Origin of the sequence: Pseudomonas sp. Pse79 (assembly GCF_024519615.1) — a bacterium.
Classification (GTDB): domain Bacteria; phylum Pseudomonadota; class Gammaproteobacteria; order Pseudomonadales; family Pseudomonadaceae; genus Aquipseudomonas; species Aquipseudomonas veronii.
The window spans coordinates 143,328-199,199 of the sequence record NZ_JALJRR010000007.1; the positions used below are offsets into that span (position 1 = coordinate 143,328).

A 55,872-nucleotide genomic window follows, 5' to 3' on the forward strand; every position below is an offset into this window, starting at 1 on the left:
GGTTGCAGAAACGGCAGTAGCTTGCCCTGGATTTGCGCGCAATCGCCAACGGCGAATATGCGTGGGTCAGAGGTGCACATGCGTTCATCAACTTCAATGCCACGGTCCACTCGTAAGCCAGCCTGTGTGGCTAACGTCGTATCGGGCTTCAACCCAATTGAGGCAACGATCACATCGGCGCTGATATGTCGGCCGTTGGACAACGTCGCCAACAGGCCATCGTTTCTCTTTTCAATGGATACTAACGCCTGGTTAAACAGCATTTCCACACCCATCTGGCATAAGCGGTGCTGCAGGCGGCTGCTCACCTCAACAGGAAGCAACGATGCGAGCAGGCTGCAGGACTTGTCCATCAGCACCACCTGCTTTCCAGCACGATTGATGTCCATCGCCAGTTCACTGCCAATCAAGCCGGCCCCGAGGATCAGTACGCGCTGTGCAGCCCGCAGTGCATGTTGTGCATGACGGTATTCCTGCTGGCTGTTCAGAGTCACCATCCACTCCCGCCCGGGAATCGGCGGAACCATGGCTTGCGCCCCCGTGGCGAGAATCAGTTGGTCGTAGCTGAATGCCTCATTCCCGGCGCTAACACACTGGTTTTCGCGATCAATCGCAGTGAGCTGGCAGCACGAGTTCAGGGTCAACCGATACATCTCGGCAAACTCTGCCGCAGGCTGGCGGGTCATGTCGTCTGCGGTCTGATTAAGACTGACGACGTGACTCAGGTCGGGCTTGTTGTACTCATCGCAACTGTCTGCAGCGATCAATCGAATGGGCACCGCCGCATCGAGCCGGCGCAAGTTCTTGACCACCTGACGAGCCGCGAAGCCGGAGCCCACAATGACGATTTCCCGGTTCATGTCGCCTCCGAAGGCAGCTCATCGAATACCGATTTACCCATTGAACATTCAGGACACAGGAAGTAATCAGGCACATCACACCAGGCCGTACCGGCCTGCACATCCTGCATCGGCTCGCCGATCGCGGGGTCGTAAATCCATTGGCAGACACTGCATCGCATGCGCAGGCCGTTGTCCGCGATGGGGTCTGCCTGGGCAGTTGCGGTGGCTGCAGCGGGTACGACATGTGCAGCCGTCGATGGATGCAGCGCCCATTGCCGAGCGATTTCGCGGCCATGAGCCCGGCAAACCTCAAGCGCGCCACCGTCGGGCCGCCACTTGGCTTTGAGCGCCAATGTGGTTTCAAAACCAGCGTCCATCAAGCGCGTCTGGATACGGTCTACCGCCCCGCCATTCCAGCCGTAACTGCCAAACGCCGAAGCCTTTTTGTCACGAAAACGCAGCCCGGTTATTTCCTCCAGCAGTGCGGCGACTTTAGGCATCATCACGTTGTTCATGGTGGACGAGCCCACCAAAACGCCTTTTGAGCGGAACACGTTGGTCAGAATTTCATTCTTGTCGTGGCGCGCGACGTTGAAAATCTTCACCGCCACACCTGGATCGACTTCGTGAATACCCTGCGCGATGGCATCGGCCATCATGCGGGTGTTGTTCGACATGGTGTCGTAGAACAGGGTGATGCGATCCTCCTGATAGTCCGCTGCCCATTCCAGATAGCGGTGCACGATCTGCGTCGGATTATCACGCCACACCACGCCATGAGCGGTGGCAATCATATCGACCGGCAGGTTGAAACCGAGGATCTCGGTAATCTTGGCAATGACCAGGCGGCTGAATGGGGTGAGGATATTGGCGTAGTAGCGTTGGCACTGTTCGAACAGTTCGTTTTGATCCACTTCATCATTAAACAGGTGTTCGTCGCAGTAATGCTGGCCAAAGGCGTCGTTACTGAACAGAACGGCATCGCCGGTCATGTACGTCATCATGCTGTCCGGCCAATGCAGCATCGGGGTTTCCACGAAAACCAGCTGTTTGCCATTGCCGACATCCAGGGTGTCGCCGGTATGGACGACGTGGAAATTCCATTCAGGATGATGGTGATGACCGTTGATCGAGTCCACGCCATTGGCGGTGCAATAGATCGGCGTATTCGGGATCAGCGACATCAACTCTGTCAGCGCTCCTGCATGGTCCTCTTCCGCATGGTTGATGACGATACAGTCCAGCGTGTTCAGGTCGATTTCCATCGCCAGGTTCTGTATGAACTCCCGACTGAACCTGTGATCAACCGTATCAATCAGTACGGTCTTTTCTTCACGGATCAGGTAGCTGTTATAGCTGCTACCTTTGTGGCATTTGTATTCTGTGCCATGAAAGTCCCGCACTTCCCAATCGCGCTGACCGACCCAATGAATGTTGTTTTTGACGTGAATTGACATGACCTACCTCGGTATAGAAATGATGTTCTACACCGAAGGTGGCAACCTTCGTGCCACATAATAACTAGTTGATTTAAAAGGAAAAATAAAACAATGATTGTCAATATGACATTGCCCGACTATTGTCTTTATGACTAATTCATTGTCAAAGTGACAAACCATGAGTCTCTCCGTTGAATCCCTGGCACGCATCGCTATTGAGCTGCAAAGCGGCATTTCCCATCAGGATCGCTTTCAACGTCTGATCAATACCCTGCGCCAATTGCTGGGTTGCGACGCCTCTGCCTTGTTACGTTATGAACAGCGACTGTTCCGTCCGCTGGCGATCGATGGCCTGGCACCGGATGTTCTGGGGCGCCGCTTCAGCCTTGATGCACATCCACGTCTGGAAGCCATCGCCCGCGCCGGTGACGTGGTGCGCTTTCCGGCAGAGAGTCATTTGCCTGATCCCTATGACGGCCTGATCCCGAGCCGGCAGGACCTCAAAGTACATGCCTGCATCGGGTTACCGTTGTTCGCGGACCAGACACTGATTGGCGCGCTGACGATCGATGGCATGGACCCGGCACAGTTTGATCACTTCAGCGACGAAGAGCTGCGACTGGTGGGCGCCCTCGCTTCTGCTGCCTTGACCAATGCGTTGCTGGTCGAGCAACTGGAAAGTCAGACCATTACGCCTCTCTCCATCAGTCATGTCCCGGCGGGCAAACCCGGCACCGAAATGGTCGGGCTCAGCGAGGTCATGCAACAGTTGAAAAGAGAGATCGAAATGGTGGCAGGTTCCGACCTGAACGTTTTGATCACTGGAGAAACCGGGGTCGGCAAGGAACTGGTCGCCAAGGCGATACATGAAGGTTCATCACGCGCCAGTCACCCTGTGGTCTATCTAAACTGCGCTGCGCTGCCGGAGTCAGTGGCTGAGAGTGAGTTGTTCGGCCATGTCAAAGGTGCCTTCACCGGGGCGATCCATCATCGCACCGGGAAGTTCGAAATGGCCGATAACGGCACACTGTTCCTCGACGAAATCGGTGAACTGTCGCTGAGCCTGCAAGCAAAACTGCTACGGGTATTGCAATACGGCGACCTGCAACGGGTCGGTGACGATACCGTCTTGCGGGTCAACGTAAGGGTGCTTGCCGCGACCAATCGTGACCTGAAGCAGGAGGTGCTGAACAATCGCTTCCGGGTCGACCTGTTCCACCGTTTAAGCGTGTTCCCTGTGCATGTGCCGCCACTGCGTGAGCGTGGGCAGGACATCACATTGCTAGCGGGTTTTTTCTGCGAGCAGAGCCGGGTACGCATGGGATTGCAACGGGTGGCGCTGGCTGCCGGTTGCCTGTCGTTGCTCAAGCAGTACTCGTGGCCAGGAAACGTTCGCGAACTGGAACATGCTGTTTATCGAGCGACAATCCTTGCTCGTGCGACCCAGCAAAGTGAAGAGCTGCTGCTGGAAGCACAGCATTTCAATCAAGTACCCGAACAGCTGGCGATACTGCCTGTTGCTGTGGATGTTCCTTCCAGCAGCGTTGGCCAATGCCTACGGGACGCGACGGATAGCTTCCAGCGTCAGCTGATTGAAAGCACGCTGAAAAATTGCGCAGATAACTGGTCTGCCTGTGCGCGAATGCTCGATATGGATGTGGCCAACCTGCACCGACTGGCGAAGCGGCTCGGTTTGAAATAACACTCGCGGCCGATCAGGGCTCAATGCAGGTCAGTCATGCTGACCCACATGTCGCCCTCGCCGCCAAGCTGTCCAGCATAAAACGCTATCGGATCTCGGGGGGAAGGCCGGCGCCCAGCGGTTGAGACGGCGGTTTCTGAATCTGCAGGTGTAGAGAAGAAAACCCGCCGGCAGGGAAAAACGCGTTCACTGGTTCTTTATCCGGCGCCAGCGTAATCCGGCTGGTGCGTCCAAGCAGTTCCTCCATCACGATCCGTAGCTCCAGTCTGGCAAGCGGCGCACCGGGGCAGACATGAATGCCGGCGCCATAGAGCAGGTTCAGCTCGGGATCGCGATCAAGGCGCAATTCATCGGGATCTCCAAAGACCGCTTCGTCCCGATTGGCGGACGCCCAGTTGAGGGCAATACGCGAACCCTTCGCCAGCGTGCGCCCGCCCAGCGTGACCTCTTTCGTAGTCACCCGACGGTTCATGATCAGTGGTGCGTGAATACGCAGTATTTCATCAATGGCGACAGGTAACAGCGCGGGTTGTTCGCGCAATCGCTGCTGCCACCCGAAGTTGGTCGCCAGATAGTGCGCAAGAATGCCGACCGAGGCGGAAATGGTTCCGAGTTCACCGACGGTCCAGTTACGTAGAATGCTGACGATCTCGTCGTCCGTCAGGGGCCTTCCCAAGGACTGGTCGCGTAGCAAGAGGGTCGTGATGTCATGCGACGCAGCAGCGCCAGCGGTACGGCGCACGTCCAGCAGATCCTTGATGTAACCGTCAAACTCAAGGGCCACGGCACTCAGGGCCGCCTCGTCTCGGGACAGCGTGGCCGAGTGATTCTTCAGCGTCCACAGGCGCAGCGGTTCATGAAAATCCGCCGGCCAACCCAGCCAGGCACACTGGATCTGCAACGCAAAGATCTGGGCAAATTCGCCGATCAGTTCTGCACGGCCTTCACCCGGTAATGCCTGCACCAGACGAACCGCTATGTCACGGCACGTCGGCGCAAAGGCATCCATATGCTCCGGGCTGAAATAACGCTCGATGAGGTTCCGGTACGCCGTATGTTCGGGCGGATCCATTCCGTTGGGGACCGCGGGGAAACGCGAGACGGCATTACTGAAGGTTTCATGATCGTTAAGTACGCGCAGCACATCCGCATGCCTGAATAACGACGTATAGCCATATTGACTGTGTGCGACCGGGCAACGGTGGCGCATGTCGTCATAGGCTGTCGTCTGATCCTTTAATACGGCTTCAGACCTGGGATCCCAATCCGGTAGCGATTTCTTGTCCATCGTTTACTCCATAAACCCGTCCCGCTGAGAACCCGGAAACAAGGAAGCAAGGGTTGTCGGCCTACTTGTACTCGGTCGGGACATGTAGGAAATACCCGCTAGACTGAAACCATGCACGACGTCCCTACGTCGGCATCACTTGGGTGAAGTCTTTACGGGCTTATAGGGAAAATCGGGCTATTAGCTAGCCAGGGGGTTGTGATGAGTAAGCTTCAGCAGTGGGTAAACTCGCAGGGCAGCACTGCGCTGTGGGTGGTGTTCTGGATCTACGGGGTGGTGCTCAGCAATGTACTGTTTGGCCTGATTCTGGTCGCCTTCAACAAAGTTGCACCCTCCCTGTTTGGTCTAATGCTGCTGGGTTTTGTGGCCTACACCGCGTGCATGCTCAATGCGGTATGGCGCAATGCGGATAATGTCAGTGACCCCCTCTACGGTCAGATCGCTCGTTTCCTCACGGTGGCCTGGTCGATCAACGCGGTATTGGTTTCGGGCTTTCTCTTCCTGGGCCATCTGAATGCCGTCGCCCTCCCCCTGCCGCTGCCTTTTTGATTCCAGATAACCTGGGCCCTCAATGTGGGGTTTGAACGTTAGAGCCCAGGTCATTGCGCCGTTGCGATTATCGCGCCAATTGATTGTCTGCATAGTTGATCAATATCAATTCCATTATTTCTGTCGATCGCCATCACCGTTTCAACGCTATCTCAAGTGCAACAACTCGATCTTCGCTCATGACGCATAGCGGCTCTGTAGAGCGTTGAGCGCTGTTCAACCCCTCCCTTCAACAAATTGCCTCAACCGGCGATAGGAAGTCATATTGACTATTCCTTTGTCATTATGACCTTTTTCGAGTTAGGTCATAATGACAGTGTTGTTATTTAACTAGTTGATATTAAACAATAAAATTGTTGGCCCGGTTTGTGTATTAGGTAATGAACTTAACGCAAACCCCAAAGGGACAATCTCATGACTCGTACCATCGCGCTCAGTTTCACCCTGTGTACACTGCTGTCTCCGCTATGCCAGGCAGACCAGATAATCCGTGTAGTCCCCGACACAACCGCCGGCAAGGGGGTCGGCGTTCTGACCGGAATGATGGTTGGCGCGGTAGGCGGCCCGATTGGAGCATTAGTCGGCGCAGCTGGCGGATTTTTCGCCGGCAGTGCGGTGCAAGGAGGCATTGGCAAGTCTGAAACCGCTTATGAAGTGAAAAACGCGCAAGGCGAGATTAGTACGGTGCGCTCACCCAATGGGCGTTTTGAAGTCGGGCAACAGGTCACCCGTAAAGGTGTGCGACTGGTGGCATCTGAGGAGTAAGAGGCTCCCGTCTGCGTCTTCCCAAGCATTCCAGGCCCTCCGTGGAGTTGCACACATAGATGGTTCGGCTAATCCTCACCGATTAGCTGAACATCACGAAAAGAGCCCGTCAAATCGCGGGCTTTTTTTGCATTCGATCCGGGTTTTTATTACGTGACCTTCCCCACTCCAATCTGCCTGATTGGGGTGTTTTTCTGGATTATTCATCCAGTCATCCACGGTTTATCGCCGCGTTGAAGCGGCCTAATCTCGATTCTCCATCGATTCGTGAAGGAGATTCTCCATGGCAGACCATTCCATTAAAGGCAAAGTCGTTCTCATCGCTGGCGGTGCGAAGAACCTTGGCGGTCTCATCGCCCGTGATATGGCCGCACAGGGTGCCAAGGCTGTCGCGATCCATTACAACAGCGCCGCGTCCAAGGTTGATGCCGATGCCACGGTTGCCGCCGTTCAGGCCAGCGGCGCACAGGCCGTCGCGCTGCAGGGGGATCTGACGACGGCCGGCGCCATCGAGAGGTTGTTCGCCGATACCATCGCCGCGGTCGGCAAACCCGACATCGCCATCAACACCGTTGGCAAGGTGCTCAAGAAGCCGATGGCCGAGGTGAGTGAAGCCGAATACGACGAGATGAGCGCGGTCAACTCCAAGACCGCTTTCTTCTTCCTCAAGGAGGCGGGCAAGCACCTCAACGACCATGGCAAGATCTGCACGATAGTGACGTCGCTACTGGGCGCCTTCACGCCGTTCTATGCCGCCTATGCCGGCACCAAGGCGCCGGTCGAACACTACACCCGAGCGGCCTCCAAGGAATTGGGCGCGCGCGGTATTTCGGTGACAGCGGTCGGTCCGGGGCCGATGGATACGCCGTTCTTCTACCCGGCCGAAGGCGCCGACGCGGTGGCCTATCACAAGACCGCCGCCGCGCTCTCGCCGTTCAGCAAAACAGGCCTGACCGACATCGAGGATGTGGTGCCTTTCATTCGCCATCTGGTCAGTGACGGCTGGTGGATCACCGGCCAGACCATTCTCATCAATGGTGGGTACACCACCAAGTAAATCCATTATCCGCAGTGTGATCTTCGTCGCCATCCGCTGCTGGGGCGCCGTACAATCGACGCAGAGCAGGCGCCCCTGGGCAGGCTGACGTCGGGACCATCGGCAGGGCAGATACATGGACAGATTCGACCAGTACCGCGTATTCGCCAAAGTGGCCGAGATGGGCAGCTTCATCAAAGCTGCCAACGCGCTGGAGATGCCACGAGCGTCGGTGTCTGCGGCCATCCAGCAGTTAGAGGCTCAACTGGGCGTGCGCCTGCTGCATCGCACGACGCGGCAGGTACGGCTGACACCCGATGGGGAGCAATTGCTCAGCCGTGTGCGCCCGGTGTTGTGCAACGTCGAAGACATCGACCAGTTATTCCAGGCCAGCCAGCGGCAAGTTTCCGGCCGGCTGATCATCGATGTGCCCAGCCGCATTGCCCGCCGCGTCATTGCGCCAGCGCTGCCCGGCCTGTTGCGTTGTCATCCCCTGCTTCAATTGATTTTGGGTTCGACTGACCGGGCCATCGATCTGGTGCAGGAAGGTGTGGACTGCGCGGTGCGCGTTGGCGCGCTGCATGACAGCAGTCTTGTGGTGCGGCCGCTGGGTCAGATTGCCTTGATCAATTGTGCGAGCCCGGCCTATCTGCTTGAGCATGGAGAGCCTCAGCAGCCTGCGCAGCTACTCGACGGACATTGGACCATCGGCTATGCGTCGCCGAAGTCGGGCAAGGAACTGCCTTGGGAATACCTGTCCGGCGACGGCAGCGTGCAGCGGTTCGACGTGCCGAGCCGGGTGATCGTGAACAATGCCGAAAGCTATATCGCTTGCTGCCTTGCAGGGTTGGGGTTGATCCAGATCCCGCGCTTCGACGTCCAACACCTGCTGGACTCACGACAACTGGTGGAGGTCATGTCGAGTTACTGTGCCGCTTCGATGCCGGTATCCCTGCTCTACCCGCACCGCCGGCAGCGTTCGCAGCGACTGGATGTGTTCCACGAGTGGTTCGAGGCATTGATGCGGCCGTATTTGGATAGCCGCCACGTCCCTCTGCATCAATAAAGCCAAATGCTCCACGTGGAACATCGGCATTTTTAACCCGCTGAAGCGGCCGCCACACTCTCCAACCGGTAGCCGTATCCATAGATCGTCAACAACTGCCAACCCCGATCCGCGGTTAACCCCAGCTTGTTCCGCAGCCGATAGATATGTGTGTCCAGCGGCCGAGACGAGACCATTTCTTCATGGCTCCAGAACCGCTCATACAGATACTCGCGAGACAACGGCCGCGCCAGGTTGGCGAACAGGCAACTGGCCAGGCGGTATTCGCGTTCGGTCAGGTTGATCGGTTTGCCCGCACGGGTGACGGTCAGTTCGGCGTCGTCAAAGGTCAGGTCGTTGAAACTTTGCACTTCAGACGTCGCCGACTTTTGCAGACCGTGGCGGCGCAGGACGGCGTTGACCCGGGCTTTGAGTTCATTCGGGCGAAAGGGTTTACTGACGTAATCGTCGGCGCCGCTGTTCAGGGCGGTGACGATATCGCTCTCGGCATCGCGGCTGGTGAGCATGATCACCGCCGGAGGCGATTCCATGTGTTCACGGGTCCAGCGCAGCAAGGCGATGCCGCTGATGTCGGGCAGCTGCCAGTCGAGGATCAGTAGGTCGAAGGTTTCCCGGCGCAGTTGGCGCAGCAGGTCTTCACCGCGTTCGAAGCAATGCACAGACCAGGGCTGTTCCAGGTTGCTGGGGATCTGTCGCAGTGTCTGTTCCACCCGCTGCAATTCAGCGGGTTCGTCATCCAGTATTGCGACACGCATGGGTGGGTCCTTTCTACTTGGAAATATTTCAGCTGTCGGCCGGTCGAAGAGCGGGCGTCCTTGCTGCGCAGATGCCAGTCATTGAATCTGAAGAATTGTGCTCAGATTCAACGACCCTTTGGATCTCTCGGTACGCTGATATCAAAGGGCCGTTAACGCTTTGAAAAACCATGCGACTCAGGGGGAAAGATACCGACTCCCGTGCGTAAGGAAAAGGATCAGTGCCGCTGGCATTGCATAGCCGTGCGGGTAGCTGATACTGCGCCCCGATGTACGGTATGTTTCAACGAACGCATTCAGGAAAAACCCCGGGGCGATCAAAATGAGCTTCACTGGGTTCAGCACCACACCGCGCACCACCTGGAGGGAGAAACCGGGTCTATGACATCTTCAACTGTCCATTTTCAGCAGCGGTGCGGGTTCCTGGCGGTCGCCCTGTGATGCTGTGGCGCAAGGCCGAAAAACGCCAGCCCACCCAGGCGCAGTTGTTGTTCCATGGTCTGTTTCGGGAGTGGCTATGGATTGGCCTGGTGTTGCTGCCCTTTACTGCATATTTGTCCTCAAGTGCGGGCCTGGCCTTCAATAACCCGCTGTATGACGACCTGCGCCGCCTGACCCCTCTGCCGGTCGATCCACGCATTTTGCTGGTGACCATCGATGACCAGAGCCTGAAAAAGCTCGGCCAATGGCCATGGCCGCGCAGCCTGCATGCCGACGTCATCAACCGTCTGAGCGCTGCCCAACCCGCGGGTATCTTGTTCGATGTGATCTTCAGTGAGCCGCGCAACGCCACGGATGACCAGCGCCTGGCCAATGCCGTGTGCAACGCCGGGAATGTTTTGCTTCCCCTGGAACGCGATGGCGGCGCGAGCCAGCCGGGCGAACAGCTGTTGCCGCTGCTCAATTGCGCCAAGGGGCTGGGCCATATCAACGTCGAAGCAGACAGCGACGGTGCCGTCCGCAGCCTGTATCTGCGTGAAGGCCCGCCTGGGAACACCCTGCCGCAGTTGGCATGGCTGGCGTATACGTTGAGCGGGCAAACCGCGCAAATGCCTGGACGCAGCGAACAACCCAACAGTCAGCGCTGGCATCGGGAATATAGAGTTCGCGTCCCGTCCACGTCTGAGCCGCATGGGTTTCCCAGTGTGTCCTACGCCAGCGTATTGCACGGCGAAGTGCCGGCCGAATTGCTGCGCGACCGCCTGATCCTGGTGGGCGCCAGCGCCTATGGGCTGGGGGACCGTTTTGTGACGCCGCTCTCCTCCACTCCGGATACCACCGCCGGTGTGGAAATCCAGGCCAATGTGCTCAACGGCTTGCTGCAGGAGCGCAGCATTGTCGACCTCCCCGGCTGGCTCGCGGCACTGATCGCCACTGCCTGGGTGGCGTTGTTGCTCGGCCTTTTGCTGTACCGCCCACGCTACGCACTGTGGATGACCTTGGGTTGCATGGCCGGCGCGTTGCTCGGCGCGTGGGCGCTGTTACGCCTTGGCCATTGGTGGTCGCCCGCGGCCTGCCTGATCGGTATGTTGCTCAGCTACCTGATCTGGAACTGGCGCCGCCTGAGCGTGATCCTTGCCTACTTTGGCTGGGAACTGGCGCGCCTGGACAACGAACCCAAGGTGCTGCCCGAACGCCGCCGAGCGCCCGCGAACAAAGGCGATGTGTTGCAAGGGCGCATCTTTGCCCTGGAGCAGGCCGTCAGCCGCACCCGTGACACCCGACGCTTCATGGCCGATGGCCTCGAATGCCTGCCGGTGGCGACCCTGATCACCGACCCGCGTGGCAACATCCTGTTGGCCAACCGCATTGCCCGTGAAGTATTCGGCAATGACCTGGTCAACCAAAACCTGCTCGAACAGCTCGCCGACCTGGGTTATCCACCCCTGCATAACGGCGTGCGCCCCGCCCTGTCCGCCCTGGAAATCGTCGAGTTCCGGGACATCCACCAACGCAGCCTGCGCATGGAAATCGCACCCTTGCTGCCCGCCGAAGGCGACGTCGCCCTCGGCTGGCTGCTCAGCCTGACCGACTTGAGCAAGGAGCGCGAAGCCCAGCAACACCGCGAAACCATGCTGCGCTTCCTGTCCCACGACCTGCGCGCGCCGCACTCGGCGATCCTCGCGTTGCTGGATGTGCATAACGCGGAGTCGCCGGTGTTTGCCCAGATCGAGCAGCAGGTTCGACGCGCCTTGAGCCTCACCGAATCATTCGTACAACTGGCGAAAGCCGAGGCTGACGGCTACCACTTCCAGCCAAGCCTGTTTGCCATGCTGGTGATGGATGCGTTCGATCAGGTGGCGGTGATTGCGCAGCTCAAGGGCATCCAGTTGATCCACGACCTGGATGAAGCGGATGAAGGCATGGTGTCGGCCGATCAATCCCTGCTCACCCGCGCGTTGTTCAACGTGCTGGAGAACGCGATCAAATACTCGCCGGCCGGCACCACCGTGAGGTTGAGCCACGGCAGCGCGCAAGGTTGGCTGGAGTGTCGCATCAGCGACCAGGGCCCGGGCATTGCGGCAAAGGACTTGCCGGAACTGTTCAGCCAGTACCGCCGCTTCGATTCTGCCCAGGGCAGCGAAGGCCTTGGGTTGGGCCTGACCATGGTCAAGGCCGTTGTGGAGCGGCACGGTGGCCGTATCTGCTGCGAAAGCGTGGTGGGCAAAGGCACCACATTCACCCTGCAGCTGCCCCAGTTGGAAGACTGACAACACGTGCTTTTGCGCTGTGTATAAAAAACCGGTCTCAAGGACCGGTTTTTTTATCCAAAAAAAACTTATGCACGTTTTTAGTATTTTTATGAGTTCAGGAAATATCTAATAAAATCATCTTGTTATGAAGAGAAAATGCTATTTTGCCAACAAACCGTACACAGGTTATCCACAGATGATCAGGCCACCGGCGTGTCCACTGCCACCGGCTCCGGCGGCAGCGAACCCATGGCGCGTTGCTGGGCTTCATTCCAGGCGGCGGCGCGGTCATTCAGTGCGGCAATTGCACGCGGCCCTTCACCTTCGGCGTACATCGGTTCCCCGATCACCACGGTGATGGTGCCTGCACGTTTTGCCCAACCGGTTTTTGGCCAGTACTTGCCGGCATTATGTGCAATCGGCAACACAGGCAGGTGGGCGTTGACGGCCAATGCCGTGCCGCCACGTGAGAACTTGCCGACGGTGCCGTAGGGCACGCGTGTACCTTCCGGAAAGATCAGCACCCAGACGCCGTCCTTGAGCAGCTCGTCGCCCTTTTTGGCCACATGCTTGAGCGCCGCCTTGGGGTTGTCGCGGTCGATGGCGATCGGGCGCAGCATCGCCATCGCCCAGCCGAAGAACGGCACATACAGCAGCTCGCGCTTGAGCACTTGGCTCAGGGGCGAGAAGTACGCCGAGAGGAAGAACGTCTCCCACGTGCTCTGGTGGTTCGACAGAATCACGCAGGGCTGATCCGGGACGTTTTCCGCGCCCTTGACCTCGAAGCGGATGTTCAGGAACACCTTGGTCAGCCACAGCGCGCAGCGGCACCAATAGACGTTGATGAAGCGATAGCGCGCCTTGAACGGCAGAAAAGGCGCGATAAAAAAGCTCAGGGTGCACCAGAGAAACGAACTGGTGCCCAACAGCAGGTAAAAGAAGAAGGTTCTGATGGCCTGCAAAATCGACATGGCGGCATTTACCGTTGCGGGACACAGCCCGCCTGTTGAAGGCGCACTCCCGAACAGTCCTTGGTCAGGCAGTCGAGGGCGGCTAGTTGTTGATAAGTTCTGCGGCAACCGCCGCCAGATCGTCAAAAATCAAGGTGCCTACCGGCAGGTTTTTCGCCTGGGTCTTTTCGCCTTTCCCGGTCTTTACCAAAACTGGCTGAGAGTCGACGGCTTTGGCCGCCTCCAGGTCACCGAGGCTGTCCCCGACGAACCATAGCCCAGCCAGGGGCACGTTGTAATGTTCTGAAATAGTTTTCAACATGCCAGGCTTGGGTTTGCGGCAATCGCAGCCCTCATCCGGCCCGTGGGGGCAGTACACCACCAGCCCCACCTCACCGCCCTGCTCCGCCACCAACGTGCGCAAGCGCGCGTGCATGGCGTCCAGGGTAGCGATGTCGTAGTAGCCGCGGGCGATGCCGGACTGGTTGGTGGCGACGGCCACCGTCCAGCCGGCCTTGCTCAACTGCGCGATGGCCTCGATCGCGCCGGGCAGTGGGATCCATTCCTCCACCGACTTGATGTAAGCGTCGGAGTCGTAATTGATCACCCCGTCCCGATCGAGAATCAGCAGTTTCAACATGATCAGCCCAATACGGAAATGTCAGCGATGTTGATGAACAGACCGCGCAGACGCGCCAGCATGGCGTAGCGGTTTTTCCGCACGCCGGCATCTTCGGCATTGATCATCACCGCTTCGAAGAACGCATCCACCGGCTCGCGCAAGGTGGCCAGGCGCGCCAGTGCTTCGGCGTAGTTGCGTTCGGCGATCAGCGGTTTCACCGCATTTTCCGCCTTGGCGATGGCCGAGTTCAGCGAGAACTCCTTGGCATCGGCGAACAGGCCTGGGTCGACATCGGCATTGCCGAGGTTGTCGGCCTTGCTCAACAGGTTCGACACGCGCTTGTTCACGGCGGCCAGGGCGTCGGCTTCCGGCAGTTTGCGGAAGGCCTGCACGGCTTGCACGCGTTGGTCGAAGTCCAGCGCCGAACCCGGTTGCAGCGCACGTACCGACAGGTACACCGAAACGTCCACGCCTTCGTCTTCGTAACGCGCACGCAGGCGGTCGAACACGAACTCCAGCACTTGCTCGGCCAGGCCGGTTTGCTTGACCTTGCCGCCGAACTGGCCGACCGCGAACACCACGGCCTGGGTCAGGTCGAGGTCGAGCTTCTTGTCGATCAGGATCCGCAGTACGCCCAGGGCCGCACGGCGCAGGGCATACGGGTCTTTACTGCCGGTGGGCAGCATGCCGATGCCGAAGATCCCGACGAGGGTATCCAGCTTGTCGGCAATGGCCACGGCCGCACCGGTCAGGGTGGTCGGCAATTCGGCGCCAGCACCGCGCGGCATGTACTGCTCGTTCAGGGCCAGGGCGACATCGTCCGGCTCGCCGTCGTTGAGGGCGTAGTAGTAACCGGCAACGCCTTGCATTTCCGGGAACTCGCCGACCATCTCGGTGGCCAGGTCGCACTTGGACAGCAGGCCTGCGCGCGCAGCCCAGGCAGCGTCACCGCCAATGCGCGGGGCAATGTAGGCGGCCAGTTTGGAAACGCGCACAGCCTTGTCGTAGACGCTGCCGAGTTTTTCCTGGAACACCACGTTTTGCAGGCGCAGGTTGAAGTCTTCGAGCTTCTGCTTCTTGTCTTGCTTGAAGAAGAACTCGGCGTCGGTCAAGCGCGGGCGCACGACTTTTTCGTTACCGGCGATGATCTGCTGCGGGTCCTTGCTTTCGATGTTGGCCACGGTGATGAAGCGCGGCAGCAACTTACCGTCCACGTCCAGCAGGCAGAAGTACTTCTGGTTGTCCTGCATCGTGGTGATCAGCGCTTCTTGCGGCACATCGAGGAAGCGTTCTTCGAACGAGCACACCAGCGGCACCGGCCATTCAACCAGGGCGGTCACTTCGTCCAACAGGCTTGGCGGCACGATGGCGGTGCCTTCCTGCAGGCGGGCCAGCTCTTCGGTGCGCTTGCTGATCAGCTCGCGACGCTCGTTGGCGTCGGCCAGCACATAGGCGGCGCGCAGGTCGTTGAGGTAGTTGGCCGGCGCGGTGATACGCACGCTTTGCGGGTGGTGGAAGCGGTGACCACGGGAATCGCGGCCGGCTTTCTGGGCAAGGATGGTGCAATCGATGACCTGGTCACCGAGCAGCATCACCAGCCACTGGGTCGGACGCACGAACTCTTCCTTGCGCGCACCCCAGCGCATGCGCTTGGGGATCGGCAGGTCGTTCAGGGAGTCTTCGACGATGGTCGGCAACAGGCTGGCGGTCGGCTTGCCTTTGATGACCTGGCTGAAACGCAGTTTCGGGCCGCTCTGGTCGATCTCGCTCAGCTCGACGCCACACTTCTTGGCAAAGCCCAGCGCTGCTTGGGTCGGGTTGCCTTCGGCGTCGAAGGCGGCCTGGCGTGGCGGGCCGTCGAGGTTGATGCTGCGATCCGGCTGCTGGGTTTCCAGCGCGGTCAGCAACACCGCCAGGCGACGCGGCGCGGCGTAGACTTTTTTCGCCTCGAACTTCAGGCCGGCGCTTTGCAGGCCTTTTTCGATACCGGCCAGGAACGCATCGGCCAGGGTGTTCAGTGCCTTGGGTGGCAGCTCTTCGGTGCCCAGTTCAACCAGAAAATCTTGAGCACTCATTGTGCAGCCTCCAGCTTAGCCAACACTTCATCACGCAGGTCCGGGGTTGCCATCGGGAAGCCCAGCTTGGCGCGAGCCAGCAGGTAGGCTTGGGCGACGGAACGCGCCAGGGTGCGAACACGCAGAATATATTGCTGGCGCGCGGTCACCGAGATGGCGCGGCGGGCGTCCAGCAGGTTGAAGGTATGGGACGCCTTCAACACCATTTCATAGCTCGGCAACGGCAGCGGCTGGTCCAGTTCGATCAGGCGCTTGGCTTCGCTTTCATAGAAGTCGAACAGTTCGAACAGCTTCTCGACGTTGGCGTGTTCGAAGTTATAAGTCGACTGCTCCACTTCGTTCTGGTGGAACACATCGCCGTAGGTCACTTTGCCGAACGGGCCGTCTGCCCACACCAGGTCGTAGACCGAATCCACGCCTTGCAGGTACATGGCCAGGCGCTCGAGACCGTAGGTGATCTCGCCGGTCACCGGGTAGCACTCGATGCCGCCCGCTTGCTGGAAGTAGGTGAACTGCGTGACTTCCATGCCGTTCAGCCAGACTTCCCAGCCCAGGCCCCAGGCGCCCAGGGTCGGCGATTCCCAGTTGTCTTCGACGAAACGGATGTCGTGGACCAACGGGTCGAGGCCGACATGTTTCAGCGAGCCGAGGTACAGCTCCTGGAAGTTGTCCGGGTTCGGCTTCAATACCACCTGGAACTGGTAGTAATGCTGCAGACGGTTCGGGTTTTCGCCGTAGCGGCCGTCAGTCGGGCGCCGACTGGGCTGCACATAAGCGGCGTTCCAGGTTTCCGGGCCGATGGCCCGCAGGAATGTAGCGGTGTGGAAAGTGCCGGCGCCTACTTCCATATCGTAGGGCTGAAGTACCACACAACCTTGCTCGGCCCAGTACTGCTGGAGGGCGAGGATCAAGTCTTGGAAGGTACGCACGGCTGGCGTAGGCTGGCTCACGAAATTCACCTGTTACTTGGGCTGCGATTTAAAGAGCGGGAGTATACCCGATTCGGCCGCGCCACCATCCCCTGGAGCCTTATGCCACGCTGCTTTTGGTGTTCTGAAGATCCGCTGTACATGGCTTATCACGATCAGGAGTGGGGAACGCCGCTGCGCGATGCACAGGGTTTGTTCGAGTTACTTTTGCTCGAAGGGTTCCAGGCGGGCCTGTCCTGGATCACCGTTTTACGCAAACGCGAGCATTATCGAAAGGTCTTGTTCGGTTTTGATGCACAGCGCCTGGCGCGGCTGAGCGATGCCGAGATCGAAGCGTTGATGCTCGACCCGGGCATCGTGCGCAATCGTCTGAAGCTCAACGCCACCCGCCGCAACGCCGCGGCCTGGTTGGCCTTGGAGGACCCGGTGGGGCTGCTGTGGTCGTTTGTCGGCGGCGTGCCCAAGGTCAATCACTTCAAGGACCGCAGCGAAGTCCCGGCGATTACCGCCGAAGCCGAGGCCATGAGCCGCGCGCTGAAAAAAGCCGGTTTCACCTTCGTCGGGCCGACCATTTGCTACGCGTTCATGCAGGCCTCGGGCATGGTCATGGACCACACCCAGGACTGCGACCGTTACGCGGACTTGGCCAACGCCGGTTAGAATGCGTGCTTTGCGCACCACACACGATCAGGAGTGACCTGTGGAAAAGTTTAAAGGCGCCTTGCTGGTAGGCGCTCTCCGGTTGTTTGCCCTGCTGCCCTGGCGCGCCGTGCAAGCCGTAGGTTCGGCGATTGGCTGGATCATGTGGAAAACCCCCAACCGCTCCCGCGACACGGTGCGGATCAACCTCTCAAAGTGCTTCCCGGACATGGACCCGGCCGAGCGCGAGCGCCTGGTGGGCCGCAGCCTGATGGACATCGGCAAGTCCCTGACCGAAAGCGCCTGCGCCTGGATCTGGCCGGCTCAGCGCTCCATCGACCTGGTGCGCGAAGTCGAAGGCCTGGAAGTCCTCCACGAAGCCCTGGCCTCGGGCAAAGGCGTGGTCGGTATCACCAGCCACCTGGGCAACTGGGAGGTGTTGAACCACTTCTATTGCAGCCAGTGCAAACCGATCATTTTCTACCGCCCGCCGAAGCTCAAGGCGGTGGATGACCTGCTGCGCAAGCAACGCGTGCAACTGGGCAACCGCGTGGCGGCGTCCACCAAGGAAGGGATCCTCAGTGTCATCAAGGAAGTGCGCAAGGGCGGCCAGGTGGGCATTCCGGCCGACCCGGAGCCGGCTGAATCGGCGGGGATCTTCGTGCCGTTCTTCGCCACCCAGGCGCTGACCAGCAAGTTCGTGCCGAACATGCTCGCGGGCCACAAGGCGGTCGGTGTATTCCTGCATGCCCTGCGCCTGCCGGACGGTTCAGGCTACAAAGTGATCCTGGAAGCAGCGCCGGAAGACATGTACAGCACCGACACCGCCACCTCCTGCGCGGCGATGAGCAAGGTGGTGGAGCGTTATGTCGGCGCCTACCCGAGCCAGTACATGTGGAGCATGAAGCGCTTCAAGAAACGCCCGCCGGGTGAGGCGCGGTGGTACTGACTCAAGGGCAACCCAAAACAATGTGGGAGGGGGCTTGCCCCCGATAGCAGTGTGTCAGCCAATGCATATTTGACTGAACCACCGCTATCGGGGGCAAGCCCCCTCCCACATTTGAGTTCCGCTTAGGCCTTGCGGTCGAGTTTTTTCAGGAACACAGTCATCTCTTTTTCGGCCTGCTTGTCGCCATGGGCCTGGGCCGCTTCAATGCCCTTCTCCCAGGCCTGTCGCGCAGCGGGACGGTCACCCAATCCGGCGTGCGCCTTCCCCAACAACTTCCACGCCGCCGAATACTTCGGATCAAACTCGACACACTTGTGCAGATGCTCGGCGGCCTTGGCGTTGTCCTTCAGGTCCAGATAACCCTTGCCCAGCCCAAAGCGCAGCAGGGCGTTATCCACACCCTTGGCCAGCATTTTCTCCAGGGATTCGAGCATGTCGGTGTACTCCGTTTGATCAGAAAAAGCTCAACCCCACGTGGAACAGCTTCTCCACATCGCGGATATGTTTTTTATCCACCAGGAACAGGATCACATGGTCACCGGTGGCAATTACCGTGTCGTCGTGGGCAATGATCACTTCTTCATCGCGAATGATCGCACCGATGGTGGTACCCGGCGGCAAGCCGATGTCGCGGATGGCCTTGCCGATCACCTTGCTCGACTTCGAGTCGCCATGGGCGATCGCCTCGATGGCTTCCGCCGCGCCGCGGCGCAGGGAGTGGACGCTGACGATATCGCCACGGCGCACGTGGGTGAGCAAGGTGCCGATAGTCGCCAACTGCGGGCTGATGGCGATGTCGATATCGCCGCCCTGGATCAGGTCGACATACGCTGGGTTATTGATGATGGTCATCACCTTCTTCGCCCCCAGCCGCTTGGCCAGCAGCGATGACATGATGTTGGCTTCGTCATCGTTGGTCAGGGCCAGGAAGATATCGGCGTCGGCGATGTTTTCTTCCATCAACAGGTCGCGGTCCGAGGCGCTGCCTTGCAGGACTACGGTGCTGTCGAGGGTGTCGGACAAATGCCGGCAGCGCGCCGGGCTCATCTCGATGATCTTCACTTGGTAGCGGCTTTCGATGGCCTCGGCCAAGCGTTCGCCGATCTGCCCGCCACCGGCGATGACGATGCGTTTATACGTCTCATCGAGACGGCGCATTTCGCTCATCACGGCACGAATATTCGCTTTGGCGGCGATGAAGAAGACTTCGTCGTCGGCCTCGATCACCGTGTCGCCCTGGGGCAGGATCGGCCGGTCACGCCGGAAAATCGCCGCGACGCGGGTTTCCACATTCGGCATGTGTTCGCGCAGTTGGCGCAGTTGCTGGCCGACCAACGGCCCGCCGTAATAGGCCTTCACGGCGACCAGTTGCGCTTTGCCGTCGGCGAAGTCGATCACCTGCAACGCGCCGGGAATCTCGATCAGGCGCTTGATGTAATGGGTGACCACCTGCTCCGGGCTGATCAGCACGTCCACCGGGATCGCGTCGTTGTCGAACAGGCCGGCGCGGGTCAGGTACGCGGCTTCACGCACCCGGGCGATCTTGGTCGGGGTGTGGAACAGCGTGTGGGCGACCTGGCACGCGACCATATTGGTCTCGTCGCTGTTGGTCACGGCCACCAGCATATCGGCATCGTCGGCACCCGCCTGACGCAGCACCGTAGGAAACGACGCACGACCCTGCACGGTACGAATGTCCAGGCGGTCGCCCAGGTTGCGCAGGCGCTCGGCATCGGTGTCGACCACGGTGATGTCGTTGGCTTCGCTGGCCAAATGCTCGGCCAGCGTGCCACCGACCTGCCCTGCCCCGAGGATGATGATTTTCATCCGGTCACTCCCTTTGAACCGTTCAGCCGCGTGCGGCGGCGATCTTGATCAGTTTGGCGTAGTAGAAGCCATCGTGTCCGCCTTCCTGCGCCAGCAATTGGCGCCCGTGGGGCTGCTTGATGCCGGCTGCGGTGGCGAGGTCCAGCTCGCGCGCGCCGCTGGTACGGGCGAGGAAGGCTTCGATGACCTCGGTGTTCTCGGTGGGCAAGGTGGAACAGGTGGCGTAGAGCAGGATGCCGCCGACTTCCAGGGTCGGCCACAACGCGTCGAGCAGTTCGCCTTGCAGCACGGCCAGGGCGGCGATGTCGTCGGGTTGGCGGGTCAGCTTGATGTCCGGATGGCGACGGATCACGCCGGTGGCGGAGCACGGCGCGTCGAGCAGGATGCGCTGGAACGGCTTGCCGTCCCACCAGGTGGCGGTGTCGCGGCCATCGGCGGCGATCAGCTCGGCGCTCAGGCCCAGGCGTGCGAGGTTTTCCCGCACGCGCACCAGACGCTTGGCTTCCAGGTCGACGGCGACGACGCCGGCCAGGTCTTTTTCGACCTCCAGGATGTGACACGTCTTACCGCCGGGGGCGCAGCAGGCGTCCAGCACCCGCTGGCCTGGGGCCAGGTCGAGCAGGTCGGCCGCCAGTTGCGCGGCTTCGTCCTGCACGCTGATCCAGCCCTCGGCGAAGCCCGGCAGGCTGCGCACGTCGGTGGCGGCTTCGAGCACGATGCCATCGGTGCTGTACACGCACGGCGCGGCCGCGATGCCCGCATCGGTCAGCAATTGCAGATAAGCATCGCGGCGGTGATGGCGACGGTTGACCCGCAGGATCATCGGCGGGTGTGCATTGTTGGCCGCGCAGATGGCTTCCCATTGCTCGGGCCAGAAGGCTTTCAGGGATTTTTGCAGCCAGCGCGGGTGAGCGGTACGCACCACCGGGTCATGTTCCAGCTCGGCCAGCAGCGCTTCGCTTTCGCGCTGGGCGCGGCGCAGCACGGCGTTGAGCAGGGCTTTGGCCCAGGGCTTTTTCAGCTTTTCGGCGCAGCCGACGGTTTCACCGATGGCGGCGTGGGCCGGCACGCGGGTGTAGAGCAATTGATAGAGGCCTACCAGCAGCAGCGCTTCTACATCGGCATCGGCCGCCTTGAACGGCTTTTGCAGCAGCTTGGCTGCCAGCGCCGACAGCCGTGGCTGCCAGCGCGCGGTGCCGAAGGCGAGGTCCTGGGTGAAACCGCGATCACGGTCTTCGACCTTATCCAACTGGGTCGGCAGCGAACTGTTCAGCGAAGCCTTGCCGTTGAGCACGGCGGCCAGGGCCTTGGCGGCGGCCAGACGCGGGTTCATTGGGCGGCCACCCCGAGAAGCGTGCCTACGGCAAATTTCTCACGACGGCTGTTGAACAAATCGCTGAAACTCAGCGCCTTGCCACCGGGCAATTGCAGACGCGTCAGACACAGCGCCTGTTCACCGCAGGCGACCAGCAGGCCGTCCTTGCTGGCACCGATGATTTCACCGGGGGCGCCCTTGCCGTCGGCCAGGGTGGCAGCCAACACCTTCAAGGCTTCGCCGTTGAGGGTGCTGTGGCAGATCGGCCACGGGTTGAACGCGCGCACCAGGCGCTCCAGTTCCACGGCCGGGCGGCTCCAGTCGAGGCGCGCTTCGTCCTTGTTCAGTTTGTGCGCGTAGGTCGCCAGGCTGTCGTCCTGCACCTCGCCTTCGAGGGTGCCGGCAGCGAGCCCGGCAATCGCCTGGATCACGGCCGGCGGGCCCATCTCGGCCAAGCGATCGTGCAGGCTGCCGCCGGTGTCTTCGGCGGTGATCGGGGTGCTGACTTTCAACAGCATCGGGCCGGTATCCAGGCCCGCTTCCATACGCATCACGGTCACGCCGCTTTCGCTGTCGCCCGCTTCCACGGCGCGTTGGATCGGCGCCGCACCGCGCCAGCGTGGCAGCAGCGAGGCATGGCTGTTGATGCAACCCAGGCGCGGGATGTCCAGGACGACTTGGGGCAGGATCAAGCCGTAGGCCACCACCACCAGCAGGTCCGGTTTCAGCGCGGCCAACTCGGCCTGGGCCTCGGCGTTGCGCAGGGTCGGCGGTTGCAGCACGGGAATGTGGTGCTCCAGCGCCAGTTGCTTGACCGGGCTCGGCATCAGTTTTTGCCCACGACCGGCCGGGCGATCCGGCTGGGTGTACACCGCGACGATGTCATAAGGGCTGGCGAGCAGGGCCTTGAGGTGTTCGGCGGCAAATTCGGGTGTGCCGGCAAAAACAATGCGCAGTGGCTCGGTCATGGGCGTTCTCGGTTAAAAGCAGTCACAAAAGAAAAAGGCTTGCCGCAGCAAGCCTTTGGAAGAAGGGCATCAAGCTTGCTGGCGGTGCTTTTTTTCCAGCTTCTTCTTGATCCGGTCACGTTTGAGCGTGGACAGGTAATCGACAAACAGCTTGCCGTTGAGGTGGTCGCATTCGTGCTGGATACACACCGCCAGCAGGCCTTCGGCAACCTGCTCGAAGGGCTTGCCGTCGCGGTCCAGGGCCCTGATCTTCACGCGCACCGGGCGCTCGACGTTCTCGTAGAACTCCGGCACCGACAGGCAGCCTTCCTGGTATTCGCCCATTTCGTCGGTCAGCGCTTCGAACTCGGGGTTGATGAACACCCGTGGCTCGCTGCGATCTTCGGACAGGTCCATCACCACGACACGCTGATGCACGTTGACCTGGGTCGCGGCGAGGCCGATGCCCGGGGCTTCATACATTGTTTCAAACATGTCATCGACCAACTGACGAACCTTATCGTCCACTACGGCCACCGGTTTGGCGATCGTGCGCAGGCGCGAGTCGGGGAATTCGAGGATGTTCAAAATAGCCATAAGCGTAATTGCTGCACATGTGAGGTAAAGGCAAATCGGCGTAGGGATGGACCCGCACGGCCGGTGTGGAGCGCTCGGAAGCCGCGAAGGCTATGGCGTTTCACGCGAACGTACATAATAAAGGAGATTCACCCCATGAGGAAATCGCTACTCGTCTTGCTGCTCTGGGCGCCGTTCGCCCAGGCCCTGCTTCCATCGCCCGGCCCGCGCCTGGATCAACCGACGCAACAGGCCATCCAGCGATTTTTGTTACACAATCGCATCCTCGATTCGCCCCTCGATCTCGATAACGCGCCCTACGTTGTCGCGGCAGAGGCCGGGCGCGTGCTGGGGGCCAATGGCGAGCGCGTGCATGCCCGCGGCGTCCTGGACCCGGCCCAGCCAAGCTATGGGATTTTCCGCCGAGGCAAGGTCTACACCGACCCCAAAACCCAGGAGTTACTGGGTATCCACGCCGACGACATCGGCACCGCGCACTGGGTGATGGCCGGCGACCTGACCACCCTTGCCGTACAACGGGTTACCCAGGAAGTGCGCCCCGGCGACCGCTTGCTGCGTGCCGAACCGCCAATTGCGCTGGCCAGCCTGGAAGGCCCGCAGGCCGCGCCGTTTATCGAAGGGCGCATCATCGACGTGCCCAAGGGCGTGACGCAGATCGGCGTGCTGGATGCCGTGACCCTGAATAAAGGCCGCCGCGACGGCCTGGTCGACGGCCAACGGCTGAATGTGATCAAGACCGGCGCCACGGTACGCGACGCTCTCAGCGGCGCTCCGGTGAAGCTGGCCGATGAGTACGGCGGCATGCTGCTGGTGTTTCGCACCTACGAAAAACTCAGTTACGGCCTGGTCCTCAATGCCTCGCGGCCACTGGCGGTGATGGACCGTTTCGAGACGGCCCGTCAAACGCAATAAATAGGCTGCTAAATAAGTTACCAACAGAGTTATCCACAGCTTGTTCCGGTCAAGGATGATCAGATGTATCCGATAAACAGCAGTGAAATTTCCCCGGCAGAACTGGAAGCCCGGCTACGCTTGCACAGGCTGCCGGAACTGGGCCCGAAGCGTTTTCGCCGGTTGATCGACGCGTTCGGCTGCGCCTCGAAAGCGCTCAGCGCGCCGGCCAGCGCTTGGCGTTCGCTCGGCTTGCCCGCCGTCAGCGCCGAGGCCCGGCGCAGCCATGAAGTCCGCGAGGGCGCGAGTGTCGCATTGGCCTGGCTGGCGCGTCCGGCCCAGCATTTGCTGATGTGGGACCAGCCTGAGTACCCCGCACTGCTGGCCCAGATCGATGACGCACCGCCGTTGTTATTCGTCGCCGGCGACCCTGCGATCCTGGAAAAACCCCAGTTGGCCATGGTCGGCAGCCGTCGTGCATCGCGCCCCGGCATGGACACCGCCGCCGCCTTTTCCCGCAGCCTGGCGAGTGCTGGGTTTGTCATCACCAGCGGCCTGGCCCTGGGCATTGACGGCGCGGCGCATCAAGCGGCCCTGGAGGTCGGCGGGCAGACCATCGGCGTACTCGGCACCGGCCTGGAAAAGTTTTATCCACAGCGCCACCGACGCCTCGCGGCCGCGATGATTGCCCAGGGCAGCGCGGTGGTTTCCGAGTTTCCGCTGGACGCCGCGCCCCAGGCCGGCAATTTCCCCCGGCGCAACCGCATCATCAGTGGTCTGTCGCTGGGCGTGCTGGTGGTGGAAGCCGGCATCGCCAGCGGTTCGCTGATCACCGCGCGGCTCGCCGCCGAGCAAGGGCGCGAGGTGTACGCGATTCCCGGCTCGATCCATCATCCCGCGGCCAAGGGTTGTCATCAGCTGATCCGCGACGGCGCGGTGTTGGTGGAAACCATCGAGCACATTCTTGAAGGCTTGCGCGGCTGGCAGGCGCTGCCGTGTCCGGTGCCGCTGCCGGCGACTCATCCACTGGTCGCACTGCTGCATGCGGCGCCCCACACCAGCGAAGCCCTGGCGATTGCCAGCGGGCGGCCGTTGTCCCAGGTGCTGGCGACCCTCACTGAGTTGGAGCTGGAAGGCCAGGTGATCTGCGAAAGCGGGCGTTGGCTCGCGCGCTGCTAGGTTTTGCAGGGAAGATCGGTAAACTGCGCAGAGCTTTAGTCCGGAGAGTGAGTAATGGTCAACAGGTGGCGTGTGCTGGAAGCCGCACGAGAAATTCGCGCAGGCGCGGTGATTGCCTATCCGACCGAGGCGGTCTGGGGCCTGGGCTGTGACCCGTGGAACGAAGCGGCGGTGGACCGGCTGCTGGCGATCAAGAACCGCTCGGTGGATAAGGGCCTGATCCTGGTCGCGGATACTATCCGCCAGTTCGATTTTCTCTTCGAAGACTTCCCGCAGGATTGGATCGACCGCATGGCCAGTACCTGGCCGGGGCCGAACACCTGGCTGGTGCCTCATCAGGACCTGTTGCCGGAATGGGTCACGGGGGAGCATGACACCGTGGCGCTGCGGGTCAGCGACCATCCGCTGGTGCGTGACTTGTGCTCATTGGTCGGGCCATTGATTTCCACCTCGGCCAACCCCCAGGGCCGCCCGGCCGCCCGCACGCGGATTCGCGTCGAGCAGTACTTCCGTGGCCAGGTCGATCTGGTGTTGGGTGGCGCCCTCGGTGGGCGCAAGAACCCGAGCCTGATTCGCGATCTGGTGACGGGTGAGGTTGTGCGGCCGTCCTGAGACCGCGGCGTGGCTATCGCGGGCAAGCCCGGCTCCTACATCGATCGGTGTCCGTCATGACAACACGGTCAAATGTAGGAGCCGGGCTTGCCCGCGATGGCGCCCTTAACCACGCCAGAAACCCCAAGCCTTACGGCAACAGAATGGTCGACCCGGTCGTGCGCCGCGCCGACAGCTCGGTCTGCGCCTTGGCCGCTTCCGCCAGCGAGAAGCGCTGGTTGATATCGATGCGTACCTTGCCGCTCTGGATCATCGAGAACAGATCATCGGCCATGGCCTGCAAGTTCTTGGGGTTGCTGGCGTAGGTCGCCAGGGTCGGCCGGGTGACGTACAGCGAGCCCTTGGCCGCCAGAATCCCCAGGTTCACCCCGTCCACCGCGCCCGAGGCATTACCGAAACTCACCACCAACCCCCGGGGCGCTGCGCAGTCCAGCGAGGTCAGCCAGGTGTCCTTGCCGACGCCGTCGTACACCACCGGGCATTTCTTGCCGTCGGTCAATTCCAGCACGCGTTGTGCGACGTTTTCCTTGCTGTAGTCGATGGTTGCCCAGGCTCCGTGGGATTTGGCCAAGGCGGCTTTTTCCGGCGAACTGACCGTGCCGATCAGCTTCACGCCCAGGGCCTTGGCCCACTGGCAGGCCAGGGAGCCCACGCCACCGGCTGCGGCGTGGAACAGGATGGTTTCGCCGCCCTTCAACTCATAGGTCTGGCGCAGCAGGTATTGCACGGTCAGGCCCTTGAGCATCGCGCCGGCGGCTTGTTCGAAGCTGATGTCGTCCGGCAGGTGAACCAGGTTGGCTGCGGGCAACACGTGCAGTTCGCTGTAGGCACCCAATGGCCCACTGCCGTAGGCCACGCGGTCGCCGACCTTGAATTGGCTGACCTCGCTGCCCACGGCGTCGACCACACCGGCACCTTCGGCGCCCAGGCCCGACGGCAAGGCCGGCGGCGCGTACAAGCCGCTGCGATAGTAGGTGTCGATGAAGTTCAGGCCGATGGCCGCGTTGCGCACCCGAACCTGCTGTGGGCCAGGTTCTGCTGGCGTGTAATCCACATACTCAAGCACCTCGGGGCCGCCATGGGCGCTGAACTGGATACGTTTGGCCATCTGCACTTCTCCTGGGTTCGAATTCGGGTAGCGCCCTATCGGACTCCTAAGCTTGATCTTCGTCAACTGCGACGGAGTTGAGTGCGGTGGTATCCTGTGCGCCCATTTGCCGCCGACGCCCAATGGCCTCGCGTAGCTTTGCCCGATTCAAGGTGATGCCATGACTACCCGCACCGAGGCTGTTAAAGCCTATCTGCTTGATCTGCAAGACCGTATTTGCAGCGCCCTGGAAACCTTCGAGACGGACACTCGCTTTATCGAAGACGCCTGGACCCGGCCAGCCGGCGGCGGCGGTCGCACCCGTGTGATTGAAAACGGTACGGTGATCGAAAAAGGCGGTGTCAACTTTTCCCACGTGTTTGGCAGCGGCCTGCCGCCGTCCGCCAGCGCGCATCGCCCCGAGCTGGCCGGGCGTGGGTTTGAAGCGCTGGGGGTGTCGCTGGTGATTCACCCGCACAACCCGCATGTACCGACTTCCCACGCCAACGTGCGCTTTTTCATCGCTGAAAAAGAAGGTGAAGAGCCGGTGTGGTGGTTCGGCGGCGGCTTCGACCTCACGCCCTATTACGCCAACGAAGAAGACTGCATCCACTGGCACCGCGTGGCCGAACAGGCCTGTGCGCCGTTTGGCGCCGACGTTTATGCGCGCTACAAGGCCTGGTGCGACACCTACTTCTACATCAAGCATCGCAACGAACCGCGCGGCATCGGCGGCCTGTTCTTCGATGACTTGAACGAGTGGGACTTCGACACCTGCTTCGCCTTCATCCGTGCCATCGGCGATGCGTACATCGACGCCTACCTGCCGATCGTGCAGCGCCGCAAGGCCCAGGCCTATACCGAACAGCAGCGCGAATTCCAGGAATTCCGCCGTGGTCGCTACGTTGAATTCAACCTGGTCTACGACCGTGGCACCTTGTTCGGCCTGCAGTCGGGCGGGCGTACCGAGTCGATCCTGATGTCGCTGCCGCCCCAGGTGCGCTGGAGCTACGACTGGAAAGCCGAGGCCGGCAGCGAAGAAGCGCGCCTCACCGACTACTTCCTGCAAGACCGCGACTGGCTCGGCGTGGCTGCGCCCAAGGCGGCGGTCTGATGGACCGTTATGTGGTGTTCGGCAACCCCATCGGCCACAGCAAGTCGCCGTTGATCCACCGCATGTTCGCCGAGCAGACCGGCGAGCAACTGGACTACAGCGCTCTGCTTGCGCCGCTCGAGGATTTCATCGGGTTTGCCCGTGAGTTTTTTCAACAAGGTCGTGGCGCCAACGTCACGGTGCCGTTCAAGGAAGACGCCTACCGCCTGGCCGACACCCTCACCGCACGCGCCGAGCGCGCCGGGGCGGTGAACACCCTGAGCAAGCTGGCCGATGGCAGCCTGCTGGGCGATAACACCGACGGCGCCGGCCTGGTGCGCGACCTGACGGTGAATGCCGGGCTGCACCTGCAAGGGCAACGCATCCTCTTGCTCGGCGCTGGCGGCGCAGTGCGCGGGGCGTTGGAGCCGTTGCTGGCCGAGCGGCCGGCGTCGCTGATCATCGCCAACCGCACCGTGGAAAAAGCCGAAATGCTCGCCGAGTTGTTCGACGATTTGGGCCCGGTGTCTGCCAGTGGTTTCGACTGGCTGTGTGAGCCGGTGGACGTGATCATCAATGCCACCTCCGCCAGCCTGTCAGGCGATGTACCGCCGATTGCAGGCAGCTTGATCGCGCCGGGCAAAACGTTTTGCTACGACATGATGTATGCCAAGGAACCGACCGCATTCTGCCGCTGGGCCACGGAACACGGCGCGGCGGTGGCGATGGATGGTCTGGGCATGCTGGTGGAGCAGGCGGCGGAAGCGTTCTTCCTGTGGCGCGGCGTGCGTCCGGATTCGGCGCCGGTGTTGGCTGAACTGCGCCGCCAATTGGCTTGAAGCAACTCGAAAGGTGGGAGGAGCAAGCCCCCTCCCACCTGTTTGACCGCATTCAGTCTTCGAAATGGATGGGGCAGTTGTCGGCGCCTTCCAGCTTTTTCAACTCCTCGACGACCTGCGGCCTGGCCCGGCGCAGGGTCAGGCTACGGCCCATCGCCCTTAATCGCCGCGCTTCCTGGTGCAGCATCTCCACCCCGGAATAGTCGATAAAGTTGATCTGCTGCGCTTCGATTACCACCCGCTCACTCTGCAGGCTTTGCAGGCGAACCTGCAGGTAATGGCTGGCGCCGAAAAAGATCGAGCCACCGACCCGCAACACCTCTTCCTCGCCGTCGCGCCATTGCTGAACCCGCGGCTGCGAGGTGCGCTTGAGGTAGAAAAACAGCGAGGCCAGCACTCCGGCGTAAATCGCGGTTTGCAGCTCCAGCAGCAACGTGGCGATGCAGGTCAGGCTCATCACCACAAACTCGGCGCGACTGACCCGGAACAACGCGCGAATGCCCCGATGATCCACCAGGCCCCAACTGATCAGCAGGATGCTCGCGGCCATGCTCGGGATCGGTATATGTGCGATCAGCGCTGCACCAAACAGTGCGAACAACGCCACCCACAGGGCGGAAAACACCCCCGCCAGCGGCGAGCAGGCGCCTGCTTCATAGCTGAGGCCGGAGCGCGTAAAGGAACCGGCCGACAGGTAGCCGGAGAAAAATCCGCCGACGATATTGGACAAACCCTGCGCTCGAACTTCCTGGTTGGCGTCGAGCAATTGCTGTGAGCGCGCCGCCAGCGAGCGCGCGATCGACAGGCTGGTCACCAGCCCGAGCATGCCCACCGCCACGGCGCTGGGCAGCAGGCGCAAGAGCATGTCCAGGTCCAGCGGCAACGGGCTGAATGGCGGCAGCTTGCCGATAAACGCACTGACCAGCGCCACCTGCCCGAATATCGCCGGCCACAGCCAGGCGGCCAGGCTGCCCAGCGCCAGCGTGATCAACAGCGTCGGCCAGCGCGGCAGCAGGTACTTGAGCAGCGCGCCCGCCAGCAAGGTGCCGAGCCCCAGGGCGAGTGAGGCGCGGTCCCACTCGCCGCCGTGCTCGATCAGTGCCATCAGGCTGTTGATCGCCGTGGCCTGGCTCGGCAAATCCAGGCCCAACAGGTTGGGCAGTTGGCCGAGGGCAATCACCACGGCGGCGCCTAGGGTGAACCCCAGCACCACCGAATGGGAGATGAAATTCACCAGCGCGCCGAAGCGCAGCAGGCCGAGCAACCACTGGAACACCCCGGCGAGGAAGGTCAGCAGCAGGATCAAGGTGATGTAGTCCTGTGAACCCGGCACGGCCAGGGGGCTGACGCTGGCGTAGAGCACGATGGATATCGCCGCCGTGGGGCCGCAGATCAGGTGCCAGGACGAACCCCAGAGGCACGCGATCAGCACCGGGATGATCGCGGCGTACAGGCCGTATTCCGGTGGGAGACCGGCGATAAGCGCGTAGGCAATCGACTGCGGCAAGGCCAGCACCGCGCCGCTGAGGCCGACGATCGCGTCCCGGCCGACGCTGGCGCGGGTTTGGCGCGGCAGCCAACTGAGGAAGGGGAAGAGTGTGTGGCGGTTGGGCCGGGGCATCGCAAACTCGGGCTGAAAGGTTTGGCTCAGGGTATCAGTACACACCAGCTTTTTGTGGGAGGGGGCTTGCCCCCGATAGCGGCGAACCAGCCGCCGAAGATGTCGACTGACACTCACCTATCGGGAGCAAGCTCCCTCCCACATTTGGATAGTGGTGGGCTTTAGAGCTTGGCTTTTACGGCCGCCAATGCATCCTGGCCGTCCACGGTTTTCACGCCGTCGAGCCACTGCTCCAGTACCGCCGGGTTGGCCTTGATCCACGCCTTCGCCGCATCTGCGTTGCTGACCTTGTTGTTGACCACCGCGGCCATGATGCTGTTCTCCATCGCCTGGGTGAAACTCAGGTTGGTCAGCAGTTTTCCTACGTTCGGGCAGGCTTGTGCATAACCCTTGCGCGTCAGGGTATACACGCTGCCGGTGTCGCCGAAGTACTTCTCGCCGCCCTTGAGGTAATGCATTTTCAACTGCACGTTCATCGGGTGCGGGGTCCAGCCGAGGAAGGTGATGAAGCGCTGTTTCTTCACCGCCCGTGAGACTTCGGCGAGCATCGCCTGTTCGCTGGACTCGATCAGCTTCCATTGGCCCAGGTCGAAGTCGTTCTTCTTGATGATCTCCTGCAGCGAGAGGTTCGCTGGCGCGCCGGAGCCGATGCCGTAGATCTTCTTGTCGAACTTGTCGGCGAATGAGTTGAGGTCGGCAAAGTCATGCACCCCGGCGTCCCACACATAGTCCGGCACAGCCAGGGTGAATTCGGTGCCGTCGAGGTTTTTCGCCAACTGCACCACATCGCCGTTGGCCACGAATTTGTCGTAGAAACCTTGCTGCGCCGGCATCCAGTTACCCAGGAACACATCCACCTGGCCGTCCTTGAGCCCGCCGAAGGTGATCGGCACCGCCAGGGTGTCGACCTTGGGCTTGTAACCCATGCCCGTCAGCAGAAAACCGGCGACGGCATTGGTGGCGGCAATATCGCTCCAGCCGGGATCGGCCATCCTCACCGTCTCACAACCGGCGTCTGCATACACGGTGGCGCTGCTCAACGCCGCCATGCCCATTACGCCCAGCACCACAGTCAATTTTTGCATGGCCTTCCCTCTGTTTTATTGGTTTTGGCAGGGTTGTGGATAACGTGCCTTGCGCTCCAGGTCGTCGAGGTCGATATGGTTGCGCATGTATTGCTGACTGGCGTCCACCAGCGGCTGGTGATCCCAGCTCTTCAGCTTGCCCTGGGTCAGCGCCTGATAGACCAGGCGGCGACGGCGTTGACTGGCGAGCACCTGCTGGTGGATCGCCGGGATGTCCCATTTGGCCCGCGCCTCAAGCAGAAAGGCGGCAAACAGCGCCCGATGCTGCGGCGATTGGCTGAGTTCTTCCTGCTCGCGCGGGTCGTTGTGTATGTCGAACAGTAGGCAGGGGTCGTCTTCGCTGTAGATGAATTTGTAGGCGCCACGGCGAATCATCATCAGCGGGCTGAGGGTGCCTTCGGCCATGTATTCGCCGAACACTTCGTCGTGCCCGCCCTGCCCTTGCAGGTGCGGGACCAGCGAGCGGCCGTCCATGGGCAAGTGCGGTTCGAGTTCGCCGCCGGCCAGTTCCACCAGGGTCGGCAACAGGTCGGCGGTGGAGACCGCCTGGGTCACACGGCCCGCCGCGAACTGCCCCGGCGCGCTGATCAGCAGCGGCACGCGGGCGGCCATTTCGAACCAGTGCATTTTGTACCAGAGGCCGCGCTCGCCGAGCATGTCGCCATGGTCGCCGGAGAAAACGATCAGGGTGTCGTCGGCCAGGCCGGTGTCTTCCAGGGTCTGCAGCAGCTTGCCGACATTGCTGTCGATGTAACTGCAGGCGCCGAAGTAGGCGCGGCGCGCATCGCGGATCTTGTCCACTGGCAGCGGCTTGTCCCACAGGTCGTAGACCTTGAGCAGGCGCTGGGAGTGCGGGTCGAGATCGCCCTGGGCCGGGGTTGTGGGCAACGGGATGTCGCTGTCGTCGTACAGATCCCAGAATGGTTTGGGAATGGTGTACGGGTCGTGGGGATGGGTCATCGACACGGTGAGGCAGAACGGCTGGTCGCCGCCCTCGCGAATGTGGTCGAACAGGTACTGCTGGGCCTTGAACACCACCTCTTCGTCGAAATCCAGTTGGTTGGTCCGCACGCACGGCCCGGCTTGCAGCACCGAGGACATGTTGTGGTACCAGGTGGGGCGCACGTCCGGCTCATCCCAGTTCACCGCCCAGCCATAGTCGGCGGGGTAGATGTCGCTGGTCAGGCGCTCTTCGTAACCGTGCAACTGGTCTGGCCCGCAGAAATGCATCTTGCCCGACAGCGCGGTGCGGTAGCCGAGACGACGCAGGTAGTGGGCATACGTCGGCACATCGGCGGGGAAATCTGCCGCGTTGTCGTAGGCGCCGATCTTGCTCGGCAGTTGGCCGCTGACCAGGGTAAAGCGCGACGGCGCACACAGCGGGCTGTTGCAGTAGGCGGCGTCGAACACCACGCCTTGTGCGGCGAGGCGACTGAGGTTCGGCAACTTGATCGGGGAAGGTCCGTAGAACGGCAGCATCGGCGCGGCCATTTGATCGGCCATGATGAAAAGAATGTTCTTGCGCTTCATGGGTCTTCGGCATTCCATAGGCGGTGTTTATGCGAATGAGCATGCAGCCCATGAAAAATGGGGTAAAGCCCATGAAAGGCAATGTCTAGGATAAGTACAGCTTATGTATAAAGCCTTCGGCGACGTATCCCTCGATCTGCTCCGGGCGTTCGAAGCGGCGGCGCGCCACCGCAGTTTTACCGCTGCGGCGATGGAGCTGGGCACCACCCAACCGGCCATCAGCCAGCAGATCAAGCGCCTCGAAGAGCAATTGGCGATCCGCCTGTTTGATCGCATCTACCGTGGCATCGAGCTGACCGACGCCGGCGCGCTGCTGTTCGAACATGTCCAGGGCGGTTTGCAGACCATCAACCAGGGCCTGAGCGCGATCACCCAGCAGGACCAGCACGAAGTGCTGCAAGTGGCCACCGACTTCGCCTTCGCCGCCTACTGGCTGATGCCGCGCCTGCATCGCTTCCATGCGGCCAACCCCCAGGTCGACGTCAGCCTGGTGACCAGCGAGCGCAATCATGCCACGTTGCGCAGCGATATCGACGTGGCGGTGCTGTTTGGCGACGGCCGTTTCAAGCAGGGCGACAGCCTGTGGCTGTTCAATGAGGAAGTGTTCCCGGTGTGCAGTCCGCAATGGCTCAAGGACCAGGCCACGCCGCTGACCGTGCAGACCTTGCCCGACTGCCCCTTGCTGCACCTGCGCCAGGAACACACCAGCCAGTGGTTCGACTGGAGCGGCGTGTTCCGCGAACTGGGCATTACCAGCACGCCGACCCCCGGCCAACTGCGCTTCGATAACTACACTCTGTTGATCCAGGCCGCGATTGCCGGCCAGGGCGTGGCCATCGGCTGGCGCCACTTGGTGGACAACCTGCTGGAACAGAAGTGGCTGTGCCGGCCGATCAGCGACACGGTGATCTCACGCTTCGGCTACTACGTGGTGCAGCCGCAGCGCAAACGGCGGGGGCAGTTGGTCGAGCGGTTCGTCGACTGGCTGGTGGCGGAGCAGGCGCGCAGTGCACAGTCGCTGACCGGGCTGGCCCTGCCGTCGATTGCGGTCTAGGGGGGCGATGACCTGAAGGACCACACCGAGTACGCGATCTGGATGGGTGCGATACGCGAACTGAATCTGTCGGTTTTTTAACCTCTCTTATCAGATAAAGCCTGGCCGTTCCCGCAGTAAAAGGCGGAGTGGTTGTAGGATTTATCTCGATTCATTCCAATATATGGGATTGATATTTATATATTGAGATATCGCCGAGCATAGGTTTATATTCGCCCATCTGCTTTTTTCAGCACCCACTCATTTCAGGTGAAGCGATGCCGGCGCAATTGATCGCGCTCGATTGGGGAACCAGTTCCCTTCGTGCTTATAAACTCGGCCCCGCAGGCGTGGTGCTGGAACAACGTGCGTTGGCGTCGGGGATCATGCACCTGCCCAGCCAGCCCCGGGAGATTGCCGGCGTTTGCTGCAGCGATGGCTTCGAGTTGGCGTTCGACGCGGCCTGTGGCGATTGGCTCGACGCGCAACCGGGCTTGCCGGTGATCGCCTGCGGCATGGTCGGCAGCGCCCAGGGCTGGAGCGAAGCGGCCTACCGCAACACCCCGGTCGACGTCGCCAGCCTCGGCCAAGCATTGCACCGCGTGCGCAGTGTGCGCGGCGTCGATGTGCATATCGTGCCCGGCGTGATCGAGCAGGTCGGCTTGCCCAACGTGATGCGCGGCGAAGAAACCCAGGTACTCGGCGTGCTGCAAGGCCTCGGCGCCGAGGTCTTGATCGGCCTGCCCGGCAGTCATTCCAAATGGGTCGAGGTGGTCGATGGCTGTATCACCCATTTCGACACCTTCATGACCGGCGAGCTGTTCGCGGTGCTGAGCAAGCACAGCCTGCTCGGGCGCACCCAACAACCCGCCGAACACTTCCAGGCGGCGGCTTTCGACCGCGGCGTGCGCGTGGCACTGTCGGCAGACGGCCAGCGCGGCGTGCTGTCGACGCTGTTCAGCGCACGCACCCTGGGCTTGACCGGCGAACTCGCCCCGGACCAGCAGCCCGACTACCTTTCCGGTCTGTTGATCGGCCATGAACTCGCCGGCTTGCCCGGTGCCGCCAAACATAAGCCGATCATCCTGGTCGGCGCCGCACCGCTCTGTACACGTTACCAGCGTGCCCTCGGCCTCTGCGGCTTCGCCCACGTCAGCCTGGCGCAAGAGGCCAGCGAACGCGGTCTCTGGCAGTTGGCCCTGGCCGCCGGGCTCATTCAACCAGCAATGGAGGCCTGACATGCTCAAGCAAGCACTCACGCAAAACGGTTTGATCGCGATCCTGCGCGGCGTGCGCCCGGACGAAGCCGAGGCGATTGGCCAGGTGCTGTACCGCGCCGGTTTTCGCGTGATCGAAGTCCCGCTCAATTCGCCGGACCCTTACACCAGCATCCGCACCCTGCGTGACAGCCTGCCCGCCGATTGCCTGATCGGCGCCGGCACGGTGTTGACGCCGGCGCAGGTCGAGCAGGTCAAGGCCGCCGGTGGCCAGGTGATCGTGATGCCCCACAGCGATGCCAAGGTCTTGCGTGCCGCGAAAGCCGCCGGCCTGTACCTGTCGCCAGGTGTGGCCACCCCGACCGAGGCGTTCGCCGCGCTGGCCGAAGGCGCCGACGTATTGAAACTGTTCCCCGCCGAGCAAATGGGCCCGGCGGTGATCAAGGCGTGGCTGGCGGTATTGCCGGCGGGCACGCTGTTGCTGCCGGTCGGCGGCGTGAGCCCGGCCAACATGCAGGTGTATTTCGACGCCGGCGCCAGAGGCTTCGGCCTGGGGTCCGGATTGTTCAAGCCGGGCATGTCCGTGGCCGAGGTGGCGAGCAGTGCCCAGGCGTATGTCGCGGCCTGGAATGCCCTGAACTGATCGCAAGCTTTGCGCCTTGGGCGCTGCATCGACAAGAGAGATAAGAAGATGAAAATCACCAAACTGACTACCTTCATCGTCCCACCGCGCTGGTGCTTCCTCAAAGTGGAGACCGACCAGGGCGTCACCGGCTGGGGCGAACCCGTGGTCGAAGGCCGCGCCCACACGGTGGCGGCTGCGGTCGAGGAACTGTCCGACTACCTGATCGGCAAAGACCCACGCAATATCGAAGACATCTGGACCGTGCTCTATCGCGGCGGTTTCTATCGCGGCGGCGCCGTGCATATGAGCGCGCTGGCCGGCATCGACCAGGCGCTGTGGGACATCAAGGGCAAGGCCCTGGGCGTGTCGGTCAGCGACCTGCTGGGCGGCCAGGTGCGTGACAAGATTCGCGTGTATTCGTGGATCGGCGGCGACCGCCCCGCCGACACCGCCCGCGCCGCCAAAGAGGCCGTGGCCCGTGGCTTCACTGCGGTGAAAATGAACGGCACGGAAGAATTGCAGTTCGTCGACAGCTTCGAAAAAGTCGACCTGGCGCTGGCCAACGTCGCCGCCGTGCGCGATGCCGTCGGCCCCAACGTGGGCATCGGCGTCGACTTCCATGGCCGCGTACACAAGCCCATGGCCAAGGTGCTGATGAAAGAGCTGGACCCGTACAAACTGATGTTCATCGAAGAGCCGGTACTCAGCGAAAACTACGAAGCGCTGAAGGAACTCGCACCGCTGACCAGCACCCCGATTGCCCTGGGCGAGCGTCTGTTTTCGCGTTGGGACTTCAAGCGCGTGCTCAGCGAAGGCTACGTCGACATCATCCAGCCGGACGCTTCCCACGCTGGCGGTATCACCGAAACCCGCAAGATCGCCAACATGGCCGAAGCCTACGACGTGGCCCTGGCGCTGCACTGCCCGCTGGGCCCGATCGCGCTGGCCGCCTGCCTGCAGCTGGACGCGGTCTGCTACAACGCGTTTATCCAGGAGCAAAGCCTGGGCATTCACTACAACGAGAGCAACGACCTGCTCGATTACGTGCGCGACCCGGGCGTGTTCGACTATGACCAGGGCTTCGTGAAGATCCCCAACGGGCCGGGCCTGGGCATCGAGATCAACGAGGAATACGTGATCGAACGCGCGGCCATCGGCCATCGCTGGCGCAACCCGATCTGGCGCCATGCCGACGGCAGTTTTGCCGAGTGGTGATGTCTGCCTGAAAAAATGTGGCAAAAAATGTGGGAGGGGGTTTGCCCCCGATAGCTGAGTGTCAGTCGACATCTTCGGCGGCTGGTTCACCGCTATCGGGGGCAAGCCCCCTCCCACATTTGAGCTGGTTTGGTCAGTAAGTCCGTCCTCAATAAACATAAGAAGAGACAACCCCATGCACCCTGAATCCCTCACCGGGCAGGCTTCTTTAGTCACGCCTAGCAGAAAGCGCTACTTCATCATGGTGCTGCTGTTTATCACCGTGGTGATCAACTACCTCGACCGCAGCAACCTGTCGATCGCGGCCCCGGCCCTGACCAGTGACCTGGGCATCGACCCGGTGCATGTCGGGCTGATTTTCTCGGCGTTCGGCTGGACCTACGCCGCCATGCAAATCCCCGGTGGCTGGCTGGTCGACCGGGTGCCGCCGCGCATCCTCTACACCGTGGCCCTGCTGCTGTGGTCCATCGCCACTGTAATGCTCGGCTTTGCGGCCAGCTTCATCGCGCTGTTTGTCCTGCGCATGGCGGTGGGCGCCCTGGAAGCGCCGGCCTATCCGATCAACAGCCGCGTGGTCACCACGTGGTTCCCCGAGCGTGAGCGCGCCACGGCGATTGGCTTCTACACCTCCGGCCAGTTCGTCGGGCTGGCGTTTCTCACCCCGGTGCTGGCCTGGTTGCAGCACCACTACGGCTGGCACATGGTGTTTGTCACCACCGGCGGCGTCGGCATCCTCTGGGCGCTGATCTGGTACGCGGTGTACCGCGAGCCGAAGGACTTCAAAGGCGCCAACGCCGCTGAAATCGAACTGATCCGTGCCGGCGGCGGGCTGGTGGACATGCAGGCGCAAACCGCCAAGGCACCGTTCAGTTGGGTCGACCTGGGCATCGTGCTGAGCAAGCGCAAACTCTGGGGCATCTACCTGGGGCAGTTCTGCCTGAACTCCACGCTGTGGTTCTTCCTGACATGGTTCCCGACCTATCTGGTGAAATATCGCGGGATGGACTTCATCAAATCCGGCCTGCTCGCTTCCCTGCCCTTCCTCGCGGCGTTTGTCGGCGTGCTGTGCTCCGGGATTTTTTCCGACTGGTTGATTCGCCGCGGCGCATCAGTGGGCTTTGCGCGCAAGTTGCCGATCATCGGCGGGCTGTTGATTTCCACCGCGATCATTGGCGCCAACTACGTGGATTCGACGGCCTGGGTGATTGCGTTCCTGGCGGTGGCGTTCTTCGGCAATGGCCTGGCGTCGATCACCTGGTCGCTGGTGTCGACCTTGGCACCCGCTCGCTTGCTCGGCTTGACCGGTGGCGTGTTCAACTTCATCGGCAACCTGGCGGCGATTGCCACGCCGATCGTGATTGGCTTCCTGGCCAGCGGCGATTCGTTCGCACCGGCAATCACCTATATCGCAGTGCTGGCGTTGCTCGGGGCGCTTTCCTACATCTTGTTGGTGGGCAAGGTCGAACGGATCGAGTTGTAAAAAACGGGCGACCTTGGGGTCGCCCGTTTTTTTTGCGGCTTACGGCACCGACATTTCGTTGCGGAATACATTCAGCGGGTCCCAGCGCTGCTTGGTAAGCCGCAGGCGGCTTTCGATGATCAGGTCGGGGAAGAAAACCGTGTACCACTGAGGGTTCTTGGCGTTCGCCGGGTTGCCGCCGAGGTGCGTCATGTCGAGGTCGGGGTAATTGATGTAGCAGCCCTCGAACTCCGCGTTGAGCGGCACGCCTTGATCGTTGGCGAAGGCGTTGAAAAACAGCCCCTGAATCCAATCGGCATGTGCCTGGTCGGTGGCGGCACTGGCATCGCGCCAATAACACTGCGGTTGCCACTTGAGGAAAGAGCCGCGCTGGGCCGCGGATGATTCGCGCCGAACCGCCGGATCTGGCTGGTTGATGCGCCCGCCGAACGACTGGATCTGTATGAGACTTTGGGTCAACACGTTCGCCGGGTCGGGCCAGGTCAGTGTGGTCCAGATCGCGGATAACACCTGCGGCGTGAAAATGCCTTTCTGATAGGCCGACTTATAGCGCCCGCGCTGGTTGTCGCCGGAGCCGTTGAGGGTTTGCTGGCACGGCAGCCAGTCGAGGCGGCGCACGACGGCCCGCGCCGTGCTCAAGGAGTTGATGACACGCCCGGTGGGGTTGCTTCGCGGCAGGTGGATCACGTGAAACGGTGTCACCGATTCGCTGGCGGCAATGCCGATGGCGTCCAGCATCGTCGTGACAAAATCGTCGAAGGGCGCCTGATCGTTCAACTCGCCGTCTTTGTCCACGTAGTGAATGCCCAGCGTGACGTTGCCGGTGTGCTGGTGGCGCATTTCCAGCTTGGTCGCCAGGCCCCAGGTGTCCGGGTCGGCCTGATGTTGGGCGAACCAGGCTTGATAGGCCACCAGCAATCGCTCGAGCGCCGGTTTGGTCAGCATCGCCCAGTCCCATTCCAGTACCAGCCAAAGCACCTCCTTGGGGGCGTCCGGCAGGTCCTTGAAGTAATAACTGGTGATGATCCCGAACTGCCCGCCGCCGGCACCGCAGCACGCGGCAAACAGGTCCAGTTCGTCCGGGTCGGTGCTCTCCCGGCAGACATGACGCGCTGTCAGGCCTTTGCCTTGGGCGTTGGGCACCAGAATATCGACACCGGACAGCCAGTCGCACACCAGGCCGTGTTTGCGCGAGAGCAAGCCATAGCCGCCACCGCAGATGTGCCCGCCCAGGCCCACCGAATAACACGAACCACCGGGCAGGGTCTTGTTGGCCAACGTGTACAGTGCGACGTAGGCGTCCCAGTTCTGCCCGCCGGCCTCCAGGCGAAAGCGGTAGCGATAGGGCAAGGTCGGCATCAACTGGGAGTGCAGTTGGCCGTCGGCGTCGTAGTCCAGTTGCTTCATTTGCCCGATATCCAGAATCGCCAATACCTCATTGGGGTTGTCGGGCATCTTGTTGGCGACGAAACCTTCGTAACAGTGGCCGCCGCTGCGCACGGTAATCCGGCCATTGGCAACGGCCAGGGCCTGCGCCGCGGCGTCGATGATGTCCTGGGGGCTGTAACAGAGGTAAATCAGGTTGGCGCCGTTGGGCGAGGATTGGCCCTGCACGTTGCCCAACGGCCAGCGCAGGTTGAAGCCTTTTTGCAAGGTGGCGTGACGGCGGTCCGATTCGGTGATGAGATCAAATGCCATGATGTACTCCATAGAGCCAAGAATGACTTCTGATGCGGCTAACTTAACGACCGGGAGCGCAAGAAATACCGGGGCTTGCTGAGGTGGTTAGACGGCAATAGGCATGAAGTGGATTAAGGGGGAACGAACGGTTCGCCCCTTAAGCCTAGCGGAAGAAATCGCGGAACCGTGGCGTCAGTTCAACACGCCTTCCAGAATCTCGTAGACGATACCGGTGCCCACTGCGATCAGCACCACGTCCGGGCCCGAACGGCGCCATTCGTAACCCTCGTAGTACGGCAGGCGTGCCAGGGCGCGGTTGTCGAGGCGTTCGCCGTAGTAGCCGTGGGGCAGCGGCCGGCCACGGACCAGGCGCACATTCGGCGGCGGCGGCGCGCCACGGCCGAATTGGCCGTGGTTGTCGTGGATGATCTGGCGCACCGGGCCGAAGTCCTGGGGTGGGCCGCCGCGATGGTTGTCCTGCGGGCCGCGATGGTCGTCGCCACGTTGCTCGTGCTGGTCTTGTGGGCCGCCACGGTCGTCACCGCGCTGGTCAGGCGGCGCGGCTTGCACCAGGGCGCTGGCGGCAAGCACCAGGACGCCACAACCAGCAATCACGGATTTGCGCATTTTCATCGGGAATTCCTCGGGGCACACATACAAAAAAAGGGATTGCGAACACGGTTCGAAATCCCTTGGTCTTGTTGTTTAGGCCACGGTGTTGCCGGTTGATTCCTGTGTATCAGGAACTTTACCTACCGCATACGAGGCGCTTACTTACGTGCGTTACGGACACCTTCCGACAGCGCCGCGCACAGGCTCAGCACGCCGTCGATGGCTTGCTGGTCGTTGCTGGCGTTGGCGATGTGATCGATCAGCGCCGAACCCACCACCACACCATCGGCCAAGCGCGCGATGGCGGCCGCTTGTTCCGGCGTGCGGATACCGAAACCGATGCTGATCGGCAGGTCGGTATGGCGACGCAGGCGGGCCACGGCTTCTTCGACGTGTTCCAGGGTGGCGGCACCGGCACCGGTCACACCGGCTACCGACACGTAGTACACAAAGCCCGAGCTGCCGTTGAGCACGGTCGGCAGGCGCACGTCGTCGGTGGTCGGCGTGGTCAGGCGGATAAAGTCGATGCCTGCCGCCTGGGCCGGGTCGCACAGCTCGCCGTTATGTTCGGGCGGCAGGTCGACCACGATCAGGCCGTCGACGCCGGCTTGCTTGGCGTCGGCAATAAAGGCCGGCACGCCGTATTTGTGGATCGGGTTGAAGTAACCCATCAGCACCAGCGGGGTGTCGCTGTTGTCCTTGCGGAACTCGCGCACCATCTGCAGGGTTTTCGCCAGGTTCTGCTTGGCGCTCAGCGCGCGGATGTTGGCCAGTTGAATGGCCGGGCCGTCGGCCATCGGGTCGGTGAAGGGCATGCCCAGCTCGATCACGTCGGCACCGGCAGCGGGCAAGCCCTTGAGGATCGCCAGCGAGGTGTCGTAACCGGGGTCGCCGGCGGTGACGAAGGTCACCAGGGCGGCGCGGTTTTGTTGCTTGAGTTGCGCAAAGCGGGTTTGCAGGCGGCTCATTTAGTGTTTCTCCTGCTGGGACTGTTCCATGTGGTGCATCACGGTCTGCATGTCTTTGTCGCCACGGCCGGACAGGTTGACCACCATCAGGTGTTCCTTCGGCAGGGTCGGCGCGCGTTTGAACACTTCGGCCAGGGCGTGGGCGCTTTCCAGTGCAGGAATAATCCCTTCCAGGCGGCAGCATTTGTGAAAGGCGTCGAGCGCTTCGTGGTCGGTCACCGAGGTGTACTGGACGCGGCCGATATCGTGCAACCAGGCGTGCTCAGGGCCGATGCCGGGGTAGTCGAGGCCGGCGGAAATCGAGTGGGCGTCGATGATCTGGCCATCGTCGTCCTGCAGCAGGAAGGTGCGGTTGCCGTGCAGTACGCCCGGTACGCCGCCGTTGAGGCTGGCGGCGTGCTTGCCGGTTTCGATGCCAAAGCCCGCGGCTTCGACGCCGATGATCTCGACGCTGCTGTCATCCAGGAACGGGTGGAACAGGCCCATGGCGTTGGACCCTCCGCCGATGCACGCCACCAGGCTGTCCGGCAGGCGGCCTTCCTGGGCTTGCAGCTGGGTGCGGGTTTCCTTGCCGATCACGGACTGGAAGTCGCGCACCATCGCAGGATAAGGGTGCGGGCCGGCAACGGTGCCGATCAGGTAGAACGTGTCGTCGACGTTGGTCACCCAGTCGCGCAGGGCTTCGTTCATCGCGTCTTTGAGGGTGCCGGTGCCGGCGACCACCGGGATCACTTCAGCGCCCAGCAGCTTCATGCGAAATACGTTGGCCTGTTGGCGCTCGATGTCAGTGGTGCCCATGTAGATCACGCATTGCAGGCCGAAACGCGCGGCCACGGTGGCGGTGGCCACACCGTGCATGCCGGCGCCGGTCTCGGCGATGATGCGTTTCTTGCCCATGCGCCGCGCCAGCAGGATCTGGCCGATGCAGTTGTTGATCTTGTGCGCGCCGGTGTGGTTCAGCTCTTCGCGCTTGAGGTAAATCTTGGCGCCGCCGCAGAACTCCGTCAGGCGCTCAGCGAAATACAGCGGGCTTGGTCGACCGACGTAGTCGCGCTGGAAGTAGGCTAATTCCTCGTTGAACGCAGGATCAATCTTGGCCGCTTCGTACTCGCGGGCCAGGTCGAGGATCAACGGCATCAGGGTTTCGGCGACGTAGCGGCCGCCGAATGCGCCGAACAGGCCGTTGGCGTCAGGGCCGTTGCGTAGATCGGTCTGGGACTGAGTCATGGGACGCTCCAGGAAAAGAATTCGGGTGGGAAGCAATGACGCTCACTCTACCCCTGACGCTCAGGGCTGAAAACCGATAAGATCGCTACAACATGTCAGGAAAACTCACAGATGAGCCGAGACCTCCCGCCCCTTAACCCCCTACGCGCCTTCGAAGCCACGGCCCGCCTCAACAGTGTGAGCCAGGCGGCTGAGCAGTTGCACGTCACCCATGGCGCCGTGAGCCGCCAGCTTAAAGTGTTGGAGGAACATTTGGGGGTCAGCCTGTTCGTCAAGGAAGGGCGCGGCCTCAAACTCACAGATGCCGGCGTGCGTCTGCGCGATGCGAGTGCCGAGGCGTTCGAGCGGTTAAGGGAGGTGTGCGCGCAAATTACCCAAAGCAGCGCCGATGCACCGTTCGTCCTCGGCTGTTCGGGCAGTTTGCTGGCGCGCTGGTTCATTCCGCGCCTGGGCCGCTTGAATGCCGACCTGCCCGATCTGCGCTTGCACCTGTCGGCGGGTGAAGGTGATCTGGACCCGCGCCGCCCCGGCCTGGATGCCCTGCTGTTGTTCGCCGAACCGCCGTGGCCGGCGGATATGCAGGTGTACGAGCTGGCCAGCGAACGCATCGGCCCGGTCATGAGCCCGCGTTTCGCCGGTTACGAACGCCTGCGCGACGCCCCGGCCACGGCGCTGTGCGGCGAAGCGCTGTTGCACACCACGTCTCGCCCGCAGGCCTGGCCCAGCTGGGCGCAGCAACACGGGATCGAACCCGGTGCGTTAAAACTCGGCCAGGGGTTTGAGCATTTGTATTACTTGCTGGAAGCGGCGGTTGCGGGGCTGGGTGTGGCGATCGCGCCGGAGCCGCTGGTGGCGGAGGACGTGCGCGCCGGTCGCCTGGTGGCGCCGTGGGGTTTCACGCAAACCCCGGCGCACCTGGCGTTGTGGCTACCCAAGCGCGCCGCGGACGGGCGCGCTCGGCAATTGGCGCAATGGCTCAAGGCTGAGCTGTCGCGCCAGCCGGTATAGCCGGCAGATCAGTTACCGCGTTTGCACAAAAGGTAAGCCGCCAGCAGGCCCAGCGCGCCAACGGCAACGCCGGCGGTAGTCCATGGGTGTTCTTGTGCGTAGTCCCGGGTCGCCACGCCGGTTTCGCGGATTTTGACTTTGCTTTCTTCGTAGGCGTCGCTGATCAGGTGACGAGAATGCTTGAGCGCGTTCTCGGCATTGCTTTTCAGGGCCTTCAGAGTCTTGAGCGACTCATCGGATGCGTCGTCCTTGAGGCTCTCAAGAGACTTGAGCAGGCTCGAAATCTCGGCTTCCATGCTTTCCAGCGACGCTTTGCGTAAAGAGGTGTTGGCCATGTGGACTCTCCTGAAGTGATTAGGTGGCGTGTGTAGATACCGACTACGGCCGTTTCAGAAAGTGCAGTAAATCTGAACTTTCGAGTAGGAACGGTCGCCAGAAGCAGTATGAGCTTTGACTGCTAGGCTTTATTGACGACCCTCAGGAGAAACGCCATGTCTGATCATCACACTTACAAGAAAGTCGAATTGGTGGGTTCGTCCACCACCAGCATCGAAGAGGCGATCAACAACGCCCTGGCTGAAGCCAGCAAGAGCATCAAGCATTTGGAGTGGTTCGAGGTGACCGAAACCCGTGGCCATATCAAGGACGGCAAGGCTGCACACTTCCAGGTTACATTGAAGGTGGGGTTCCGAATTGCCAGTAGTTGATCGAAACCGTTGAACTTGCCGGCTGGCCGATTGCCATAACCTGCGCTACAACCAATGGGGGCCGATGCGACCAGCGTCGGCACGCTCGTTTCGATCAGCGCAAGGGAAGTGACGGATGAAGAAGTTCTTGTTAGCAGTAGGTTTGTTGAGCATGGCGGGCACCGTGCTGGCGGCGGGCAAGCCGTGTGAAGAGCTGAAAAGCGAAATTGCCGCGAAAATCGACGCCAAGGGTGCTTCGGGTTATTCGCTGGAAGTGGTGGCTAAAGGCGCTGCGGCTGACGGCAAGGTGGTTGGCACCTGCGAAGGCGGCACCAAGGAAATCGTCTACAAGCGCGGTTAATCGCGCGTTGCAGACATAAAAAACCGACGCGCGCGCGTCGGTTTTTTTTCGCCTGCCAGATTTAGCCCTTCATCAACTGCGCGAGCAGTTCGTAGGAATGAATCCGGTCGGCGTGTTCGTACAGGTCGCAGGTAAAGATCAGCTCGTCGGCGCCGGTCTGTTCGACCAGTACTTCCAGTTTGGCGCGGATCTTCGCCGGACTGCCGACCATCGCCAGGCCGAGGAAGCTGCCTACCGCGTCTTTTTCATGGGGTAGCCACAGGCCGTCCATGCTTTCCACCGGCGGACGCTGCACCAGGCTCTGCCCGCGCATCAGCGCCAGGATGCGTTGGTAGACGGAAGTGGCCAGGTAATCGGCCTGTTCGTCGGTATCCGCCGCGACCAACGGAAGGCCGAGCATTACGTAAGGCTTGTCCAGAACGGCCGAAGGCTTGAAGTGATTGCGGTACACGCGAATCGCCTCATGCATCAAGCGCGGTGCGAAATGCGAGGCAAAGGCGTAGGGCAAGCCGCGTTCCCCCGCCAACTGCGCGCTGAACAGGCTGGACCCGAGCAGCCACACCGGGACGTTGGTGCCGGTGCCGGGAACCGCGATCACCCGCTGGTCGGGCGTGCGCGGGCCGAGGTAGGCCATCAATTCGGCCACGTCTTCGGGGAAGTCGTCGGCGCTGCCGGAGCGCTCACGGCGCAGGGCGCGGGCGGTCATCTGGTCGGAACCGGGCGCACGGCCCAGGCCCAGGTCGATCCGGCCGGGGTACAGGCTTTCCAGGGTGCCGAATTGTTCGGCGATCACCAGCGGTGCATGGTTGGGCAGCATCACGCCGCCGGAGCCGACGCGGATGGTCGAAGTGCCGCCGGCCAGGTAACCGAGCAATACCGAGGTGGCCGAGCTGGCGATGCCGTCCATATTGTGGTGTTCCGCCACCCAGAAGCGGTTGTAGCCAAACTTTTCCACATGCTGGGCCAGGTCCAGGGAATTGCGCAACGACTGCGCGGCGCTGCCGTTGGCCCGCACGGGCACCAGGTCGAGGGTCGAGAACTTCACGTCGGACAGCGATTTCATAAGCCTGCTTCTCCAATAAGGGCGCAGGTTTCTTAGACGAACCAAAACCTGCCGCTTCATGTGCATGTTCTATGCAATGAGGGCATATACCCGAGATTCAATAGGTCGTGCGAAATTTCCTACTTTGTTGCTAGGTTTCTCTTACAAGTGAACTTTGCCAAAGCATCTATCCTCAGAACCCTTACTGACGCAAAACCATCGTTTGAGGAGACTGCTATGAGTATCGTTAAAAAAGCATCCGCGCATTGGGAAGGTGATCTGAAGACAGGCCTGGGTTCCATCTCCACGGAAACCGGCGTGCTGCGCGAAGCGCCCTACGGCTTCAAGGCCCGTTTCGAGGGCGGCAAGGGCACCAACCCTGAAGAGTTGATCGGTGCGGCCCACGCTGGCTGTTTCTCCATGGCGTTTTCCATGATTCTCGGCGACGCCGGGCTCAAGGCTGACAGCATCGACACCCAGGCCGAAGTGACCCTGGACCAGGTCGACGGTGGTTTTGCGATCACCGCTGTACACCTGATCCTCAACGCCAAGATTCCCGGCGCGAGCCAGGCGCAGTTCGATGAGCTGAGCAAAAAGGCCAAGGAAGGGTGCCCAGTGTCCAAGGTGCTGAACGCGAAAATCAGCCTGGACGCCACCCTCGTCGACTGACACAGCCTTAGGTGAGAGGGGGCTTGCTCCCTCCCACATTCAGTTGTGCGTTAAATCAGAACTCGTGTTTCCCCGATGTGGTCCTATAGCCTATGCAGCCATAGGCGCACATTCGTGCGCGTGCATTCAGGGAGCTTCACACATGAAACGTTTTGTCTTGGCGATCATCTGCGGTGTATTGGCCACATCGGCTGTGGCCGCGCCCAAAGACTGCGAAGAACTCAGGAAAGAGATCGAAGTGAAGATCCAGGCCAAGGCGATTCCGTCCTACACCCTGGAAATCGTCAGCAAGGAAGAAGCCGACAAGCACGATGTCGCCATGGTCGTAGGCACGTGTGAGAACGGTACCAAGGCAATCATCTACCAGAAGAACAATGACTGATCAGATGCAGTTCACGCTGCGCTCCTGCGCCAATAACTGACGCGCGGCGTTGTACAGCCGGATATTCGGTGTGTAGGACAACGAGCGCCCCTCCAGGCGATAACGCTGGCCTGCCTCGAAGTGGTCGTACTGCAAGGTCATGAAGCAGGTCCGGTCCTGGGTCTGTGACAACCCGCCAAAGCTGCCGCCGGTCGGCACTTCGAAATCAAACCGCACCATCAACTCGTGACTGCCCGGCGGGACCTGGAAGAAGCGCCCGTCGTTGAGGTTTTTCCCATCCAGACGTTGGGCCATCACCAGCTTGGCCCCGGGTGTCGGGGTGGCGAAATCGACCCAGGCCTGTTGCGCGTCCATCGGCGGGATGGGTGGTAAAGCACAGGCGCTGAGCAACAGGGCGGCGATGGGAAGCACTAGCTGGCGCATGGCGGGCACTCAACACAAGGAGAGCCTTGAGTATAAACGCGCTACGCCATGGAAAAACGCCGGGCAGTCACGATAGGCTGGCGAGCCAATTACCCAGGAGCAGTCGCGGCATGATCAGGCGTTTTCTTCCAGGGTTGTGGTGGGTGCTGCTCAGCGGTTGTTCCAGCGTCGATTACTACGGCCAATTGGCCAGCGGCCAGTGGCAGTTGCTGCAGGCTCGGGAGCCGGTGGCCAAGGTGATTGCCGACCCGGCGCGGCCGCAACAGTTACGTGAGCACTTGGTGCAATCGCAAAAGGCGCGCACGTTCGCCAGCGAGCAGTTGCACCTGCCTGACAATCAGAGTTACCGGTTGTACGCCGATATTGGCCGGCCTTATGTGGTCTGGAATGTTTTTGCCACGCAGGAGTTTTCCTTGTCGGCGCAAAATCACTGCTTTCCCATCGCTGGTTGTGTCGCCTATCGCGGTTATTACAGCCAGGGCGCGGCGCGGGGTGAGGCGGCGTTGCTCAAGCAACAAGGCATGGACGTGTCGATTGGCGGCGTCGAGGCCTATTCCACCTTGGGTTGGTTCAATGACCCGATCATGAGTTCGATGCTGGGCTGGGGCGATGAGCGCCTGGCCACGTTGATTTTTCACGAACTGGCGCACCAACGCTTTTACGTGAAGGACGACACCGAGTTCAACGAATCCTTTGCCACCTTCGTCGAGCAGGAAGGCACGCGCCAATGGCGCGCCGCCCGGGGCCTGGCGCCGATCGGCAGCGCGGCGCTGCAGCAGCGTGACCAATTTACCCAGTTGGTCCTCGATACTCGCAAACGTCTGGAAACACTCTACGCCCAGCCGTTGGCGGCCGATGCGATGCGGCGGGCCAAGGCGGCTGAATTCGAGCGTTTGCGCAGCGACTACCGGCGGGTGCGGGACAGTCAGTGGGGCGGCGACAAGCGTTATGACGCCTGGATGAACCTGCCGATGAACAATGCGCGGCTTTTACCGTTCGGGCTGTATGACCAGTGGGTGCCGGCGTTTGCGGCGTTGTTCCGGCAGGAAGGTGGGGATTGGCTGAAGTTCTATGCGGCAGTGGAGCGGATGGGCCAACTGCCGGTGGCGCAGCGTAAGGCGGCGTTGAGGCAGTTGGAAGGTGTTGGCCGGTAGGGCCTCATCGGGAGCAAGCCCCCTCCCACATTTGGCCTGCGTACACGGATCAAAATGTGGGAGGGAGCTTGCTCCCGATAGCGCCCTCAAGGCCGCTGCAAAAACGCCTGATGCATCTGCGCCAGCGTCTCGAAATGCCAGGTCGGCGCTTCGGCACTCAGCTCTTCGAAACTGCCGAACCCATACCCGACCGCCGCCGAATCCAGCCCATTGCTGCGCGCCCCGATCAAGTCATGCTTGCGGTCGCCGATCATCAAGGTGGTGGCCGGGTCCAGGCGTTCTTCGCGCATCAAGTGGGCGATCAGCTCGACCTTGTTGGTGCGCGTGCCGTCCAGTTCGCTGCCGTAGATCACCTTGAAGTGCTTGGCAAAATCGAAATGACGGGCGATCTCGCGGGCAAATTCCCACGGCTTGGAGGTGGCCACGTACAGCTGGCGCCCCTGGCTGTTGAGGGCTTCGAGCAGCGGCATCACCCCGTCGAACACGCGGTTTTCATACAAACCGGTGACTTTGAAGCGTTCACGGTAGAAATTCACCGCTTCCCAGGCCTTGGCTTCGTCGAAGTCGTAGAACTGCATGAAGGCTTGCAGCAACGGGGGGCCGATGAAATGTTCCAGTTGGGTGATGTCCGGCTCATCGATACCGAGTTTGCCCAGCGCGTACTGGATCGAACGGGTAATGCCCTCGCGCGGGTCGGTCAGGGTGCCGTCCAGATCGAACAGTACGGTTTGATGGTGCAGGGTCATTGATCGAATCCCTCGGCCAGGTGCAGGTCCTTGAGCTTCACGTAGTTCGCTGCGCTGTAGGTGAAAAACGCGCGTTCCTTGTCAGTCAGTTCGCGGATCTGTTTAACCGGGCTGCCGACGTACAAGAAGCCGCTTTCAAGTCTCTTGCCCGGCGGCACCAGGCTGCCGGCGCCGATGATCACGTCGTCTTCGACCACGGCGCCGTCCATCACGATGCTGCCCATGCCGATCAGGATGCGATTGCCGACGGTGCAGCCGTGCAGCATGACTTTGTGGGCGATGGTCACGTCGTCGCCGATCAGCAGCGCAAAACCATCGGGATTGAACGGCCCGGCGTGGGTAATGTGCAGCACGCAGCCGTCCTGCACGCTGGTGCGCGCGCCGATGCGGATGCGGTGCATGTCGCCGCGGATCACCGTCAGCGGCCAAACCGAGCTGTCGTCGCCGATTTCGACATCGCCGATCACCACCGCCGAAATATCGACAAAAGCCCCGGCGCCCAGGCTTGGCGTGTGGTTCTGATAGGTGCGAAGGGTCACGATAGCCTCTCTCTCTTCTGCTGATAGCTGCGGTGGACGTTGATTGTAATTAAGATGGCCCCATCTTTGTTCTTACATGTTTCTTCAGCCAAGGTGCCAACCGTGAGCGCGAACAACCCTCTTCTGCAGCCCTACGACCTGCCGCCGTTCTCGGCGATCCGTGCCGAGCACGTTCAGCCGGCCATCGAACAGATCCTCGCCGACAACCGGCTTGCCATCGAAGGCATCCTGCAAAGCCAGGGGAAAAATCCGACGTGGGCCGGCCTGGTCCTCGCCATGGATGAGCTGAATGATCGCCTGGGTGCCGCCTGGAGCCCGGTCAGCCACCTCAATGCCGTGTGCAACAGCGCCGAACTGCGCGAAGCCTACGAGGCATGCCTGCCGGCGTTGAGCGCTTATTCCACCGAGATGGGCCAGAACCGCGAACTGTTCCAGGCCTTCGAAGCCCTGGCCAGCAGCCCGGAAGCCGGCGGTTTCGACGTGGCGCAAAAAACCATCCTGGAACACTCGCTGCGCGATTTCCGCCTGTCGGGTATCGACCTGCCGCCCGAACAGCAAAAACGCTACGCCGAAGTGCAAAGCAAGCTTTCCGAACTGGGCAGCAAGTTCTCCAACCAGTTGCTGGACGCGACCCAGGCCTGGACCAAACACGTCACCGATGAAGCCACCCTCGCCGGCCTGACCGACTCGGCCAAGGCGCAAATGGCCGCCGCGGCCCAGGCCAAAGGCCTCGACGGTTGGCTGATCACCCTGGAATTCCCCAGCTACTACGCGGTGATGACCTACGCCCAGGACCGCGCCCTGCGCGAAGAAATCTACGCAGCCTATTGCACCCGAGCCTCGGACCAAGGCCCGAATGCCGGTCAGAACGATAACGGGCCGGTCATGGAACAGATCCTCGACCTGCGTCAGGAACTCGCCCAACTGCTGGGCTATGCGTCCTTCTCGGAATTGAGCCTGGCCACGAAAATGGCCGACTCCAGCGACCAGGTGTTGAGCTTCCTGCGCGACCTGGCCAAGCGCAGCAAGCCGTTTGCCGCCCAGGACCTGCAGCAGCTCAAAGCCTACGCCGCCGAACAAGGCTGCGCCGACCTGCAAAGCTGGGACAGCGGTTTCTACGGTGAAAAACTGCGTGAGCAGCGCTACAGCGTGTCCCAGGAAGCCTTGCGCGCCTACTTCCCGATCGACAAGGTGCTTGGCGGCCTGTTCGCCATCGTGCAACGTCTGTATGGCATCGAGATCGCCGAGCAGAAGGGCTTCGACACCTGGCACCCAGACGTGCGCCTGTTCGAAATCAAGGAAAACGGCCAGCACGTCGGCCGCTTCTTCTTCGACCTGTACGCCCGCGCCAACAAGCGTGGCGGCGCCTGGATGGACGGCGCTCGCGACCGTCGCCGCACCATCGACGGCGTGCTGCAAAGCCCGGTGGCCAACCTGGTGTGCAACTTCACCCCGGCCGACAGCGGCAAGCCTGCCCTGCTGACCCACGACGAAGTGACGACGCTGTTCCACGAATTCGGCCACGGCCTGCATCACCTGCTGACTCGTGTCGAGCATGCCGGCGTGTCCGGCATCAACGGCGTGGCCTGGGATGCGGTGGAATTGCCGAGCCAGTTCATGGAGAACTGGTGCTGGGAGCCGGAAGGCCTGGCGCTGATCTCCGGCCATTACGAAACCGGCGAGCCGCTGCCCCAGGACCTGCTGGAAAAAATGCTCGCGGCGAAGAACTTCCAGTCCGGCCTGATGATGGTGCGCCAGTTGGAGTTCTCGCTGTTCGACTTTGAATTGCATGCCACCCATGGCGATGGCCGCAGTGTGGCGCAGGTACTCGAAAGCGTGCGCGACGAGGTGTCGGTGATGCGTCCGCCGGCCTATAACCGCTTCCCCAACAGCTTCGCGCATATCTTCGCCGGTGGTTACGCCGCGGGTTACTACAGCTACAAGTGGGCTGAAGTGCTGTCGGCCGATGCGTTCTCCAAGTTCGAAGAAGACGGCGTGCTCAACGCCGAAACCGGACGTGCTTTCCGCGAGGCGATCCTGGCCCGTGGCGGTTCCCAGGCGCCGATGGTGTTGTTTGTCGATTTCCGCGGGCGTGCGCCGTCGATTGACGCACTCTTGCGCCACAGCGGCCTGAGTGAGGACGCAGCAGCATGAGTGACGTACCAGTGATTACCAAAAAGCAATTCATCGCCGGGGCTGTCTGCCCGGCGTGCAGCGAGCCGGACAAGTTGAAGATGTGGACCGAGGACAGCGTGCCGCATCGCGAATGCGTGGCCTGCGGCTATACCGACACCTTGAATGATCAAGGTTTGTCAGTGCCCAAGGAATTGGGCACGCGGGTCAACACCTCGGCGCTCAAAGCGCCGGACCCGACGGTGCAGTCGGTGCAGTTTTTTCCTAATCCCAAGCTGAAGAAAGACTGAGACCCTGTCAGGGGGTTGTCAGCGTCAGCGTGCTTTTCAGAGGTTCGACATGGCTGTTGCCGGCTGTGTTGAACCAGCTTTTCACCGAGCACAGGGCAAACGCGCTGGTGCTGCAATCGCCATTGGCCAAGGCTGTGCGCAACTTGTCGATATCGGCCTTCATCATGTAGCGAACGCCGTCCTTGAAGCCCTTGCTGCTGCCGAAGCCGCCCAAGGTCATTTCGTTCAACGCCTCTTCCTTGCTCCAGCCCTGAACCACCACGCGATACATCGCCGCCATCAGGCCGGTGCGGTCTGAGCCATGCTTGCAGTGCATCAGCACTGCACCGTTGGCTTCGGAGTCGCGGATCGCCCTCAGTGCGGCCAGCACGTCAGCGTCATCGACATGATTTGTACGATAAATCAGCTGAATCTGTCGGATATCAGAATTTTTTAGCCAGCTGTCGTCGGACTCCGGCAGAAAGTTGATCACCGTGCCGACCTTGAGTTTTTCCAGCAGAGGCACGGCATTGCTGTCCGGCAGCGCGCTGCGGTAGAGGGTGGGCGTCATCTGGTGCAGGTTGTATTGATTGCCGACCGGCTGCGCCCATTCGGGGGAACGCAGGGATGTGCTGTCGTCCGCCCAGGTGTGAGCGCTGGTGAACAGTGCCAGGAACGCAAGGCCGAGGGCCGGTAGCCATTGATGATTGAACATGGGCGACGTAACCGATAGGGGGTTGGCGGGTGATGCCAAGAGTCGGCCAGGCGCGGTCAATGGGGTGTGAGGGGCGCGTCAAAGAATTGTGAATCACCGTCGATGGTGCAGTTTTGACGCTGAATCGATTCTCTTTATACTTAGCCTGCTATCATTTGTAACTATTGATTGCCGCTACGTTCTATCTGCTTGGATCGGTGGGGTCCACCTTGCTGCTGCCAAACCACAAGCTGCTCCTAGAAGCGGCTGATAAACCCGTGACCACATGATGAGGTACACCCATGTCTGATCAAGATCAAGACAACCCCCGGCGTGACTTTTTGCGCAAATCCTTGACCTTGATCCCGGTGGTCACGGTTGCCAGCACCGGCCTTGGCGGTTCGATGCTGATGGCCGCGCCCGCACCGGCCCAAGCCAGCCCCGCTCCGCCGCCGGTCAGCGACAAGGCGTATGAGCCGAGCTATTTCAGCGCCGAAGAATGGGCATTCATCAACGCCGCCGTGGCGCGCCTGATCCCCGCCGATGCCCAAGGCCCTGGCGCCCTGGAGGCCGGTGCGGCGGAATACATCGACCGCCAGATGAACACGCCCTACGCCAGTGGCGCGCTGTGGTTCATGCAAGGTCCGTTCAACGCCGACGCCGCGCCGGAAATGGGCTGGCAGAGCAAGTTGGTACCCAAGGTCATCTATCGCCTGGGCATTGCCGCGACGGATGCCTGGTCGAAAGCGTTCAACGGCAAGGCTTTTGCTGCGCAAGACAGCGCTACCCAGGATGACATGCTGCGCCGCCTGGAGGCTGGCGGTAGTGAGGTGAGTGCCCATTTCGACGCGGTGCCGCCGAAGATGTTCTTCAATTTGCTGCTGCAAAACACCAAGGAAGGCTTCTTCTGCGATCCGATCCACGGCGGCAATAAAGGCCTGGTCGGCTGGACCATGATCGGCTTCCCCGGCGCCCGCGCCGACTTCATGGATTGGGTGGAGCGCAACGAGCAATACCCCTTCCCGGCGGTTTCCATTCGCGGCGAGAGGGCATAAACGTGGCGACCATCATGAAAAAAGTGGATGCGGTGATCGTCGGCTTCGGCTGGACTGGCGCGATCATGGCCAAGGAACTGACGGAAGCGGGCCTCAACGTGGTAGCGCTAGAGCGCGGCCCGATGCAGGACACTTACCCGGACGGCAACTATCCCCAGGTCATCGACGAATTGACCTACAGCGTGCGTAAAAAACTCTTCCAGGACATCTCCAAGGAGACGGTAACGATTCGCCATAGCGTGAATGACGTCGCCCTGCCCAACCGTCAGCTCGGCGCCTTTTTGCCGGGCAACGGCGTCGGCGGTGCGGGGCTGCACTGGTCGGGTGTGCATTTTCGCGTCGACCCTATCGAGTTGCGCATGCGCAGCCACTACGAAGAGCGCTACGGCAAACATTTCATTCCCAAGGACATGACTATCCAGGACTTCGGCGTCAGCTATGAAGAGCTGGAGCCGTTTTTCGACTACGCCGAAAAAGTCTTCGGCACCTCCGGCCAGGCCTGGACCGTCAACGGTCAGTTGGTCGGCGAAGGCCGTGGCGGCAACCCGTATGCGCCGGATCGTTCCAACCCGTTCCCGTTGGAGGCGCAGAAGAACACGGTGTCGGCGCAGCTGTTTCAGAAAGCAGCCACGGCAGTCGGTTACAAACCCTACAACCTGCCATCAGCCAATACCTCGGGGCCATACACCAACCCCTACGGCGCGCAGATGGGCCCGTGCAACTTCTGCGGTTTTTGCAGTGGCTACGTGTGCTACATGTACTCCAAGGCGTCGCCGAACGTGAACATCCTGCCAGCGTTGCGCCAGGTGCCGAACTTCGAGCTGCGGCCGAATTCCCACGTACTCAAGGTCAACCTCGACAGCACCAAGAGCAAGGCGACCGGCGTGACCTATATCGACGCCCAGGGGCGGGAATGCGAGCAGCCGGCCGATTTGGTGATTCTCGGCGCGTTCCAGTTCCATAACGTGCGCTTGATGCTGCTGTCGGGGATCGGCAAGCCCTACGACCCGATCAGCGGCGAAGGCGTGGTAGGCAAGAACTTCGCCTACCAGAACATGGCGACCATCAAGGCCTTCTTCGACAAGGACACCCACACCAACAACTTTATCGGTGCTGGCGGCAATGGTGTGGCCATCGATGACTTCAACGCCGACAACTTCGACCACGGGCCCCATGGCTTCGTCGGGGGCTCGCCGATGTGGGTCAACCAGGCCGGCAGTCGGCCGATCGCCGGCACCTCCAACCCACCCGGTACTCCGGCGTGGGGCAGCGCCTGGAAGCGTGCCACCGCTGATTACTACACCCATCAGGTGTCGATGGATGCCCACGGCGCGCATCAATCCTACCGCGGTAACTACCTCGATCTGGACCCGGTGTACCACGATGCCTACGGCCTGCCGCTGCTGCGCATGACCTTCGACTGGCAGGAAAACGACATCAAGATGAACCGCTTCATGGTCGAGAAAATGGGCAAGATCGCCGAAGCGATGAACCCCAAGGCCATTGCCGTGCTGGGCAAGAAGGTCGGTGAGCATTTCAATACCGCGTCCTATCAGACCACCCACCTCAACGGCGGCGCGATCATGGGTACCGACCCGAAAACCAGTGCGTTGAACCGCTACCTGCAGTGCTGGGATGTACACAACGTGTTTGTCCCCGGTGCGTCCGCTTTCCCACAAGGTCTAGGTTACAACCCTACCGGCCTGGTGGCGGCGTTGACCTACTGGTCGGC

55 protein-coding genes and 1 pseudogene (2 of these 56 running past the window's edge) are annotated in these 55,872 nt (G+C 61.4%); 29 read left to right on the forward strand and 27 right to left on the reverse strand.

All coding sequences use genetic code 11. From position 1 onward, the window contains the following. Together norW and norV are read right to left on the reverse strand one after the other, a co-directional pair. A protein-coding gene (gene norW, locus NR164_RS11510) for an NADH:flavorubredoxin reductase NorW (RefSeq protein WP_169863617.1) crosses the window boundary here: on the reverse strand, positions 1-860 show its 5' portion. It extends 274 nt beyond the left edge of the window; 860 of the gene's 1,134 nt are visible here — the first part of the coding sequence; it begins with the start codon at positions 858-860; its stop codon lies off the left edge, out of view. Continuing rightward, entirely contained in the window at positions 857-2,299 is a 1,443-nt protein-coding gene (gene norV / locus NR164_RS11515; protein WP_256822767.1) for an anaerobic nitric oxide reductase flavorubredoxin, read from the reverse strand. The genes norW and norV overlap by 4 nt, the downstream gene beginning before the upstream one ends. Positions 2,300-2,459: 160 nt before the next feature. Here norV and norR point away from each other — a divergent pair, with 160 nt between their 5' ends. Beyond that, on the forward strand, positions 2,460-3,983 hold the full coding sequence (gene norR / locus NR164_RS11520) for a nitric oxide reductase transcriptional regulator NorR (protein WP_046381570.1): 1,524 nt from the start codon (positions 2,460-2,462) through the stop codon (positions 3,981-3,983). A gap of 85 nt (positions 3,984-4,068) precedes the next feature. Here the strand turns inward: norR and NR164_RS11525 are convergent, their stop codons facing one another. After that, positions 4,069-5,271 carry a cytochrome P450 gene (locus NR164_RS11525; protein WP_256822768.1) on the reverse strand — a complete coding sequence of 401 codons (1,203 nt, stop codon included), beginning with the start codon at positions 5,269-5,271 and terminating at the stop codon, positions 4,069-4,071. Positions 5,272-5,472: 201 nt separating this feature from the next. Here NR164_RS11525 and NR164_RS11530 point away from each other — a divergent pair, with 201 nt between their 5' ends. From NR164_RS11530 to NR164_RS11545, 4 genes are all read left to right on the forward strand, one after another. Continuing rightward, positions 5,473-5,820 (forward strand): hypothetical protein, encoded by a 348-nt coding sequence (locus tag NR164_RS11530; RefSeq protein ID WP_256822769.1) that lies wholly within the window; start codon positions 5,473-5,475, stop codon positions 5,818-5,820. A gap of 414 nt (positions 5,821-6,234) precedes the next feature. Continuing rightward, the gene (locus NR164_RS11535) at positions 6,235-6,585 is read left to right on the forward strand and encodes a hypothetical protein (protein WP_046381569.1); all 351 of its coding nucleotides are present in this window, start codon (positions 6,235-6,237) and stop codon (positions 6,583-6,585) included. Between the two features lie 283 nt (positions 6,586-6,868). Further along, the gene (locus NR164_RS11540) at positions 6,869-7,642 is read left to right on the forward strand and encodes an SDR family oxidoreductase (RefSeq protein ID WP_057004922.1); all 774 of its coding nucleotides are present in this window, start codon (positions 6,869-6,871) and stop codon (positions 7,640-7,642) included. Positions 7,643-7,757: 115 nt separating this feature from the next. Beyond that, the gene (locus NR164_RS11545; RefSeq protein ID WP_017848954.1) at positions 7,758-8,687 is read left to right on the forward strand and encodes a LysR family transcriptional regulator; all 930 of its coding nucleotides are present in this window, start codon (positions 7,758-7,760) and stop codon (positions 8,685-8,687) included. 32 nt (positions 8,688-8,719) lie between these two features. Here NR164_RS11545 and NR164_RS11550 read toward each other — a convergent pair whose 3' ends face one another. Further along, positions 8,720-9,442 carry a response regulator transcription factor gene (locus NR164_RS11550; protein WP_017848955.1) on the reverse strand — a complete coding sequence of 241 codons (723 nt, stop codon included), beginning with the start codon at positions 9,440-9,442 and terminating at the stop codon, positions 8,720-8,722. Between the two features lie 437 nt (positions 9,443-9,879). Here NR164_RS11550 and NR164_RS11555 point away from each other — a divergent pair, with 437 nt between their 5' ends. Then, positions 9,880-12,153 (forward strand): CHASE2 domain-containing protein, encoded by a 2,274-nt coding sequence (locus NR164_RS11555; protein ID WP_046381566.1) that lies wholly within the window; start codon positions 9,880-9,882, stop codon positions 12,151-12,153. 182 nt (positions 12,154-12,335) lie between these two features. Here NR164_RS11555 and NR164_RS11560 read toward each other — a convergent pair whose 3' ends face one another. From NR164_RS11560 to glyQ, 4 genes are all read right to left on the reverse strand, one after another. Continuing rightward, positions 12,336-13,106, reverse strand: coding sequence for a 1-acyl-sn-glycerol-3-phosphate acyltransferase (locus NR164_RS11560; RefSeq protein ID WP_017848958.1), 771 nt, complete (start codon positions 13,104-13,106; stop codon positions 12,336-12,338). Between the two features lie 82 nt (positions 13,107-13,188). Continuing rightward, positions 13,189-13,728 carry a D-glycero-beta-D-manno-heptose 1,7-bisphosphate 7-phosphatase gene (gmhB, locus tag NR164_RS11565; protein WP_169850580.1) on the reverse strand — a complete coding sequence of 180 codons (540 nt, stop codon included), beginning with the start codon at positions 13,726-13,728 and terminating at the stop codon, positions 13,189-13,191. Then, complete coding sequence (gene glyS, locus NR164_RS11570; RefSeq protein WP_017848960.1) at positions 13,728-15,782, reverse strand: glycine--tRNA ligase subunit beta; 2,055 nt, start codon at positions 15,780-15,782, stop codon at positions 13,728-13,730. Before glyS ends, gmhB begins: the two co-directional genes overlap by 1 nt. After that, entirely contained in the window at positions 15,779-16,732 is a 954-nt protein-coding gene (glyQ, locus tag NR164_RS11575) for a glycine--tRNA ligase subunit alpha (protein WP_003213601.1), read from the reverse strand. The genes glyS and glyQ overlap by 4 nt, the downstream gene beginning before the upstream one ends. An 81-nt stretch (positions 16,733-16,813) precedes the next feature. Between glyQ and NR164_RS11580 the strand changes: the two genes are divergently transcribed. Both NR164_RS11580 and NR164_RS11585 read left to right on the forward strand, forming a co-directional pair. Then, positions 16,814-17,371 (forward strand): DNA-3-methyladenine glycosylase I, encoded by a 558-nt coding sequence (locus tag NR164_RS11580; RefSeq protein ID WP_017848961.1) that lies wholly within the window; start codon positions 16,814-16,816, stop codon positions 17,369-17,371. 40 nt (positions 17,372-17,411) lie between these two features. Beyond that, positions 17,412-18,299 (forward strand): lysophospholipid acyltransferase, encoded by an 888-nt coding sequence (locus NR164_RS11585; protein ID WP_017848962.1) that lies wholly within the window; start codon positions 17,412-17,414, stop codon positions 18,297-18,299. Between the two features lie 122 nt (positions 18,300-18,421). On the opposite strand, the gene NR164_RS11590 is transcribed toward NR164_RS11585, so the two are convergent. From NR164_RS11590 to def, 5 genes are all read right to left on the reverse strand, one after another. After that, the gene (locus NR164_RS11590; RefSeq protein ID WP_256822770.1) at positions 18,422-18,733 is read right to left on the reverse strand and encodes a tetratricopeptide repeat protein; all 312 of its coding nucleotides are present in this window, start codon (positions 18,731-18,733) and stop codon (positions 18,422-18,424) included. Positions 18,734-18,752: 19 nt separating this feature from the next. After that, the gene (trkA, locus tag NR164_RS11595) at positions 18,753-20,126 is read right to left on the reverse strand and encodes a Trk system potassium transporter TrkA (RefSeq protein ID WP_017848964.1); all 1,374 of its coding nucleotides are present in this window, start codon (positions 20,124-20,126) and stop codon (positions 18,753-18,755) included. A 22-nt stretch (positions 20,127-20,148) separates the two neighbouring features. Further along, entirely contained in the window at positions 20,149-21,459 is a 1,311-nt protein-coding gene (gene rsmB, locus NR164_RS11600) for a 16S rRNA (cytosine(967)-C(5))-methyltransferase RsmB (RefSeq protein WP_017848965.1), read from the reverse strand. Continuing rightward, on the reverse strand, positions 21,456-22,409 hold the full coding sequence (fmt, locus tag NR164_RS11605; protein WP_232591059.1) for a methionyl-tRNA formyltransferase: 954 nt from the start codon (positions 22,407-22,409) through the stop codon (positions 21,456-21,458). The genes rsmB and fmt overlap by 4 nt, the downstream gene beginning before the upstream one ends. A gap of 69 nt (positions 22,410-22,478) precedes the next feature. Further along, positions 22,479-22,985 (reverse strand): peptide deformylase, encoded by a 507-nt coding sequence (gene def / locus NR164_RS11610; RefSeq protein ID WP_017848967.1) that lies wholly within the window; start codon positions 22,983-22,985, stop codon positions 22,479-22,481. Between the two features lie 135 nt (positions 22,986-23,120). Between def and NR164_RS11615 the strand changes: the two genes are divergently transcribed. The 3 genes from NR164_RS11615 (at position 23,121) to NR164_RS11625 (ending at position 25,667) form a co-directional block, all read left to right on the forward strand. Continuing rightward, entirely contained in the window at positions 23,121-23,897 is a 777-nt protein-coding gene (locus NR164_RS11615; RefSeq protein ID WP_256822771.1) for a peptidoglycan-binding protein, read from the forward strand. 63 nt (positions 23,898-23,960) lie between these two features. After that, complete coding sequence (gene dprA, locus NR164_RS11620; RefSeq protein WP_169884422.1) at positions 23,961-25,055, forward strand: DNA-processing protein DprA; 1,095 nt, start codon at positions 23,961-23,963, stop codon at positions 25,053-25,055. Positions 25,056-25,109: 54 nt separating this feature from the next. Then, positions 25,110-25,667: an L-threonylcarbamoyladenylate synthase gene (locus tag NR164_RS11625; RefSeq protein ID WP_017848970.1), complete on the forward strand. Its 558-nt coding sequence runs from the start codon at positions 25,110-25,112 to the stop codon at positions 25,665-25,667. Between the two features lie 130 nt (positions 25,668-25,797). Here the strand turns inward: NR164_RS11625 and NR164_RS11630 are convergent, their stop codons facing one another. After that, positions 25,798-26,775: an NADPH:quinone reductase gene (locus NR164_RS11630; protein ID WP_256822772.1), complete on the reverse strand. Its 978-nt coding sequence runs from the start codon at positions 26,773-26,775 to the stop codon at positions 25,798-25,800. A gap of 160 nt (positions 26,776-26,935) precedes the next feature. Here NR164_RS11630 and hemF point away from each other — a divergent pair, with 160 nt between their 5' ends. Together hemF and aroE are read left to right on the forward strand one after the other, a co-directional pair. Then, the gene (gene hemF / locus NR164_RS11635; RefSeq protein WP_017848972.1) at positions 26,936-27,868 is read left to right on the forward strand and encodes an oxygen-dependent coproporphyrinogen oxidase; all 933 of its coding nucleotides are present in this window, start codon (positions 26,936-26,938) and stop codon (positions 27,866-27,868) included. After that, on the forward strand, positions 27,868-28,686 hold the full coding sequence (gene aroE / locus NR164_RS11640) for a shikimate dehydrogenase (protein WP_017848973.1): 819 nt from the start codon (positions 27,868-27,870) through the stop codon (positions 28,684-28,686). Before hemF ends, aroE begins: the two co-directional genes overlap by 1 nt. A gap of 52 nt (positions 28,687-28,738) precedes the next feature. Here aroE and NR164_RS11645 read toward each other — a convergent pair whose 3' ends face one another. The 3 genes from NR164_RS11645 to betC all read right to left on the reverse strand — a co-directional run bounded on the left by NR164_RS11645 (position 28,739) and on the right by betC (position 32,922). Further along, positions 28,739-30,307, reverse strand: a complete 1,569-nt coding sequence (locus tag NR164_RS11645; protein WP_177030321.1) for a SulP family inorganic anion transporter — start codon at positions 30,305-30,307, stop codon at positions 28,739-28,741. A gap of 161 nt (positions 30,308-30,468) precedes the next feature. Next, a complete protein-coding gene (gene choX, locus NR164_RS11650) occupies positions 30,469-31,392 on the reverse strand; it encodes a choline ABC transporter substrate-binding protein (RefSeq protein WP_046484407.1) in 924 nt (307 codons plus the stop codon). 15 nt (positions 31,393-31,407) lie between these two features. Then, positions 31,408-32,922 carry a choline-sulfatase gene (betC, locus tag NR164_RS11655; RefSeq protein WP_128192138.1) on the reverse strand — a complete coding sequence of 505 codons (1,515 nt, stop codon included), beginning with the start codon at positions 32,920-32,922 and terminating at the stop codon, positions 31,408-31,410. 103 nt (positions 32,923-33,025) lie between these two features. Here betC and NR164_RS11660 point away from each other — a divergent pair, with 103 nt between their 5' ends. From NR164_RS11660 to NR164_RS11685, 6 genes and pseudogenes are all read left to right on the forward strand, one after another. Continuing rightward, the gene (locus NR164_RS11660) at positions 33,026-33,976 is read left to right on the forward strand and encodes a LysR family transcriptional regulator (RefSeq protein WP_017848977.1); all 951 of its coding nucleotides are present in this window, start codon (positions 33,026-33,028) and stop codon (positions 33,974-33,976) included. A gap of 3 nt (positions 33,977-33,979) precedes the next feature. Further along, positions 33,980-34,057 (forward strand): annotated as a pseudogene (locus tag NR164_RS11665) (4,5-dioxygenase); the annotation flags it as partial. Positions 34,058-34,233: 176 nt separating this feature from the next. Continuing rightward, the gene (locus NR164_RS11670) at positions 34,234-35,193 is read left to right on the forward strand and encodes a 2-dehydro-3-deoxygalactonokinase (RefSeq protein WP_046484403.1); all 960 of its coding nucleotides are present in this window, start codon (positions 34,234-34,236) and stop codon (positions 35,191-35,193) included. A gap of 1 nt (position 35,194) precedes the next feature. Beyond that, the gene (locus NR164_RS11675; RefSeq protein WP_017848979.1) at positions 35,195-35,815 is read left to right on the forward strand and encodes a 2-dehydro-3-deoxy-6-phosphogalactonate aldolase; all 621 of its coding nucleotides are present in this window, start codon (positions 35,195-35,197) and stop codon (positions 35,813-35,815) included. A gap of 48 nt (positions 35,816-35,863) precedes the next feature. After that, on the forward strand, positions 35,864-37,012 hold the full coding sequence (gene dgoD / locus NR164_RS11680) for a galactonate dehydratase (protein ID WP_003170741.1): 1,149 nt from the start codon (positions 35,864-35,866) through the stop codon (positions 37,010-37,012). 175 nt (positions 37,013-37,187) lie between these two features. Continuing rightward, the gene (locus NR164_RS11685) at positions 37,188-38,492 is read left to right on the forward strand and encodes an MFS transporter (RefSeq protein ID WP_046484398.1); all 1,305 of its coding nucleotides are present in this window, start codon (positions 37,188-37,190) and stop codon (positions 38,490-38,492) included. Between the two features lie 39 nt (positions 38,493-38,531). Here NR164_RS11685 and NR164_RS11690 read toward each other — a convergent pair whose 3' ends face one another. The 4 genes from NR164_RS11690 to trpB all read right to left on the reverse strand — a co-directional run bounded on the left by NR164_RS11690 (position 38,532) and on the right by trpB (position 42,979). Beyond that, a complete protein-coding gene (locus tag NR164_RS11690) occupies positions 38,532-40,190 on the reverse strand; it encodes a BBE domain-containing protein (RefSeq protein ID WP_256822773.1) in 1,659 nt (552 codons plus the stop codon). 174 nt (positions 40,191-40,364) lie between these two features. After that, positions 40,365-40,805, reverse strand: coding sequence for an anti-virulence regulator CigR family protein (locus NR164_RS11695; protein ID WP_057004935.1), 441 nt, complete (start codon positions 40,803-40,805; stop codon positions 40,365-40,367). A gap of 137 nt (positions 40,806-40,942) precedes the next feature. Further along, a complete protein-coding gene (gene trpA, locus NR164_RS11700; protein ID WP_046381551.1) occupies positions 40,943-41,752 on the reverse strand; it encodes a tryptophan synthase subunit alpha in 810 nt (269 codons plus the stop codon). Further along, positions 41,753-42,979 carry a tryptophan synthase subunit beta gene (trpB, locus tag NR164_RS11705; RefSeq protein WP_017848984.1) on the reverse strand — a complete coding sequence of 409 codons (1,227 nt, stop codon included), beginning with the start codon at positions 42,977-42,979 and terminating at the stop codon, positions 41,753-41,755. Positions 42,980-43,090: 111 nt separating this feature from the next. On the opposite strand from trpB, the gene NR164_RS11710 reads away from it, so the two are divergent. Next, the gene (locus NR164_RS11710; RefSeq protein WP_256822774.1) at positions 43,091-43,987 is read left to right on the forward strand and encodes a LysR family transcriptional regulator; all 897 of its coding nucleotides are present in this window, start codon (positions 43,091-43,093) and stop codon (positions 43,985-43,987) included. 8 nt (positions 43,988-43,995) lie between these two features. Here NR164_RS11710 and NR164_RS11715 read toward each other — a convergent pair whose 3' ends face one another. Next, positions 43,996-44,322, reverse strand: coding sequence for a YqjD family protein (locus NR164_RS11715; protein ID WP_010565821.1), 327 nt, complete (start codon positions 44,320-44,322; stop codon positions 43,996-43,998). Between the two features lie 156 nt (positions 44,323-44,478). Between NR164_RS11715 and NR164_RS11720 the strand changes: the two genes are divergently transcribed. Beyond that, a complete protein-coding gene (locus NR164_RS11720; protein ID WP_017848986.1) occupies positions 44,479-44,694 on the forward strand; it encodes a dodecin in 216 nt (71 codons plus the stop codon). A 115-nt stretch (positions 44,695-44,809) separates the two neighbouring features. After that, on the forward strand, positions 44,810-45,034 hold the full coding sequence (locus NR164_RS11725) for a DUF1161 domain-containing protein (protein ID WP_017848987.1): 225 nt from the start codon (positions 44,810-44,812) through the stop codon (positions 45,032-45,034). Positions 45,035-45,095: 61 nt separating this feature from the next. Here NR164_RS11725 and NR164_RS11730 read toward each other — a convergent pair whose 3' ends face one another. Continuing rightward, positions 45,096-46,097: an LLM class flavin-dependent oxidoreductase gene (locus NR164_RS11730; protein WP_017848988.1), complete on the reverse strand. Its 1,002-nt coding sequence runs from the start codon at positions 46,095-46,097 to the stop codon at positions 45,096-45,098. 216 nt (positions 46,098-46,313) lie between these two features. Between NR164_RS11730 and NR164_RS11735 the strand changes: the two genes are divergently transcribed. Both NR164_RS11735 and NR164_RS11740 read left to right on the forward strand, forming a co-directional pair. Continuing rightward, a complete protein-coding gene (locus NR164_RS11735) occupies positions 46,314-46,745 on the forward strand; it encodes an OsmC family protein (RefSeq protein WP_017848989.1) in 432 nt (143 codons plus the stop codon). Between the two features lie 142 nt (positions 46,746-46,887). Next, on the forward strand, positions 46,888-47,127 hold the full coding sequence (locus tag NR164_RS11740) for a DUF1161 domain-containing protein (RefSeq protein WP_017848990.1): 240 nt from the start codon (positions 46,888-46,890) through the stop codon (positions 47,125-47,127). Here NR164_RS11740 and NR164_RS11745 read toward each other — a convergent pair whose 3' ends face one another. After that, positions 47,128-47,550, reverse strand: a complete 423-nt coding sequence (locus NR164_RS11745) for a hypothetical protein (protein ID WP_017848991.1) — start codon at positions 47,548-47,550, stop codon at positions 47,128-47,130. A gap of 110 nt (positions 47,551-47,660) precedes the next feature. On the opposite strand from NR164_RS11745, the gene NR164_RS11750 reads away from it, so the two are divergent. Further along, positions 47,661-48,704 carry an aminopeptidase gene (locus NR164_RS11750; RefSeq protein WP_026140282.1) on the forward strand — a complete coding sequence of 348 codons (1,044 nt, stop codon included), beginning with the start codon at positions 47,661-47,663 and terminating at the stop codon, positions 48,702-48,704. Positions 48,705-48,790: 86 nt separating this feature from the next. On the opposite strand, the gene NR164_RS11755 is transcribed toward NR164_RS11750, so the two are convergent. Continuing rightward, the gene (locus NR164_RS11755; RefSeq protein ID WP_079442550.1) at positions 48,791-49,450 is read right to left on the reverse strand and encodes an HAD family hydrolase; all 660 of its coding nucleotides are present in this window, start codon (positions 49,448-49,450) and stop codon (positions 48,791-48,793) included. Next, positions 49,447-49,989 carry a gamma carbonic anhydrase family protein gene (locus NR164_RS11760; protein WP_057004938.1) on the reverse strand — a complete coding sequence of 181 codons (543 nt, stop codon included), beginning with the start codon at positions 49,987-49,989 and terminating at the stop codon, positions 49,447-49,449. Before NR164_RS11760 ends, NR164_RS11755 begins: the two co-directional genes overlap by 4 nt. A 54-nt stretch (positions 49,990-50,043) precedes the next feature. On the opposite strand from NR164_RS11760, the gene prlC reads away from it, so the two are divergent. Together prlC and NR164_RS11770 are read left to right on the forward strand one after the other, a co-directional pair. Then, complete coding sequence (prlC, locus tag NR164_RS11765) at positions 50,044-52,143, forward strand: oligopeptidase A (protein WP_169881584.1); 2,100 nt, start codon at positions 50,044-50,046, stop codon at positions 52,141-52,143. After that, entirely contained in the window at positions 52,140-52,412 is a 273-nt protein-coding gene (locus tag NR164_RS11770; protein ID WP_046381548.1) for a YheV family putative zinc ribbon protein, read from the forward strand. Before prlC ends, NR164_RS11770 begins: the two co-directional genes overlap by 4 nt. Positions 52,413-52,419: 7 nt before the next feature. On the opposite strand, the gene NR164_RS11775 is transcribed toward NR164_RS11770, so the two are convergent. After that, positions 52,420-53,106 (reverse strand): tyrosine-protein phosphatase, encoded by a 687-nt coding sequence (locus tag NR164_RS11775; protein ID WP_017848997.1) that lies wholly within the window; start codon positions 53,104-53,106, stop codon positions 52,420-52,422. Positions 53,107-53,387: 281 nt separating this feature from the next. Between NR164_RS11775 and NR164_RS11780 the strand changes: the two genes are divergently transcribed. Both NR164_RS11780 and NR164_RS11785 read left to right on the forward strand, forming a co-directional pair. Then, a complete protein-coding gene (locus NR164_RS11780; protein WP_046381546.1) occupies positions 53,388-54,140 on the forward strand; it encodes a gluconate 2-dehydrogenase subunit 3 family protein in 753 nt (250 codons plus the stop codon). Positions 54,141-54,142: 2 nt separating this feature from the next. Further along, on the forward strand, positions 54,143-55,872 hold the 5' portion of the coding sequence (locus tag NR164_RS11785; RefSeq protein WP_026140283.1) for a GMC family oxidoreductase. Its footprint extends 55 nt past the window's final position; the window shows 1,730 of its 1,785 coding nt (coding positions 1-1,730); it begins with the start codon at positions 54,143-54,145; its stop codon lies beyond the right edge, outside the window.

Bases quoted from the DNA above. Each gene is read 5' to 3' on its own strand.
- NR164_RS11720 (WP_017848986.1), top strand. From the start codon at position 44,479: ATGTCTGATCATCACACTTACAAGAAAGTCGAATTGGTGGGTTCGTCC.
- NR164_RS11695 (WP_057004935.1), bottom strand. From the start codon at position 40,805: ATGAAAATGCGCAAATCCGTGATTGCTGGTTGTGGCGTCCTGGTGCTT.
- NR164_RS11560 (WP_017848958.1), bottom strand. From the start codon at position 13,106: ATGTCGATTTTGCAGGCCATCAGAACCTTCTTCTTTTACCTGCTGTTG.
- def (WP_017848967.1), bottom strand. From the start codon at position 22,985: ATGGCTATTTTGAACATCCTCGAATTCCCCGACTCGCGCCTGCGCACG.
- NR164_RS11545 (WP_017848954.1), top strand. From the start codon at position 7,758: ATGGACAGATTCGACCAGTACCGCGTATTCGCCAAAGTGGCCGAGATG.
- trpB (WP_017848984.1), bottom strand. From the start codon at position 42,979: ATGACTCAGTCCCAGACCGATCTACGCAACGGCCCTGACGCCAACGGC.
- NR164_RS11535 (WP_046381569.1), top strand. From the start codon at position 6,235: ATGACTCGTACCATCGCGCTCAGTTTCACCCTGTGTACACTGCTGTCT.
- norV (WP_256822767.1), bottom strand. From the start codon at position 2,299: ATGTCAATTCACGTCAAAAACAACATTCATTGGGTCGGTCAGCGCGAT.
- NR164_RS11615 (WP_256822771.1), top strand. From the start codon at position 23,121: ATGAGGAAATCGCTACTCGTCTTGCTGCTCTGGGCGCCGTTCGCCCAG.
- NR164_RS11675 (WP_017848979.1), top strand. From the start codon at position 35,195: ATGCTCAAGCAAGCACTCACGCAAAACGGTTTGATCGCGATCCTGCGC.
- NR164_RS11755 (WP_079442550.1), bottom strand. From the start codon at position 49,450: ATGACCCTGCACCATCAAACCGTACTGTTCGATCTGGACGGCACCCTG.
- NR164_RS11660 (WP_017848977.1), top strand. From the start codon at position 33,026: ATGTATAAAGCCTTCGGCGACGTATCCCTCGATCTGCTCCGGGCGTTC.
- NR164_RS11540 (WP_057004922.1), top strand. From the start codon at position 6,869: ATGGCAGACCATTCCATTAAAGGCAAAGTCGTTCTCATCGCTGGCGGT.
- fmt (WP_232591059.1), bottom strand. From the start codon at position 22,409: ATGACCGAGCCACTGCGCATTGTTTTTGCCGGCACACCCGAATTTGCC.
- trkA (WP_017848964.1), bottom strand. From the start codon at position 20,126: ATGAAAATCATCATCCTCGGGGCAGGGCAGGTCGGTGGCACGCTGGCC.
- NR164_RS11730 (WP_017848988.1), bottom strand. From the start codon at position 46,097: ATGAAATCGCTGTCCGACGTGAAGTTCTCGACCCTCGACCTGGTGCCC.
- NR164_RS11725 (WP_017848987.1), top strand. From the start codon at position 44,810: ATGAAGAAGTTCTTGTTAGCAGTAGGTTTGTTGAGCATGGCGGGCACC.
- NR164_RS11710 (WP_256822774.1), top strand. From the start codon at position 43,091: ATGAGCCGAGACCTCCCGCCCCTTAACCCCCTACGCGCCTTCGAAGCC.
- NR164_RS11750 (WP_026140282.1), top strand. From the start codon at position 47,661: ATGATCAGGCGTTTTCTTCCAGGGTTGTGGTGGGTGCTGCTCAGCGGT.
- NR164_RS11580 (WP_017848961.1), top strand. From the start codon at position 16,814: ATGCCACGCTGCTTTTGGTGTTCTGAAGATCCGCTGTACATGGCTTAT.
- aroE (WP_017848973.1), top strand. From the start codon at position 27,868: ATGGACCGTTATGTGGTGTTCGGCAACCCCATCGGCCACAGCAAGTCG.
- NR164_RS11745 (WP_017848991.1), bottom strand. From the start codon at position 47,550: ATGCGCCAGCTAGTGCTTCCCATCGCCGCCCTGTTGCTCAGCGCCTGT.
- hemF (WP_017848972.1), top strand. From the start codon at position 26,936: ATGACTACCCGCACCGAGGCTGTTAAAGCCTATCTGCTTGATCTGCAA.
- dprA (WP_169884422.1), top strand. From the start codon at position 23,961: ATGTATCCGATAAACAGCAGTGAAATTTCCCCGGCAGAACTGGAAGCC.
- NR164_RS11775 (WP_017848997.1), bottom strand. From the start codon at position 53,106: ATGTTCAATCATCAATGGCTACCGGCCCTCGGCCTTGCGTTCCTGGCA.
- NR164_RS11735 (WP_017848989.1), top strand. From the start codon at position 46,314: ATGAGTATCGTTAAAAAAGCATCCGCGCATTGGGAAGGTGATCTGAAG.
- NR164_RS11740 (WP_017848990.1), top strand. From the start codon at position 46,888: ATGAAACGTTTTGTCTTGGCGATCATCTGCGGTGTATTGGCCACATCG.
- betC (WP_128192138.1), bottom strand. From the start codon at position 32,922: ATGAAGCGCAAGAACATTCTTTTCATCATGGCCGATCAAATGGCCGCG.
- NR164_RS11715 (WP_010565821.1), bottom strand. From the start codon at position 44,322: ATGGCCAACACCTCTTTACGCAAAGCGTCGCTGGAAAGCATGGAAGCC.
- prlC (WP_169881584.1), top strand. From the start codon at position 50,044: ATGGCCCCATCTTTGTTCTTACATGTTTCTTCAGCCAAGGTGCCAACC.
- NR164_RS11685 (WP_046484398.1), top strand. From the start codon at position 37,188: ATGCACCCTGAATCCCTCACCGGGCAGGCTTCTTTAGTCACGCCTAGC.
- NR164_RS11670 (WP_046484403.1), top strand. From the start codon at position 34,234: ATGCCGGCGCAATTGATCGCGCTCGATTGGGGAACCAGTTCCCTTCGT.
- NR164_RS11590 (WP_256822770.1), bottom strand. From the start codon at position 18,733: ATGCTCGAATCCCTGGAGAAAATGCTGGCCAAGGGTGTGGATAACGCC.
- NR164_RS11550 (WP_017848955.1), bottom strand. From the start codon at position 9,442: ATGCGTGTCGCAATACTGGATGACGAACCCGCTGAATTGCAGCGGGTG.
- NR164_RS11780 (WP_046381546.1), top strand. From the start codon at position 53,388: ATGTCTGATCAAGATCAAGACAACCCCCGGCGTGACTTTTTGCGCAAA.
- dgoD (WP_003170741.1), top strand. From the start codon at position 35,864: ATGAAAATCACCAAACTGACTACCTTCATCGTCCCACCGCGCTGGTGC.
- NR164_RS11645 (WP_177030321.1), bottom strand. From the start codon at position 30,307: ATGCCCCGGCCCAACCGCCACACACTCTTCCCCTTCCTCAGTTGGCTG.
- choX (WP_046484407.1), bottom strand. From the start codon at position 31,392: ATGCAAAAATTGACTGTGGTGCTGGGCGTAATGGGCATGGCGGCGTTG.
- trpA (WP_046381551.1), bottom strand. From the start codon at position 41,752: ATGAGCCGCCTGCAAACCCGCTTTGCGCAACTCAAGCAACAAAACCGC.
- glyS (WP_017848960.1), bottom strand. From the start codon at position 15,782: ATGAGTGCTCAAGATTTTCTGGTTGAACTGGGCACCGAAGAGCTGCCA.
- norR (WP_046381570.1), top strand. From the start codon at position 2,460: ATGAGTCTCTCCGTTGAATCCCTGGCACGCATCGCTATTGAGCTGCAA.
- NR164_RS11630 (WP_256822772.1), bottom strand. From the start codon at position 26,775: ATGGCCAAACGTATCCAGTTCAGCGCCCATGGCGGCCCCGAGGTGCTT.
- NR164_RS11625 (WP_017848970.1), top strand. From the start codon at position 25,110: ATGGTCAACAGGTGGCGTGTGCTGGAAGCCGCACGAGAAATTCGCGCA.
- NR164_RS11525 (WP_256822768.1), bottom strand. From the start codon at position 5,271: ATGGACAAGAAATCGCTACCGGATTGGGATCCCAGGTCTGAAGCCGTA.
- NR164_RS11770 (WP_046381548.1), top strand. From the start codon at position 52,140: ATGAGTGACGTACCAGTGATTACCAAAAAGCAATTCATCGCCGGGGCT.
- NR164_RS11690 (WP_256822773.1), bottom strand. From the start codon at position 40,190: ATGGCATTTGATCTCATCACCGAATCGGACCGCCGTCACGCCACCTTG.
- NR164_RS11530 (WP_256822769.1), top strand. From the start codon at position 5,473: ATGAGTAAGCTTCAGCAGTGGGTAAACTCGCAGGGCAGCACTGCGCTG.
- rsmB (WP_017848965.1), bottom strand. From the start codon at position 21,459: ATGAACCCGCGTCTGGCCGCCGCCAAGGCCCTGGCCGCCGTGCTCAAC.